Genomic DNA, 57,671 nt, shown 5'->3' on the forward strand with positions numbered 1-57,671 from the left:
AACTGCGTGAACTAAGGAACCGCCGTATACCGAACGGTACGTACGGTGGTGTGGGAGGTCGGCTACTCAACTAATGGGTAGCCTCCTACCCGATTTGTATCGGATATTTTCCTCGGAAGGAAATGATTGTAAATTGCCGAACATGTTCTTTACAGAATCTTAAGCAAATATCTGTGAAAAAACATTTGACGGGAGATGAACGATTACATGAAGGCACTCAAATTACGTCCATTCGTTCCATCAGGCGGGGATTACCCGCGGGCCGTTCAGTTCTATACGGATCTTGGTTTCGAGAAGCTCTTCACCAGCGAGGAACTGACCATTTTCAAAGTCGACGAAACCGAATTTCATTTGCAAAATTTTCATAACGAAGAATTACAAAACAACTATATGCTGGAACTATGCGTGGAGGATTTGGATGCTTGGTGGCAGCATATTCAAAAGGCTGGGATCGTTGAGAAATATCACCTAGGAGCCAAGGCTCCCCAAATCCAACCGTATGGCAAACGGGCCATTCACCTCATTGATCCAGCGGGCGTGCTTTGGCATATAACCGAGTAAACCCCCTCAACTCAGGTAAACGTTGGTTTATATCTAAATTGGAGGGGGAGTTCATCTCTCTTAATTAGCAGTTGTTGTTTGCACTGCTCTCCTTCCCAGTACACCGCCCAATAGGAACGTTGCTAGCGATAGCGCCAGACAGATCGAAGCGAAGATCCCGATCGACGAATACCCGCCCATCTGAACATAAAGGATGCCGGCTATCCATGCGCCAAGCGTATTCGCACCGTTCATCGTCGAGTTGGCCAGACTGGAGATGGTTCCCCGTATTGAAGCGTTCAATGAGGTGAGAGCTTCCATAGCAATGGGGAATATCATGCCGAGTAGGGTGAAAATAATCAGATATACGACCGTCACCAGAGGGAGAGGGGTTAGATGAGGCGCTCCTGTATACAAGACCGCCAACAGCAGCATGCCAACCGCCGCTGCGTTCACATGACCAAGCTTACGTGTGGCTAGTGAGCTTAGCAGGCTGCCTAGCAGTGTTCCCAAGCCGAGGAACATCATGACCGTACCTAACTGCCCGATGGGCAGAGCGAAGCGGTCCGCCATCCATTTGCCGACGAAGGCAAATGCGGTTCCGCTCCCGAGGTGCAGGAGTAGATATGCGAGGAAGCCACTTCTTGCCTTGCCGCTCTTCATGAGTGGAACATATCGCGATAGTATCGAAGCTCGCCCGTGCTGGCGCGAATCGGGCTTCATGTTCGGCAGCGTGTAGAAGGCGGCAGCAGCAAGCAGCAGCGAAATGCCGCCAATCGACCAGAAAGGCACGGACCAATTGCTGACGGCAAGCCAGCTGCCGATAGGAACGCCCAGCGCCTGGGAAGCGGCCAACCCCGAGAAGGCGATCCCCATCGTCTTGGATATGCGCGAAGGCGGCATCACGGCAGGAATAGATGCCCATACCTGAGGAGCAGTGAAAGCCGCGCTGACGCCGGCAAGGAAGCGGAACAAACACATCGTCCAGAAGCTGTCGGCGAACCCGCAAAATATCGTCGAGACGGAAAAACCGAGAAGACCGCAGAGGAGAACGGTTCTGCGGTTCCACCCATCGGACAGCGGGCCGGCAATTAAAGCAAAGATGGCTGAACCGAGGGTATAGGCGCCGATCATCCACCCGGCAATCCCCGTCGACACGTCGAATTGAGCTTGCAGCGTCGGGAGGAGAGGGGAGATGAGGAACGTATCCGTTCCGATCATAAACATAATGGTGAAGAAGAGCGCGGCATATTTCCGCATCATGGATCACTCCTTAGTTGAATGGTTGCTTACGATGACTATCATAAGACATAATGGTGACAAGTCTTGTCACAAACTCAACATCAAGGATAAGGAGTTGGCGGATTTGCCGAAATCAAAAAGACTCATGGAACTGATGATGACGGTGAACCGAAAGCGGCGGTTCAAAGTTCAGGAGCTTGCCGATGAGTTCGGTGTCTCCAAGCGCACGATTCTTAGGGATCTGCAAGAGTTAAGCGAATTAGGGGTTCCCCTCTATTCCGAAGTGGGGCCGCACGGCGGATATCAGGTGTTAAGGGAGAGAGTGCTGCCTCCGATCGCGTTCACGGAGGGAGAGGCGTTGTCGATGTTTTTCGCGGTGCATGCCCTGCGCCACTATTCGTCCTTGCCGTTCGAAACGGAATCCGCCTCGGCGCTCAACAAATTTTATCTGCATATGCCGGGAGATATTCGGGATCGAATCGACAGCATGAAAGATCGCGTCGATTTCATTACACCTGCGAGGCGCGGGGATGCCCCGTGTTTGTCTGTGCTGCTCGATGCCGCGATTCAGGGGAAGGTCCTTGTCGTTCAATATGAATCGAAGGAGGAAGGATCGCACAACCGCATGATTCAACCGGTCTGCATTTATGCAAACAACGGGCTCTGGTACTGCACGGCCTATTGCTTCCTGCGCCGCGGTTTCCGCGTATTCCGGTGCGACCGCATTCGAGAGGCGTCTTATGAGGCGACGGGGGTGGAGCCGATCGAGCTGAGCGACATCCGCGCCAGCCGACAGGGAGCTGCAACGCCGCGGGAGCCCGTCCGATTGCGCGCGGAGTTTACCCGTGCCGGCATACAGCGCTGCGAATCGGAGCTCTGGTTAGCACCTATGCTGGTCGTTCGCGAAGACGGGAGCGGGTGGATCGATACGGAGGTGGCACGCAGCGATTTGCCTTTTTTTACGGAGTTCTTCATTGCGCTCGGGAAGGAGACCGTCCTGCAGGAGCCGGCGGAATTAAAGAATTCGATCCGGCAGCGGCTTGCCGAATTACTGGAGCGTTACGAGTGAGACTGCGTTGTCACACAAACAGACCTAGCTCTGTGAGACCCAACTGATTCATGGGATGGAATCGGGGGGTCTTTTTGGGGTTCAAAGAGGATTCGAACCCTTGCCGGCTGCGTCGGCTTGCCGATTGGAGATGCCATATCCGATTTTCTTGAGCAGACCAATCAGCTCCAGCTTCTCGTCATCCGTTACATAGGACAAATTTTCGGAGATCTTCTGGACATGTTTAGGAAAAATGTGATCGAAATAGCTTCGCCCTTCCTCCGTTAACGCTACGTTTGTTTTGCGCCTGTCACCCGGGATCGGCTGCCTCTCTACGAAACTCTTCTTCTCCAGTTTATCTACCACATAGGTGATACTCCCCGTTGGAATCGAGAAGGTATCGCTAATGATCTGGATGGGATGCGGACCTCGATTGTACAGAAATTCGAGGATTTGAAAGGTTTCCATATGGAGTCCATAGCTCTCAATATCGCGTTCCAAGCTCCCGTACAGGGCATCCACCATGTTACGGATCACGCGAATGAGGTTTAAATCCAGAGCCTGGCCTTCAGAATTTCGTTCAATCATGCTGCCACCACCTCATTAATTAGAATTCTTATGATTCCCCATTGTAAACCAAATCAAGAAAGTTCATCAAGGGGAGGCGGATAGAAAGGCAAAGCGCGGGAAATCTATTACCGGCTGAAGAAGATGTAGACCATCCCTATGTAGGAGCCGCAATATTCCGGTATAAAGGAGTGTTCAAGCGATGATTCAAATGCAAAAAAAATTGTACACCGCAACCGTTAATGTTCAAGGAGGAAGAGAAGGCAAAGCGGTTTCCAGCGATGGTATTCTTGACTTGGACCTGAAAATTCCCAAGGAATTAGGGGGGCCGGGCGGACAAGGAACCAATCCCGAGCAGTTATTCGCGGCGGGGTTTGCCGCGTGCTTCGAAGGTGCGATCGGCGTTGCTCTGCGAAGCAAAAAGCTAAGAGCCGAGCGTATTCAAGTGACCGGTCATGTGACGATCGGGAAAGATGCAAGCGACGGCTATGTACTGGCGGTCAAACTGGATATTACGATGAACGGCATCGAGCCAGGAATCGCCAAACAAATCATTGAAGAAGCCCATGATATTTGCCCGTATTACAAGGCAACCCGGGGCAATATCGAAATCGAAACGAACTTGGTCGGTTAACCGGTGGAGCTAGGTATACAAGCTGAATCCCGGCGGGAGCTCTCCGGCCGGGATTCATGCAGGTATGCAGATCGGTTACGCTTTTTTTAACAGGGAACGAACACCATGGACGATTAAAGCGATTGCGAAGACGATGACCGTAATGATGCCTGCCGCGTCTAGTAGAGGATCCAGACTGGCCAGCAGCTGGGTTACCGGGACATAAATGAGACTGAAGCCGCCAATGAGGCCGCCGAGGTAGTTAAGCAACTTAAACATCGCGTTTCACCTCCTCTAGCAAATAATATATAGTCTATGTCGGAAAGAATCATAGTGTGATAGAATGCGAGAATAAGAATAAGGAGCAACTTGCCAATGGCAAATTGCTCCTTATTTATGTGAAAATTTTGGTTTGTTTCAGGATTCAACCTCTTTTTTGCCTGTATCGACATCGATGATATCCAAGAGGAAAATAAAGACCGGTATTCCCACAATCAATCCCCACGTACCGAGATAATGCTCGGAGAAAATCAGCACAATGAACGTGTAGAACATCGGAAGATTCATTTTGGAGGACATCAGCTTTGGATTTAGAAAATAGCCTTCCAGGAAATGAAGCACCATGATCATGGAGATCACATAGATGACCATCCAAAGGCCGCCTATATTGTAGCCGATGATGCCTAATGGCAGCAAAGAAATAAGAAAGCCGGCTACGGGGATTAAACTGAGCAGGAAAATCATAATGGCGAGTGCGAACAGATAGGGAAAGCCTAATATCCATAAGCCGATCACGGTAAATATAGTATTAAAGAGGGCGATAAGCAGCTGCGCTTCGATCACTTTTCCGAAGGACAGGTTGAACTTTTTACCGAAATATTTCAGCTCTTCATACAACCAGGAAATTTTGCTCCCTTCCAACTTGGAAGTAAAAGCAACGATTCTTTTCTTCTCCAAGACGAAGAAAAAGCTCAAGATGGTGGCCATGATAAACGTCGTACCCCAATTGCTGATTCTCAGCATGTACTCAAATCCTTGTTTCACATACGCTTGTAAATTTAAATCCTTCAACGTTTTGTACATATAACGAGAGAACTCGTCCTGGGGGACCGGTAAATTCGTTAAACCGACTAGAATTTCTTTTAATTGCATGATTTGAACGAAAACTTTGGGTAAGTAATTAATAAAGGATAGGACAATGCCTGCAATCATCACGAGATACAGCATAATCAGAATGACTTTGCTATTAACAGGAATGTATCTGCTAAGCTTACGAGTCACCAAATTTTGAATACTGCTCATTAGGAATGCCATCAAAAAGGTGAGGAGCACCAGGTTCAGCATGTCTCTTATCCCAATTAATAATAGAACAACTAGAATTAGGATTGAAAACCTTCGTACCGTTAGATTCATAAACAATTTCCTGATCTGCTCCATCATTTCGCGTCTCCATTCAAACGTTAACTTTGTTCTATCTCTTAGTTTACAGAAAACGTGCAGCTCTCGCAATTTTTTGTAGAATTATGGAGAACTTGTCGCTGAAGGAGCGGTTGCTAGTTATTTTTCATCAACTGACATACTAAGCTGAGAATCAAATATATGTAGAAGGTAGAAGTGAAATGGCACGGCAGAGCAGGGAGGGAGTCGGATGACGATTTCCATGGATGAACAAGTCATGTGGGATGCGTATACTTGCGCGGCATTTCGTGCTTTGGTCGATGCGATTATTCCGCCAACATGCCGACAGCATGCAGCAGGAGAAGTTGAATATGCAGCCGGGGCCGTTCAGCTTCATGTGGATCAATTCGTTAGGCGAGAGATCGATCATTCGCAATTCGTTCCTGCAGGGGAGAAGGAAACGCCGGTCCCTCTGTCCAGATCGACCGCTCAATTGCTGAATATGGGGGCCGAGGCGCTCATTCGGAAAGGGCTCGCGCGGCTTCCGCTGCCTCTCAGGTTATCTCCAGAGACTTGCCTATTCGCTGTGTTGTCGCGTGAGAACAGGCTGCAGGCACTGGAACTGCTGGATCGGGTTGAAATTTCACTGCATAGGGCACCTCCCCCCTATCAAAATAACCCCGCGATGATACAAACTATGGTAGATACACTCAATCAGCTTACGATGTTCGGTTACTATACAGAATGGCTCCGACACGAAACATTACGGTTATCCTCACCCAGCAGCGGGCTTGATGCCAGTTGTCCGTCGGTGTGGCGTCTGATCGGTTATCCCGGTCCCGCCTTCGGTTACCGCGACTTTCGCGGCTTTATAATGACTGGTAAAGGAGAAACTCCGCATGATTGACCCGGATGTGATTGTAATCGGTTCCGGCGGCGGCGGAGCCGTTATGGCCAAGGAACTTGGGGAGAAGGGCTTGAAGATTCTCGTGCTGGAAGCAGGTCCTTGGTATGGCAATTCACAGTGGCCTAGCCCCAACCAGAAGCGAGGCGGACAAAGCAGTTCCAAGGCGGAAGATTTAAATATCCATCTATTCAAAGAGCAATACACCAAAGATGAACTCGAAATGAACAATTTGATTTCCGGTAAATTACGCTGGGGACCCGCGGAACGTACGCGTGCTCCGTGGTTTCGGAATGTCACTCAGCGCGGATTTGTTTGGCAAAACGCCGGTGTAGGCGGGACGACGCAATCTTATCTGGCCAATTGTCCCCGTGCCTTTCCGCTGGTGGTCGATCAGGTCTGGCCGATTGCGTACCGAGAGCTGGTTCCCTATTACGAACAAGTGGAAGCGACGCTGCCAGTAGATTTTGCACCTGTTACTTCCAAAGAGGAACTTTTTTTCTACGGTGCCAAGAAAGCAGGCTGGCCGCTGATCCCGACACTCGATGTGACAGTTCCTGGCTACCGTCCGCAGCCTAACGCAATTCTCCCTCCCAATAAGAATCTAACGAATCCCGATTATTCGGAAGAGCAGTTGTCCTGGATGCAGGGCTGCACGCTTGCCGGACATTGCATCAACGGATGTCCGCACGGGCCATCCGTTGATGCAATTGCCAAACGATCGACCAACGTGAGCTATATTCCGCTTGCACTGCGAACAGGCGGCGTGACGATTCGACCCAATTCATACGTTATCAAAATTTTGACGGAGTCTCATCCTGGAGACGGGCTGCGCGCAACCGGCGTACGCTTACGGGATACATGGACGGGGGAGATCGAGGAGATCAGGGCCGGCGTCGTCGTTATGGCTGCCGGAGCGATTGAAAGCCCCCGGCTCTGGCTGAATTCGGGACTGCCCCATAACCCATGGGTAGGTAAAGGGCTGGTGAATCATTATTTCGACTGGGTTACGGGCATGTTCGAAGAGAAAGATTTGATGTCGATCCTCGGAAGTCCGGAGATCAATCCCTTTGTCGGCCATACTTCAGGCGGAAGACTGGATTATCCCGGGCTCGGATCGATTCTGGTCACGGGCTTAAGCCCAGGGTTAACAGCCTCTATGAGTTTTGGCATAAGCCAATCCGGATACAGTTCAATGCAGCAGCCTCATGCCGGTTATCCGGGGTATGCGCAAGGCCGTGTTGCAGGTCCCGAGCTGCAGCAGTGGATGGAGAATTACAGGAGAACGTTAAGCATCGTCATCTTCGCCGATGACGAGGTCAATATGCGCAATGGGGTTTCCGTGGATCCTGTACTTCAAGACGAACATGGACCCATCCCGCAAGTGAACTACATTCCAGGTCGTCGGGGAGCGAAGAATCGGGATGAACTTGTCAAAATCGCGGTAGATATCTTGAGGCGAGCAGGAGCTAAGAAGCTGCTCCGGACGGATTGGCCGGCCTCTCTGATGATCCATATGGAAAGTACGATGCGAATGGGCTTCGTCGTGGATACCAGCTGCGAGTCCTATCAAATCAAACGGTTATACATTGCTGATAATAGCGTACACTTCAATTCGTTGGGAGGCGCGAATCCCACGCTTACGACACAAGCTCTTGCGACTAGAACGGCTGACAAAATGTTCGATAAATATTTTCAATAGAAACACGAGAGTAAAACAACCGCTCCGCCTATTGTATGATGTGGCTAGAATAGGTTAGAGCGCAGCAGAACGTTAACAGTATGACAACTTCAAATTGATGGGATTGCCGCGTATATAGCGGCTTTTTTTATGTTTATACACCCGCCGATTCCCGACGAACTTAACTGGAAATTATCCCGTTAAATTCATCTTTTGAGAGGGGAATGCCTCAATAAAGGGATCACTATATACAGCTATATTTCAGCCATCCGCTTAGTTTTTTCCCCGTTTGCGACCCTTAAAAGGGATTTCCCCCGAAGTTTATATGGACAGCTTGGGGCTGTTACTTGCGTTGTGGAGCGTGGAAGTCGACCTCTTGAGTCGGATCAACACCCCTAAATTTGTCATGCCGCATGCGCAATGCGGCGCGTAGAAGGAAGAGGAGGTTATCTTGAAGCATGAAGAAAAAACTACAAGCTCTTATCTGTGTCTGTTCCCTCGGTGTCATGGGAATGGCCGTTCCGGTCAGTGCTCAATCCTTAGAGCAGGGCACACAGAGTGACCAAGTTCTGGATTTGCAAGAACGATTAAGTGCACTTGGATACTTCCGAACAGGAATTACCGGATTTTATGGCAATCAGACCAAGCTTGCCGTCCGTAAATTTCAAGCCGGTTATGGCTTGACCGTTGATGGTGAAGCGGATTCCGCAACACTGGCAGCACTTAAGAAATCGGTTGCACCTAAACAATCGGTGCTGGACGAAATGGCGCGCATCATACATGCCGAAGCCAGAGGCGAGTCCTTTCTGGGACAAGTTGCCGTTGGAGCGGTCGTTCTGAACCGTGTGCAATCCGAACAATTCCCCGACTCCATTCTTGAGGTTATTCACCAGCCAGGTCAATTCTCCGCCATCGATGACGGACAGTTTAACCTCAAGCCGAATTCATCAGCCTACAACGCGGCTAAAGCCGCATTAAATGGTTCGGATCCGACAGCCGGAGCTCTATATTATTACAATCCGGCTATCGCCAAAGCGTCCTGGAGCTTAAAAAGACCAGCTAAAGTGACTATAGGCCATCATGTCTTTACGCATTAATCGATGAAAGAATCAGGGCTGTGGATCATAGGTGCCGTTCGCGTTCGTATGACGCAAAAAAGTTGAGCTCGCGAGATAAGGAGCTCAACTTTTTGCGGCCTTCAAAGATGTTAGGCTCAAGCTTCCGCTTGGAATCGATCCAGCTTGTGTTTGCATAGGGCAACAATCGACATCACGGTTATACAGCAGGGGATGTAGATGAGCCAATATTGCCATAACGGCAGCATGACCTTTAATAAACCAAGGTGCATCAAGATAAATTGCGCCGCTATTAGAAGAAGGAGCCATAGTGCTCGACGCCAAAGGCGGTGCGATACTGTCACGGCGACGGCGAGCAGGAGGGCTTTGACGAAACCATACATGGCCGAAAAGAAAATATCGTCATGGTATGGATCTTCGAAAATACCGACATGGTAGATTCGAATGTTCGTCAGGGCAAACACGAAAATCATTGTCGCTACTACGCTCCAAGCAAACATAACAAGCGTAACGAACTTGATCGCTTGGTGGCGTCCTGACAGCCATATCGGCCATTGTCGAGCCAATCGGAAGAAAATGATCAGCGAGACGATCGTATAAGCCGTGCGCCACCAATGATGTTCATAGATGCCAAGTCTTAGGAATGACAGCTCGATGGCGCCGAAGGCGAATGCAAAGAAGGCGATCCACCGCCAGCTCAATTGGTAGACAGCCACATATGCGGCGGCTGCAGGTACCGAGATCAGATTGGAGAAGACGGCGCCCAATACATTGTCGTAGTACGACGTGCCAACAATCTTCGGAGAATAACTGTAGCTATGGAACAAGACGAATATGAAAAATTCAAAGACGTAGATCATGCCGGAATAGGAAAGAAGCAAGATCAACGGCGACAATGCGCGTTTGTGAAGCAGCATGACCGATAGAGCGATCGTGCATACCGCGACTAAGATGAGGTAGGGCAGGGAGTTCGGCATAGTCTCCATTAGGAATTCTTCAATGAGTTTTTATTAAATTTTAACCATTTTAGAACGAAAACAAACATCGTGGCCGATGCGACCCCTGCAGGCCGAGCTCCCGTATATGTGATTTAGCTTCCGGCTCTAGGCTTTGCGGGATCGCAATCGGGGGTGGGCACATGGCCGGAGGCATGAGAAAGTTTAGTTAAATAATAGCACTCTTCACGGTACATATGATCCGGCATCAGTTGGGTCAAGGTGCTCATAACTTCCTTACCGGCCGTGAGCTCCTCCACTTCGGCCAGAAATTTCATGAAGAGAAGCATAACCGTATTCGTTTCTTGATTAAACCGCCGCAATGCAGGGAAATCCGTCAACGAAGTACGCATATACCCCGCAAGCTCAACTGCCTTGAGATAGAAGTCTTGGAAATAGCGCTCAAATTCCTCGCTCTTATTCTTCCATCCTTTCTCTACCAGATCGAATTGGCCTGCCAGGCTGCCCGCGTGGCCGACCGCATCTTGCAGCCATACCAGATGCTCGTGAACCGCCGGCCCGACCGGAGGCAGCTTCCCGCTTGTCAAGGCTGCAAAGACGCGCATCGCTTCTTCCAGCTCGTTAACCATATGATTCAAAAAGGTCGGTGGCAGGTGGATGCCGATCTGTCCGGTCAGCGAGCGCTGCAACAAATGCAGTTTATAAGCACGCAAATGTGACGTCCAAGGGTTAACATCTTGAAGTAACGCCGCGATACGATCGCGATTCAATGGCTGCCGTGCTGTTCCCAGCATGAGATCATAAGCTTGAATGTACTGCTGTGCTTGCGAGATTTCCTCGACTTCGCCCGGAGCCAAACTATCCCGAATAAACCTCCCGTGATCGCCCAGAATCTGCAGCCAAAACCGGAGCTCAAAGAGCGCACCGTCCTCAAAGCTCTTATCTGTCATGTCCCACAACTCCCTTATCCGCCGGCATTACGTTCCTGTATTACACTATGTGAGCGCAACCTTGTCAGATAACTAGGCAATACAACTCCGGTATTTTTATAATATTTTCCAGTGGATAAAGGCATACTACATAAACGTATTTCAATACTCAACGTAACCAGGGGATGTGCTCATTTACGTGAAGAACGAAACGGTCATCAACGCAAGCCAGCTGTTCGCCATGATCATATTGTTTGAGTTAGGCACGGCCCTGGTTCTTCCTATCGGCATGAAGGCGGAACAAGGGGCATGGATCTCCGTGCTGATGGCCCTGCCAGGGGGGTTGCTCTTATACCTCGTTTTTGTTTACTTATACCGTCAATTTCCTCAGTTAATCCTAAGCCAATACATTCGTCGAATAGTCGGATCTTATATCGGCTGGCCTCTCTGTTTATTGTACATCTCATTTTTTATATATTGCTCGGGGCGTAATTTGCGTGAAGCGGGCGATCTGCTGATTACAGCGTCCTACGACAAAACGCCTCTCTTCGTCATCCATCTTGTGATGGTTCTCGGTGTTATCTATGTTCTAAGAAAAGGGGTCGAGGTGTTATTCCGGCTTGGCGAAATCTATTTGATTATTACACTTTGTCTTGGTCTCATAAGCCATGTGCTGATTCTCATTTCCGGCGTTATCGATTTGAAGAATTTACTCCCATTAGCTGGCAGCGAAGGATGGGGAGCTCTTTTTCACTCCGCATACCCATATACATTTTCATTTCCATTCGCAGAAGTCATTAGCTTCACAACCGTCCTGCCTCATCTGAATCAAGAGAGAACCGCCCGCAAAGCCGGTCTTCTCGCACTGACTACCAGCGGACTGCTGCTAAGCTTCACCCATGCTGTGGAAATTGCCGTGCTAGGTCCCGATATTTATGGACGTGCCGTATTCCCGCTGCTGACGATGATTGGCATCATTAATATTGCAGATTTCATCCAACGGTTGGATGCCGTCGTGATGTTGTCATTAATTATCGGGGTATTCTTCAAAATGACGGTGTACGCCTACGCTGCCATTAGTGTCGCATCAGACATATTCAAAATAGAGGAACCGCGCAAAATGGTGTATCCCGTTGTCATGGTCATCCTATTCGTATCGATGATGTCCGCATGGAGTTTCCAGGAGCATGGAGAAGAAGGGGCTCTATCGGAAAACTTCGTTCAGCCATTGTTTAATACTATGATTCCTATTCTGTTGTTCGCGGTGCACGTATTGCGGAAACAGTTTGGGCTATACCGCAGCAAGTGATTATGAAATCAGGGGTGGCATCGTGTTTCCGTGGAACCGATTACGCAGCAGAACAATGGAATACAAGACGCCGGGAACATCCTGGAGCGAAGGAAGCAAGACGAAGTCGCTTTTATTTCCGGAGCTGTCCGAGAACCTCCATTACATCCGGGTTCTTCTTGGCCATAGTCCTGACATCACGATTCGTCAGTTCGAACTGGGGAGCGTGGGTGCGCAGGTGGCCGCCGTCTACACGAATGGCGTAACAGACCGGAAAATGGTGAACGGATTTGTACTGCATGCGCTGATGACCGGGATAGAGAAAGAAGCTTTCGATAGCATGAAGAAGGATAAAAATCTGTATGACTTCATTCGCGATAACGCTCTGACGATCGGCGAAGTCAAGCCGATGATGGATTGGGACAGCGTCATTCTGGCTATATTATCCGGCGACACGGCGATCTTTATTGACGGTTATAAAGAGGTGATCGTGTGCGGAACGAGAGGCGGCGAGTCCAGAACGATCACGGAACCCTCGACGCAAGTCGTCATTCGCGGGCCGAAGGAGGGGTTCACGGAATCGATCGGAACTAACGTCGCGCTTGTGCGCCGAAGAATCAAGAGCTCCAACTTGTGGCTGGATACAATAAGAGTCGGGAGCGTCACCCAGACGGATGTTGCCATTATGTATGTGAAAGGTCTGGCGAATGACAAGCTCGTCAAGGAAGTTAAGGAAAGATTGAATAGAATTCATATTGACGGCATTCTGGATTCGGGCTATATCGAGCAGTTAATTGAAGACAAAACAATGACGATTTTCCCGACCATCCATAATACCGAACGGCCGGATACGGTCGCAGGAAATTTGCTGGAAGGGAGAGTTGCGATTTTCGTGGATGGCACGCCCTTCGTTTTAATTGCTCCTGTGACCTTTTTCGTATATTTTCAATCGGCCGAGGATTATTACCAACGCTTCGAAGTCGCTTGTGCAATAAGGCTCTTAAGGTTCGGGGCACTCCTCATCTCCTTGTTCGTTCCATCGATTTATGTGGCTTCCATTACATACCACCAGGAGATGATCCCGACTCCGTTACTAATCAGCTTGATGGCGCAGCGAGAGAGCGTACCCTTCCCGGCATTCGTTGAAGCTCTCATTATGGAAGTGACTTTTGAAATCTTGCGTGAAGCAGGCATTCGAATGCCGCGCGCTATCGGGCAAGCAGTATCAATCGTAGGAGCACTCGTACTGGGACAAGCTGCCGTCGAAGCAGGTCTGATATCACCGGCTATGGTGATTGTCGTCGCATTGACAGGTATTTCAAGCTTTGCGACTCCCGCATACAGCATGGCGCTGGCCATACGGCTGCTGCGGTTTAGTATGATATTTGCAGCAGGCATGCTCGGATTTTATGGGATGGCCATACTCAGCATTGTGATTCTGGCGCATATGAGCGGACTGCGATCTTTCGGTTTTCCATATATGTCCCCCTTAGGCCCATTCACGCTGGAAGATCAGAAGGATTCAATCTTTAAATTTCCGCTGAAAACGTTTTTCACCAGGCCGCATTTATTAAGCCAGGATAATAACATCCGCATGGAGATTTCTCCTGCAACATCATCGGAACATGAGGAACACTCGGGGAGTGACTAAGGTGAAGCTGGCAAAGCCATGTGCAATTCTGCTAGGCGTTTCGATCATGCTAGTATTGGCAGGTTGCTGGAACAGCAGGGAACTGAATGATATGGCGGTTGTGGTTGGCATGGGCATCGATCGAGATCCGGCGACGAAGGAGTACCATCTGTCCTTTCAGACGATTATTCCCAATGCGGTAGCAGCCGGAGTTAAGGGGGGAGGGATGAATCTGCCCATCGTGATCCATTCGGCTTCCGATGCTACGCTGTTCGGAGCCCTGCGGAAAACTTCACAGAAAGTGCCGCGCAAACTATTTTTTGCCCATATCCAACAAATTGTAATCGGGGAAACGCTGGCCAGGGAAGGGATTGAGGATTTATTCGATTTCCTCGAAAGATCCCATGAGCTGCGTCTAACCTCTCACGTGCTGATTGCCCGAGGCAGCGATGCCGAAGCCGTAATGAGAATTATGACTCCCATGGAAAAAAATCCTGCCGAGGGCAACGCCAAACGGCTTGAATTGACCTCGAACATATGGGCGGAAAATATTAATTCGAAAGTAACGGATGTTCTACACGCGTTGATTGGCAAGGGAGAAGTCGCTATAAGCGGGGTACATTTCATCGGTGATAAACGAACTGGCGAAACCAAAGGGAATATGGAGAAAACCAAGCTTCCTGCTTACATCGAAATGAAAGGCATCGCTATATTCAAAGATAAAAAGTTGAAGAAATGGGTAGAAGGCGATGAGGCCCGCGGGATCTTGTGGATTCAGAATCATATGAATGGCACGGTGATCAATCTTTCTTGCAAGGGAATGCAGGACGGCACTTCCGTCGAATTGGTTCGATCCAAGACCAAAGTTCAAGCGCGTGTTGAGAAGGGCACGGTATCCTTCCAGATCGACATTGACGAGGAAGGCACCATCGGCGAGGTTCACTGTCCGATTGATTTAAGCAAACGAAAGGAAGTTCTGCAAATTCAACAGCAATGGGCTGCTGAGACAGAGAAGGTTGTTAAGGAGACCGTTAAGATCGCTCAAGAGCTGCAGGCGGATGTATTCGGTTTTGGCGATCAAGTATACCGGAACTTCCCTGAGCAATGGGCGCAAATGGAAGGGAAATGGCCGGAAATCTTTGCAAACAGCCAGATCGACGTTCATGTCAATGCGTATATCAGAAGGTCGGGAATGAGAAATAAGCCTTACTTCTTTAAACATTGAGCTATTTGGATTTATGGCTTGGAGGGAATTTGCTTCTCAGCAACGATTGGAGCGGTTTAAAGATCGCAGCCAAAACCGGCACGAGTATTAAGATAACGAACGCCCAATATTCGAGGGTAGTTCCTACGTAGAAAGATTCCCGCAGGACATCGATAGCTTCACCGAGCTTCATTCCTGTCACAACATCCGTTATGACCAAGTACGATAGGCTGGTAATAAAAATCGTGGCATATGCAACAATGACTCTCATAAGCGGACACTCCAACTAAGTCTAGTAGACGTACTCTAGGATATTTTTCCCCAAAACGAATGTTTCTACCCAATTGCCACAGATGCCCATGCGAGTCACCAATGAGGCCGGAGAGGGTTGTATGGAAAGATGGAACAAATAACCTATAAAAATGAAATACAGCCCTAATTTATACAAAGTGGATTCATAATAAAGTTAAATCAAGAATTTTGAATTGAAATGGTGTCGAAAACCGTTTCTATCATCGGAAATTTAAGCGCTTTCAACGGTTTTTTGGCATTAACAAACAAATCGGAGGGATACAAAACAATGAAAAAGTTTCTAGCAGTTGCTGCTGCACTGACGATTTTGGCAGGGTGCGAGCAGGGAGGCAGCACCAGTTCCAATCCAGTTGCTGGCGAAACTGGAGGCGATAGCAAACCTGCCGTCGCCACGCCTGATAATGAGTTATTCATCTATACGGTCAATCCTCCTTATTTCGCCAAAGAAGAAAATTTCGATAAACAAATCGGCGATTTCATCAAGAAGAAGTTTCCGGATATTAAGGTCAAGCACGTCCACTGGGATAATCCCGGCAGACAATATAAAGATCTGATAGCCGCCGGGACCGTACCTGATCTCATCCTCGATAACACCCGCATGAACGTGCAACGTTGGATCATTGACAATGACCTGCAATATGATATCCGGGATCTGATTAAGAAATATAATTTTGACACGACCAAGCTCAATCCGGCCTTGATGGCCCAAATGAGTAACCTGACTAAGGATGGCAGCATTTATGGCTTGCCATACAACAATAATGATTTCGTTCTCTTCTATAACAAAGATATTTTCGACAAGTTCGGTGTTGACTATCCGAAGAACGGGATGACCTATGACGAAATCTATGAAATGGCCAAGAAGCTAACCCGTGTAGACGGTGAGATTACGTATAAAGGATTTTCCCAGAATCCGGGTCATTATATGAACTATAACCAGCTATCGCTGTCTCCGTTAAGCGCCACGGAGGACAAAGCAAGCTTGAGCTCGCCGGAGTGGAAAAATGTTGTAGACAATTTGCGCCGGTTCTATGATATTCCTGCGAATCAATTCGATACGGTCGAAACCTTTGCTACCAAAGGCAACATTGCGATGGCTGTAGCGACCGTCGATCATTTGGTCACGTATCACGAGCAAAATAAGAATTTGAACTTCGATATCGTATCGGTGCCTTCCTTCAAGGAAGCTATGGATACAAGGTATCAACCGAATGTATACTCCATGTATATTACGAAACAATCCAAGAAGAAGGATCTTGCCTTCCAAGTGATGGCGGCGCTGCTCTCCGAGGAGCATCAAATCGACCTCGCGAAAGAAGGGGTTATCGTGCCGACAGAAACCAAAGCGGTGCAAGAGGCATTCGGGCAAAACTTGACGCAGATGAGAGGCAAGAACACAAGCGCGATCTTCTACGGCAAAACCGCGATGCCGCCGGCAGCACGTTCTGCAGGTTTAATCTGGTACGATGTCCCGATGCAGAACGTTTTTGCACCACTGATCTTCAAAGAATCTAAAGATACCGTAACGGCGCTCCGCATGATCGAAGAGCAATCGACCAAAGCGATCGCAACCAATCAAGCGGCCAAAGCCGATACAGCTGCAGCCGGTGCAAAGAATTAACTAAAGAGAGACAAGGGTGGAACCGCTGATTCCGCCCTTGTTTTTTTGAAATTTCCGGGAAGCGAACAACAGGAGGCATATGCGTATATTCAACAAGCTTGAGTTCAACTACAAAAACAAATTGATTATTACTTTTGTTCTGGTCGCCTTCTTGCCATCCATATTCATGCATTACATGACCTATACGAATTCGACGCATGCCATGAAGTCCAAAATTAACGAACTGGTTACGTTTAACTTGATTCAAACGAACAAAAATTTGGATTCGATGTTATCCCAATACGAGGATGTCCTGTATCAACTGATTATTAGCGAAGATGTTATTACATCTACCAGAAAAATACTTCATGGCTCCGATTTCGATCAGTTGAACTATTCCGACATACTTATCCGGATCTTTTCCGGCTATTCCAACTCCAAATCAGGCATCCGTGGATTCACCTATTTTGATAATAACGGAAATATTTTAGCTTCCTACGATAAAGTGACAGGCTCTTCCTTATGGGCACAAGAGCAGAATAATATTCCCTATTTATTGATCATGAAGTTGAATAACATTCAGCAGGGTCCCCTTATTACTTCGACGGAGAAATTGGCGTCGGCTGCCGGTGACGAATTCGTATTCCATATCGCTCGGAGGATTTACGGCATTTCATCCGATGGTCTGGAGAAGATGGGTTATATCGTCATGACGTTAGAGGAATCGGTTCTTGCAAAAGCATGCAGCAACTCGCTCACAGAAACGCAAGTTCAAAGTATGAGCAACGCCAATATTCTCATCGATCATGTGCAGAACATCGTGTCATTCCCGAACGAAGACCGGATCGGATCCAATTATGCCCATATGCTCGGCGTGAAGGATTTAGACAAAGAGCATCTTCCGGAGAAGGGGACGATTCTCGGGCAGCCCTCGATCATGAATTATTACCCGAATGAGAAGACGGGCTGGACGATTGTCAGCATCACCAATGAACAGAACATGTTCGGCGAAATGTACGCCATGCAAAACATTAATATATGGACAGGTTTCGTTATGTTCCTGGTCACTACGCTGCTCATCGTCTATTTCTCGGGCTTATTGACGAAGTCGATACATGTAATCGTGAATGCGATGAAGCTGACGGAGCTCGGCAATCTCGACGTGAAAATCAAAGACGATACGGGAGATGAAATTTCGATTATTGCTTCCAGTTACAACAAAATGATGACTACGATTAACGAGTTGATGCGTAAGACGAAATTAGCCGTACAGAAGCAGAAGGAATCGGAGATCCGTTCCTTAGAGGCACAAATCAACCCTCATTTCCTGTACAACACGTTAGATTCAATTAACTGGATGGCCATTGAGAAGGAGGAGCATGAGATCAGCCGGATGATCAAAGGGCTTGCGCACATTCTGCGCTACAGCATAAGCCATAGCAACCAGATGGTTCCTCTCGCACACGAGCTCGAATGGCTCGAGCATTATTTAACGTTACAACGAAATCGCTTTAACGATTCGTTTCAGTATGCTGTACATCTGCATCCAAGTGTAAAAGAAGTGAAGATATATAAGCTTTTACTTCAGCCTTTCATTGAGAACACGATTATCCATGGCTTTGCCGGCAAGAAATCAGGCGCAGAAATTCATATCCGAATCCGCCTTGAGGAGGAGAACTTTTTATCCATAGTCATGGAAGATAACGGCTGCGGCATGGATGAATCTACGATAAGAACGCTGCTGGACAGCGGTGACCGGGAGCATGCGGCGGCCGGATCCGGGATCGGCATACGCAATGTAATTGACAGGCTGCAGCTGTACTACGGGGATCCAGCGCGATGCGAGATCGAGAGCAAGGTAGGCGAGGGGACCAGAATCCGTCTGATGGTGCCTGTGAATGCCGCCGAGTCGAAGGATGGTGAATGACAGATGAGAATCGTCGTTGTCGAGGATGAAGAGAAGGTACGCAATGGAATTATTCGTTTGATTCACAGATTGAGTGACGCTTATCAGGTAGTCGGACAATGTGAGAACGGTGCGGAAGGCTTGACGACGATTAAAGAATGTAGACCGGATTTAGTCGTGACCGATATTCGTATGCCTGTCATGAGCGGGATCGATATGCTGGAATCATTGAAAATGGAAGGCATCGCTCCCCGAACGATTATATTAAGCGGGTACTCCGAATTCGAACTTGCCCGTAAAGCGCTGCAAATCGGCAATGTCATTGAATACTTGTTAAAGCCGATTACAGCCGATGATTTGCAGCAGGTCCTGCTAACCGCTGAGAAACAGATGACGTCTCATCTGCTTACGGAATTGTCCCAAAATCATCCGGGCACGGAGTTTGAACGGCTAGACCCTCATGATTTGCGCAAAGCTTTGCTTGAAACCGCTGACAAAATTGCTGAGCATTTGGCCAAAATGCCCAAAAGCCACAGTCTGGTGATCCATAAATCCATGAAAATCATCCAGGAAAAGTTCAGCAGTGGAATTACGTTGGAAGAACTGGCGAATGCCATGTGCATTACCCCGGAATACTTAAGTTCCTTGTTCCAAAAAGAGCTGGGAATCTCCTTCACCGCCTATCTCAAAGATATGCGAATGAAGAAGGCCAAAGAATTGCTGCTGCGTCCTCTGAAATCGTTCGAAGTTGCGCAGCAGGTGGGCTATTCGGATGCCAAATATTTTACCCGTGTGTTCAAAGAGGCGACCGGATTAACTCCTGGTGAATTTCAGAAGCTTTATCGTTAACCGCAATTTACTTTAAAACCGTCCACCTTTCTTAGGATATTAGAATTATCAACTTGCAGAGTTTGGATTATGATAATCTTGCTTCACATTATTGAATCAAATTACAAATTGCGGAGGGAGATCATGACAAAGCGCATCATTCTTACAACGCTGCTTGCGGCTATAGTCGGCACAGGACTGATCGGCTGCACGTCCAGTCCGGACACCGTCGAAGTCAAGGAGAGTCCTGCTCAGCCTGCAGCTAACGAATTGTTCATCTATACGGCCTGGCCGGCATTCTACGTCAAAGAAGATATTTTCGAGAAGCAGATCGGTCAATTTCTCAAGAAAAAGTTCCCGGATGTCGTGATTAAACATGTTGCTTGGGATAATCCGGGCAGAAGGTATGAGGACTTGATAGCTGCAGGCACGATTCCTGACATTATCTTTGATGAAGTAAGGCGCAACTCCTACAGACAGGTCGGCCGATTCAAAATGGAATACGACATGACAGATTTGATCAAAAAATACAATTTTGACATCGGGAAACTGAATCCATCCGACATCCAGCGGTCCATCTCCGCTTCCGAAGGAAAATTGTATTCACTGCCCTTTAATAACAACGAGTGGGTGCTCATCTATAACAAAGAAATTTTTGACAAGTTCGGTGTAGATTACCCGAAGGACGGCATGACTTGGGATGAAGCCTATGAAATGACGAAGAAGCTGACCCGGCAGGAAGGGGATATCACCTACAAAGGTTTTCAAATGAATCCAGCCCATTATATGAGATTTAATCAATTGTCGGAGCCTGGACTCGATCCTAATGAAGACAAGGCAGCGATGAACTCGGACAACTGGGTGAAGATCGTTGACAACATCAGACGTTTCTATGACATACCCGGCAACCAATTGGTCAAAACGAATCAATTCTCCAAAGGTAACGTTGCGATGATCGTGGACTCCTTGGAGAATGCGACAAGACTGATCAATGAGAACAAGAATATTAACTTTGATATCTCGTCGGTGCCTGTATTTCCGGAATCGCCGAAATCCAAGTTTCAGTCCAATACGAATGGAATGTTTATAACGAACCAGTCGACCAAGAAGGACTTGGCCTTCCAAGTGATTGCCTATCTGTTGTCACCGGAGTACCAGATCGAATTATCGAAGCAAGGTGTCATCACACCGCTCATGGACCCGGCTGTTCAACAAGCCTTCGCGATGAATCTGCCGGAATGGAACGGCAAGCATACCCAATCGATCTTTTATCTCAACAGCGCCAAGTCGCAGCTTCGCAAACCGGGGCTAACGTTCATTGATACGAATTCGGACAGCGTCTGGAATCTGATTGCCAAAGAATCCAAAGACAGCCAAACGGCGCTGCGGATGACGAACGATTTGATGAACAAAAATATTAAAGAGGCTCAAGAGCTTGTCAAGCAAGGCGGAACAAACCCGTACCAGTAGGATGAATGGCGAACTTATACAGGAGGCAAGCGCTTATGAATAAGATTTTTCAAATAACCATCACGATGGCCGTGGCCTTGTTAACCGTGACCGGCTGCAAATCAGAGACGGCTTCTCTCGGTCCCGATCTGACAGCTAGCCCTGAAACTTCATCCCCGGATAACGAATTGTTCATTTTTACTGGAGACCAGCTATTCAACAAACGATACTTAAAGGAAGAGAATTTCGATCGGCTTATCGGCCAATATATCAAGAAGAAGTTCCCTGATATTACAATCAAGCACGTTCAATGGGATAATCCCGGCAGACAGTATCAGGATTTGGTTGCCGCAGGAACGATTCCCGATATTATTTTAGAGGATGCCCGCCGCAATACGTACAGATCGATTCGGAAATACGATTTGCAATGGGACATGACCGATCTCATCAAAAAATATAATTTCGACACGACCAAATTGAATCCGGCGATGATGCAGCAATCGATGAATACGTCCGACGGTAAATTGTACTCTCTTCCCTTCGAAGGAAGCGACTACTTGCTATTCTACAATAAGGATATTTTCGACAAGTTCGGTGTGGATTACCCGAAGCCTGGCATGACTTACGATGAGGCTTATGAATTAGCCAAAAAGCTGACGCGTCAGGAAGGGGATATTACTTATAAAGGTTACCAGCAGCATCCCGAATATTACATGACCTATAACCAGCTCTCGGAGCCTGCGCTGAACCCGAATGAAGATAAGGCAAGCCTGGTCTCGGACAAATGGGTTCGTATCGTAGATAACCTTAGACGGTTCTATGATATTCCCGGCAACCAATTCACAACCGTTAAGGATTTCCCCAAAGGCCATATTGCCATGGCGGTCGATGTGGAAGAGAGCATAGTCGATTGGAGTCAAAATAAAGACTTGAACTTCGATGTCTCAGCGGTGCCCGTATTCCCGGAAGCATCCTCGTTCAAATACCAGCCGTACTCCGTAGGAGCGTTCATTACGAAACAGTCCAAGAAGAAGGAGCTCGCCTTTCAAGTACTTGCCTATTTGCTATCGGAAGAGGTTCAGATTGAGCGGGCTAAGCAAGGCATCAGCTCTCCTTTGATGACCCCAGCCGTGCAGGAAGCCTACGGGCAGGGCGTACAGCAATTAAAAGGGAAAAGTCTTCAATCGCTGTTTGCGCTGAACAATGCGATGCCGGCTCCGCGTAAACCGAACTTGACCTTCATCGATCCGAAGACGTCTATGGTGTTCCCGCTGATCTGGAATGAATCCAAGGATAGCCAGACGGCGCTGCGGATGATTAACAACGCGATGGACAAAGCGATCGAAGAGTCCAAGGCACTGCAGAAAGAAGGAACAGCGAGTCCACACTTATAGTAGAGATCGAAGCTGCCGGTTACGACGGGCAGCTTCATTCCGTTTACGGGCAAGAAGGAGGGAGGAAATACGCTAATTCCTATGGAAGAATATGCTATAATGAAACTTGAGAATGTTTCTGGGAGGGGATTGAACAATGAACCCAAGTAAGAGACTGAATGAGCGATTGACTCCGCTGCTCAAGAGTGTTGTGGAGAAAGGACCTGCCGGCTGTGCCTGCACGGTTGTAAGGCGGGGTGAGGTTGTCTATCAAGAAACGCTGGGCTACGCGGATCTGGAGAAGAAGAAGGATATTACGCCGGATACCATCTACCGGATTTATTCAATGACGAAAGTCATTACCTGCGCAGCTGCACTCATGCTTTATGAGAGAGGACTGTATCTGCTTAACGATCCGCTTGAGGAATACTTACCGGCATTCAGCAAACCGCAGGTGTACCGGTACAACGAATTCGGCGTCCATGCCTTATCGCCTGCGGCTGGTCCGATTCGGATCAAGGATTTGTTCACGATGTCCTCCGGACTTACATACGGTGGGGACGGCACGGAAACTGAACGCCGCACACGGGCCATCATGGAGAACGCCGCAGCGACCGTTGACATGCAGACATTGTCTCAATCGCTCGCTGCCGTGCCGCTGGCTTTCGAACCCGGCATGCATTGGAAATACGGCACAAGCCATGATGTTCTGGCCGCATTGATCGAAGTGCTGTCCGGGCAAACCTTCGGACAATTTCTGCAAAAGGAAATTTTCGGTCCGCTAGGGATGACTGACACCTCATTCCGGATCTCAGAGGACAAGCGGGATCGTCTGTGTACGATGTACGACCGTGCGGAAGACGGCACGCTTACGCCGAATACAAGGATGGACGCACGTTATCAACCGGATAGCCGGCATGAAAGCGGTGGAGGCGGCCTGCTCTCGACGATCGGCGATTACAGCCGGTTCGCGCAGCTGCTGGCGAAAGGCGGGGAGCTGGACGGTGTGCGGCTTCTTAGCCCGAAGACGGTTCAATTGATGGCGACCAATCATTTGAGTCCGCAGCAAATCAAAGATTTCAATTGGCCGCATATGAAAGGCTACGGCTATGGTTTAGGCGTACGCGTGATGATCGATCCTGCAGCCGGCGGCATCAACGGCTCGATCGGTGAGTTCGGTTGGGCCGGTCTTGCCGGGTCTTACTTGCTAATCGATCCGCAAGAAGAATTGTCTGTCGTGTACATGCAGCAGCTGCTGCCGAGCCTTGAGCCCTACGTCCATCCGCGTCTGCGGGCTGTCATTTATGGCTCATTGGAGTAAGCTGATATACTTAGCTATTGTATGCGCTTCCAATGATGGAGGGATTGTTCCAGCGAAACTATGTAAAGGAGCCGGAAATCGATGACCGCAGCTTACCGATTCGAAGACGTGGCCAGACTTCCCTTACCCGGAGATAACTGTGCCATTGCAACACGCCAACTGGAAGCCGGAACCGTCATTCACTATGAGAACCGTATCCTAACCTTGAATTATACGGTCATGGAAGGCCATCGATTCGCGGTGAAGGCCATTGCCCCCGGTGAGCAGCTGCTTTCTTGGGAATTACCCTATGGGACCGCCGTGCAAGCTATTCAGCCGGGTCATTATGTGATTAATGAAGCGGTATTGGGTGAACTTCGTGTGCGTCAACTTCCTTTTGCCTTACCGGGTGAAATCAATTTCACGGATCAAGTTCATCCTTATGTCTTCGATGAGGCAGGCTTTCAGCCCGCTCCGGCATCGCCCGCTTACACGGCAACCCGCACCTTCATGGGGTACCGCCGCAGTGAAGCGCGCGGCGTAGGTACCCGCAATTATGTGGTATTGCTTGGCACCACCTCGCGGACGGGCAGCTACGTGAAGCAGCTTGCCGCTCGTCTGCAAGGCGAAGCGAAGGACTATGCCAATATCGATGGAATTGTTCCCGTGGCACATACGGAAGGCGGAACTGCCAATCCGAATAACCTTGATTTGCTGGTGCGGACGCTCGCCGGATTCATTGTCAATCCTAACGTGGGCGCTGTCTTGGTCGTTGACTATGGAATAGAACCGGTAACCAACGAGATGGTCCGAACGTATTTGCGCGACCACAGCTACCCGATCGATGAAGTGCTGCATAAGTTCATTTCACTTCAAGGCGGCTTTGAAGAGAGTCTGGCCGAAGGCGAAGCCATTGTACGCGAATGGCTGCCTGCGGTCCATGCGATGCACAGGACGCCTGAATCGATAAGCCATCTGAAGATCGGACTGCAGTGCGGCGGGTCGGACGCATTCTCCGGCATTTCTGCGAATCCGCTGCTGGGCTGGATTTCGGAAGAATTGGTGCGGTACGGGGGCTCCGCCAGTCTGGCGGAAACCGATGAATTGATTGGAGCGGAGCCTTATGTCTTGTCCAAGGTAAGCAGCGTAGAAACCGCACGCAAATTTTTGGAGCTTGTGGACCGCTTCAAGGAGCGGACGTCTTGGCACGGAGCCAGTGCGGAAGGCAATCCTTCCGGCGGCAACAAATATCGCGGACTTTATAATATTTATCTCAAATCCATAGGAGCAGCCCGCAAGAAAGATCCGGTTACTCGCCTCGACTATGCCACCGAGTATGGAGAGCTGATGAAGGATGGCGGATACTACTTCATGGATAGCCCGGGCAACGACCTGGAGAGCATTGCCGGACAGATTGCCGCCGGCTGCAATCTGATTTTCTTCACAACCGGTAACGGCTCTATCACCAATTTCCCTTATGTGCCGACAGTCAAGGTTGTTACCACGACGCAGCGCTTTCAATTGCTATCCGAAGATATGGATGTCAATGCGGGGACGTATTTAGAAGGCACGCCGATGGATGAACTCGGCGAAGAGGTGTTCGAGCGGACGATCCGAATTGCCTCCGGCGAGCGCAGCGTGGGGGAGAAAGCAGGACACGCTCAAGTACAGATCTGGCGAAACTGGCGGCAGCATGATGCAAGCCGGCTGGAGGAATTGCTCCATCCTCCGGTACCGGCGGGAGTGCCTATAGATATTCAACCGGATACGGAAGCGGCTGCTCCTCCAATTCAGTTCAACATCTTCCGGCAGCAAGGCCGCCAAGCCAGCGACAACATCGGCTTGATCCTGCCGACCAGCTTATGCGCCGGACAGGTAGCCCATATGATTGTGCAGCGATTGAACAAGCAGGGAGCCGGGCAGTCCGAGCTGTCGCGTTATGTAGCCTTGGCTCATACGGAAGGCTGCGGCAATTCAGGCGGGCAAGCCGAGCAATTGTATGCCCGCACGATGATCGGCTATATCACTCATCCGATGGTGAAACATTGTCTGCTGCTGGAGCACGGCTGCGAGAAAACGCACAATGACTATATGCGTCACCAGATGGAGGAGATGGGCGTTGATGCAAGCCGTCTCGGTTACGCCAGCATTCAGCTGGACGGCGGTATTACGAAGGTGATGCAGAAGGTGGAAGCATGGTTTGCCGGTCAGCTGGCGGCAGCCGGAACCATGGAGAAGGCGGCGGTCGGTCCGGAAGGTCTGCGAATCGGAATCGTTAGCGATGGCGCCATCTCCGATCACGCCGGCGAGCAATTGGCGAAATTGACGAAACGGGTCGTTGGCGCAGGCGGCTTGGTGGTCGTTCCGGAGAACAGCGGCCTGCTATCCGTGGATTCTTATGGCCCGCATGTATTCACCTCGGCGAATGTTCAGCCGTCCATTGCCTATGGCGAGCATGTGCGCCATAGCGGCTTTCATATCATGGAAGCGCCAACCGGGCATTGGGTGGAGACGGTTACAGGCTTGGCCGCGACGGGCGTAGAACTCCTTATCGCGCTGGTCGGTCATCGTCCGATGCAAACCCATCCTTTCGTACCTATGCTGCAAATCGCTTCGGAGCCGCTCATGCTGCACAATTACGGCCATGATTTGGATTTGCCGCTCATGGGAGATCCGAATGCTTGGACCCATCAGATTCTAGAGCGCTGCAAGCAAATAATTGAGCATACGTATACACCGCGGCTCTACGAGAGAGGGAACGTTGATTTCCAATTAACGCGAGGCTACTTGGGTGTTTCTTTATGATATGAATCACTGTATTGTCAAAGGAGTGAGCAGGGGATCCTTGTTTGCTCCTTTTTCAGTTCACCAAATGGGGGGGTATGACAAGATGGAAATGGAACGTACACGAGGCTTACTACCGGAGCTATTCGCAAGCGGCGGCAGCCGTGATAGGATGGCTGTCGAGGACTGGAAGAACAGCAGACGTCCGGAAATTATAGAGTTGTACCGGGAGTATGTTTATGGCAGAGAACCGATCGGCCGTCCCGATTCCCTGCGATTCCATGTCGTAAGTGAGGAAATAGCGATGCAGGGGAAAGCGTTACGCAAGCAAGTAGACATCGTTTATACAGGACAGGGCGGTGAAGGGTGCGTTCGTGTACTTGTCTATACGCCTATTGGGGCTGCCAGAGTACCTGCCTTTATCTACGCGGCAATCAAAGGCCAACGTGTATTTGATGTAGAGCTGGAAGCCTGCGCGGCGTACTGGCCGGCGGAGGATATGGTAGCGAGAGGCTATGCGGCGGTTGTGTATCATGTAGAGGATCTGGATCCGGATGCCTTCGATGAAGACTACCGGAATGGCGTTCATGGCCTATTCGATGCAGCAGACCAGCCTCGCTCGGCAGATGCCTGGGGGGCTATGGCCGCTTGGGCGTGGGGCGCGAGCCGTGTCATGGACTATTTGGCATGTGATCCGCAGATCGATTCGGAGCGGGTTGCGATTGTCGGATTCTCAAGAAGCGGCAAAGCCTGCTTATGGGCGGGAGCCTTAGACGAACGATTTGCGCTCGTCATCAGCAATAACTCAGGCTGCTCAGGGGCCGCAATTGCACGAGGCAAGACAGGCGAGCGGCTGGCCAATATTAACCGGGGCAACCCCCATTGGTTTAATGATAATTATAAGACGTTTAATGACCGGGAGGATGAACTGCCCTTTGACCAGCATTTCTTGCTTGCTCTCATAGCGCCACGGCTTCTCTACGTAGCCAGCGCCTCCGAGGACAAATGGGCGGATCCCGAATCCGAATTTCTAGGCTTGCTTCTCGCGCAACCGGCTTATTCGATTCACGGATATAGCGGTTTGGACACGGATCAGATGCCGCCTGTCAATACTCCGGTGATAAGCGAGAAGCTGGGCTTTCACCTCCGGGCCGGAAAACATGACATTACTCGTTATGACTGGGCATGCTTCATGGATTTTGCGGATGAAAGGCTTTAGTTCGGATATCAGCTTAGACAAGTCAGATGTTCCTGTTGCAGAAAGGGATTGATAGATTGGATTTGTTATTCAAAACAGCCAGCCCCAATCATGAAATAACCGTTTATGACATAACCGAATTGTACGGCGAAAAGGGACGGTTCCGCGTGTTGGAATTTTCCAATCAAGCGATCCAAGGTGCGATGGATTTGGATGAGCCGGCACGCATCCTCTTTGAATATCCGCGTGCGATGATCCATTTAATTGAGAGTAACATGCCATCCTTCGATCGTATGTTCGTCATCGGGCACGGTATCGGGACACTTGCGGGGCATTACGCAGAGAGACGGGTTAAGGTAGCGGAGCTTGATCCTACCGTTGTGGAATTAAGTAAAACATTCTTCGGTTACACCCAACATAATGTAAGCATCGGCGATGGACGGGAAATTCTGGGGAACGAAGAGCAGCATGCTTACGATTGTATTGTTTTGGATGCCTTCACGGATAAAGGAACGCCTCATCATTTGATCTCCCAACCCTTTTTCGCGATGTGCCGAGAGAAGCTTGATTCCTCGGGCATGTTGATGATGAACCTGTTCGGGAAAGGTGAGCATGATCAGCTCATGAATGCTATATATACGACGTTAGGCGAAGAGTTTGCGTATCTCAAGGCATTTGCTTTACCTTCAGGAGGTACTTCCGACATCCAAAATATGATTCTAGTTGGCAGGAATCGACCCATCGGGTTCCAAGCCCGCCAGATGGCTGGGTTCACAGAGATTGAGCCTGGGCAAGGGTACGTCATCAGGGATCGCGGTTCGAACTGAATTCGGTGGAGCCAATAGAAGGGGCGTGTGATCATGGATAAACCGCAGCTGGTGCTAGATTTAGCAGGAGTAATCATTACGAATTTCTCTCCTCGCTATTGGAGTGATCTTGCTGCTTTGGCACAGACCTCACCAGAGGAGTTTAGAACCAGATTTCGTTCTGAGGTACGCGAAGCTTTATGGACAGGTCAAGTGACTGAAGAGGAATTCTGGGGATGGCTTGTGAAATCTTATCCGACCGTAGATGCGAGAAGAGTACGTGAGTCCATTCGCCAGGATCTAACTTATTTGCCTGCTTTCGGCAGACTTGCGCAGTGGAGTGCCATCGCAGATATCCATCTGCTGAGCAATCATAGAATCGAATGGTTATCGGAATTATTAATACCGGTCTATCCCTTCATTAAGAGCTTGACTATCTCTAGCGAAGTCGGACTGTGCAAGCCTGATCCGAATATATATAAGGAAGTCCAGAGCAAATTCGTGAATTCGTCATGGATCTTATTTGTAGACGATCAAGCCAGAAATTTGGAACCGGCGCACCTGTTAGGGTGGCAAACGCTTCTTGCAGATCCGGAGCATCGCTGGATCGAGGAGCTTACACATCAATTGGAAGTCTATCTTAAAGCCTGACCCGATTGGATAATACGGTGGAGAGGCTGCCAAACCATCCATGTAGCGCAGGGAGAATACATAATCGGCAGTACAGGACAAAATTCTCGTCCTGACTGCCTTTTCTTTTTATACAGAACAGCGGTGACTTACCAGGGAATTGAAAATCTGTGGCGCGTACTTTTCCCATTCAACGTCCCTGTCAGGACGAGAGCGACGAAATAGAGCAGTAAAGATAATAGAATGGAAATGGTTACGCTCCATACTTGGGACATCCCCTGGCTGACCGTATACTCATAGGTCCAGTGTCCGCATATCGCCATTAAGAGCATGCAGATCGTAACTTTGACATAAGGACGGACGCTCCAGTAGAATCCGATCGAGTTGGAGATGGAATAGAAGTTCAGCAGCGTTTGCATCACAATCCCGATACCGATGCCGTACGCAATGCCAATAATCCCGTACTGGCTGCCAAACACGAAGATTGCGACAGCCTTGAATGCGGTGGCTACGATGTAATTCCATAAGGTAGCTTTCGCGCGGCCGAGACCGAGCAGGATCGCATGCAGCGGAGCGTCGAAATAATGCATGAAAAACATCGGTGCCAGTATTTTCAGCAGCAATCCCGCTTCCGGCGCGTGGTAGACAAGCGTTGTTAGCGGAGTTGCCCACTCGTACAGGATTACCGTCGCCGGCGCGCCGATCAGAAGTCCCAACATCATCGCTTGGTTCATGCGCTCATGAATGAGCAGGCTGTCCTTGTTCGCCGCTGCCTCGCCAATTGCAGGGATGAGCGCGGTGGACAAGGATTGCGTAATAAAGCTGGGCATGAACAGCAGCGGGAACGCAAAGCCGGCCAGCATGCCGAATTGCTTCGTGGCTAATGCCGTACCGATGCCGGCCAGCCCCAGGCTGGTTGTAATCAGCAGCGGCTGGAAGGTGCTGTATAACGAATGAACCACGCCGTGACCGGTCGTCGGCAGTCCGATCTGCAGCAGCTCGCCGAGCGTGCTTCTTCCTTGCCTGAGATGGCTTGCCCATGTCTCACCCGGCATCCTCGATTCGGCGTACAGCTTGTAGCTTATCGACAGGAAGAGAAGGCTGAACGCTTCGCTCACGACAGAGGCCGCCATTGCTCCTGCGGCGGCATAAGCGACGCCGTAAGGCAGCAACAGGTGTACCAGCGCCAGTACACACGCGATTTGTACCGTATGCTCCAGCACATCGGAAGCGGCGATAGTCTTCATCTGCTGCATACCGCGGAAGTATCCCTTCAAAACGGCGGATATAGCGACGATTGGCGCTATCGGCGTAATCGCCAACATAGCGTAATAAGCGCGCTGGTCGCTAAGCAGAATGGAGGCGATCCATTCGGATCCAACTAACGTGATGGTCGTGAGCGTTATGCTCAAGACGCTGGTGACAGCGAGCGAGACATGCAGAATGCGTCTCACTTTCAAGCGTTCGCCGCGAGCTTGAGCCTCTGCGACCAACTTGGAAATAGCCACCGGCAATCCAAGCTCCGTAATCGTAATGACGAGCGGAACGAGGGGATGCGCCATCATTAAGATGCCGATTCCCTCCGCGCCCAGTACGCGAGCGATATACATACCGCTGATAAACCCGAGAATACGGTTAATGAAAGCGGCGATGGACAAGACCAGCGTACCTCTCATGAACGATTGCCCGTGTTGTGACATGACTTGTGTCCTCCTGTTTATCGAATACTTAAATGTATTCAAGAATTGGAAAAGCATGCGAACATGCCAGTGCCATGTCCGATCTGGACCTGTGAATGCCTTGTAAATAAGAGATTATGCCGAAATAACTGCCGCGTGATTCGCGGTGATTTATTTGATGGAATCAAGTTCGTGGTACAATATGGATAGAAGTCAAAACGAACATGGAAGGATGTTAATCATGAGCGAAGCTAATCGGGAGTATATCGTCATCTCGGGTGCGAGAGAAAACAATCTCAAGAACGTATCTCTACGCATTCCGAAGCGGAAGATCACGATCTTCACCGGAGTATCCGGATCCGGCAAGTCATCGATCGTCTTCGATACGATCGCCGCAGAATCTACGCGATTGCTGAATGAGAATTTCAGCTTGTTCGTGCGCAATTTCCTGCCGCGCTATCCGCAGCCGGATACGGATGCGATCGAGAACCTGAGCATGGCAGTGATTGTTGATCAGAAGCGGCTTGGCGGGGGCTCCCATTCGACGATGGGCACGATCACCGATATTTCTCCCATACTCCGTCTCCTCTTCTCCCGTGCGGGCCACCCCTATGTGGGACAAGCGCACATGTTCTCCTTTAACGATCCGCAAGGCATGTGTCCGGAGTGCAACGGGATCGGCCGCAGGCTTGGCGTCGATATGAGCAAGGTGCTGGACAAGTCCAAGTCGTTGAATGAAGGGGCGATCATGCTTCCGGATTATACGGTGAACAGCTGGGACTGGACCATGCTCGTGCAGTCGGGCTCCTTCGATCCCGATAAGCAGCTAAGCCAGTATACGGATGAGGAGCTGGAGCAGCTGCTGCATGGCAAAGCGAGGAAGGTGGAAGTGCAGTTCGCCGGGAAGGCGATGAACATCACGGTGGAGGGCGTCATCGAGAAGTTCACGAACAAGTACATCAAGCGGGATGTGAAGACGATGTCCGAGCGCACACAACGCGCTGTCGCTCCGTATATCTCCGAGGGCCCCTGCACCAGCTGTCGCGGCGCGAGACTCAGTCAGGCTGCACTCAGCTGCAGAATTAACGGACACAACATTGCGGAGTTGTCCTCGATGGAAGTCGGTCAGCTCATCCGTGTCATCCGGGAGATTAACGACCCGATCGCGGCGCCCGTCGTCCAGTCACTTACGGAGCGGCTGCAGCATCTGGTGGATATCGGATTGGATTACTTGACGATGGACCGCGAGACGGATACTTTATCCGGCGGGGAGTCGCAGCGCGTCAAGATGGTGAAGCACCTGAGCGGCAGTCTGGTGGATGTCACCTATATCTTCGATGAGCCCAGCGTCGGCTTGCATCCCCGTGATGTACACCGGTTAAACGGACTGCTGCAGAAGCTGCGCGACAAAGGCAATACCGTGATTGTCGTCGAGCATGATCCGGATGTGATCAAGGTGGCGGATCATATCGTGGACGTCGGACCTTACGCCGGCAGACGCGGCGGTACCATCGTCTATGAAGGAGGCTTCCAGGGGCTGCTGGAGGCAGGAACACTGACAGGCACCCACATGAAGCGGCCGCTCCAGCTGAAGCAAGCGTGCAGACAGCCATCCGGCAAGCTGTCCGTCACGAATGCCAATCTGCACAACCTGAAGAACGTGAGCGTTGATCTTCCAACCGGCGTGCTGACCGTGGTTACAGGTGTCGCCGGTTCGGGGAAGAGTACGCTGATTCATGAAGTATTCCTCAGCCAGCATCCGGATGCGATCGTCATCGACCAATCGGCGGTAGGCGTGTCAACACGCTCGAATCCCGCGACGTATACGGGCATTATGGATGATGTCCGCAAGGCGTTTGCATCCGCGAACAAGGTGAATCAAGGCTTGTTCAGCTTTAATTCCAAGGGGGCTTGTGAGAACTGCCAAGGACTGGGAGTCGTCTATACGGACCTTGCATTCCTCGACAGCGTGAAGATGCCCTGCGAAGTATGCGGAGGCAGACGATTCAAAGAGGAAGTTCTCGCGTACAAATTGAACGGCAAGTCCATTGCTGAGGTGCTGGAGATGACCGTGGAGCAGGCCTTGGATTTCTTCCAGCTGAAAGAAGTTGTGCGCAAGCTTCAGGCGATGAGCGATGTAGGGCTGAACTATATTACGCTCGGCCAGCCGCTCAGCACGCTCTCGGGCGGAGAATGCCAGCGCATCAAGCTCGCCAGCGAGCTGCATAAGAATGGCAGTATCTATGTGATGGACGAGCCGACGACTGGCCTGCATATGTCAGATATCGGTCATCTTCTGGAGATGATGAACCGCCTCGTGGATGCCGGCAATTCGGTGATCGTGATCGAACACAATATCGAGGTGATCAGCCAGGCGGATTGGATTATCGATATGGGACCTGACGGCGGCAGCAAAGGCGGCCAGGTCGTGTTCGAAGGCACACCGGCGCAGATTATCCATGCGGAACGGTCGATCACAGGCAAGTATTTGAGCTGAAATCAATCTACTATACTATACGAATGCTCAACAGGCTGCCAGCATGTACGCTGGCAGCCTTCGTTAAATGAGTATGCTTGAAGAGGAGAGCGGCATTCAGTGTTCCTCTTCTTGATTTTGCATGTGCGCCCTCGAAGGCTTCCTCTTGTAAATATATCTCAAGAAGAAAATCGGCGATGTGTAGAATTCGGAAGCTTCGAGAGTCTCTGTCCAGCTAAAAACAACTAAGAAAGGCATAAGACCTAAGATGAAAATCGTTAAAAGTAAACCAATCGAAATTGAGAATAGTGCTTTCCTGATCGACATGACATCTACCACCTCCCGTCGACTGTCTTATCTTAGATGTATATGCATGAAGGCTTGAATACATTTGCATCAATATTTGCATCCGGTGTTAGACAAGACTAGGGAACTTGGTTAAAATGACTATTGAGGAAATTGTAGAACGAAACCTAACCATGACGATTAATTGAACAGGGGTGTTGCTTGGTGACCCAAAGCAGTTTGAATCCGAAGGTCGATGAATTTCTAAACAAGGCTACGAAGTGGAAGGAAGAATATGTGAAGCTAAGAAGTATCGTTCTTGACTGCGAGCTGACCGAAGAATATAAGTGGATGCATCCCTGCTACACGTACCAAGATAAGAATATCGTTCTGATTCATGGATTCAAAGAATATTGCGCGCTATTGTTTCACAAAGGAGCCTTGCTGCAGGACGCCCGCGGCATTCTGATTCAACAAACGGAGAATGTACAGGCCGCACGACAGATTCGGTTCACAGATGTTCAAGAAATAATCGCGATGGAGCCCATTTTGAAAGACTATATTCATGAGGCCATTGAAATTGAGAAATCCGGCTTGGAGGTCAATTTCAAGAAGAGTACAGAATTCACAATGGCGGAAGAGTTTCAAAACAAACTCGATGAAAACCCTGCTTTGAAGGAGGCATTTGAAGCTTTGACGCCGGGACGGCAAAGAGCCTATCTGCTGCATTTCTCCCAACCTAAGCAAGCCAAAACTCGAGCCTCACGGGTTGAGAAGTATATGCAGCACATCCTCAGTGGAAAAGGATTGAATGATTCGTAATAACTTTCATTTGATTTAATGAGGCAAATAGGTTATATTTTTATACTCTATAGATAAATTAGGAGGTTGAGTTACTGTGAGTTTTCCAGATGGACAAGTATTAATATCGGATAAAGATTTTGAGGCTGTAATTAAGAGTAAAGAGTATGTCGTGGTGTATCAAGGCAATGTAAGAATTAGACCGATCTCAACCGTGATCGAATATAATCAGAATTCCATTAAATTAGCTGACGGCACTACAATCCTTAGAAGTGCGAATAAAATTCGTACATTGGATGAAACGGAGAAATCGTCTGTTAACCAATAATAGCCGCGTGTTTCGCTAAATATGAACCGCTGTGCGAATGGAGCACAATAGTTCAGGAACTGCAATTAAGCGGTTCCTTTTTTTGTTCGTATCTTTGCAAGAAAAGGAAAGTCGTGTATCATCTGATTAGATGGATGGCTAATTAGATATTCGTTAAATCATTGGAAAGCGAGTGGATGGTATGACCACGGTCTTTTACCTTGTTAGACATGCTCTGAAAGTAAAAGCTATCGGCGATGTCTCCATCTCTAGTGAGGGTCTGAGGCAAGCCTATGCGACAGCAAGCCATTTCCGGGATTTGCCCATCTCTCGAATATTCAGCAGTCCCCTGAACAGAGCCAGACAAACGGCTGATATCATTGGAAGAGGGGCCGATAGATGGATTTCAACAGATGCACGCTTACGAGAACGAGCGAATTGGGGGGATTTGCCAGAACAGACCTTTGAGGAGTTCGTTGAAATGTGGGATCGGTGCACGAATGAAAGAGACTTTTCGCCTCCCGTTGGAGACTCTGCAAGAGGGGCCGGCGAGCGCTTATCCTCATGCCTAACCGAATGGACAGCCAGATATCCTGAAGAACAGCTGATTATTGTTACCCATGGCGGATTGATTACCGACTTTTTGGTTAATGAATTTTCTCCTGAGGAGCTGAATCAAAAGCACCCGAATTTTATAAATGAACAAAGCCATTTGGTTTCAGAGTGCTCAATTACTGTCATTAGCCGTTCTGCCGATGGATTTCGTTTGATTGATTTTGCTAATACCGCTCACTTAACCTCCCGTTTTACTTAACCAAGCATGGCTGAATCCCCATCAAAGATGGCGCAAATGACAATGAAAGGTGCTCCCTCGTCCATTAAGATGAAGTAGCAGGAGTATAATAAGAAAATGGAGAATACCTAACGTCAATCAAGAATACCGCGTCTCAAGGAAGTAGGCGAGCCGATGCTGAAGACGAAGATGTTTCTCTCTTTCTCAATCGTATCCTTATTCATTGTCGCAATAACCTGCGGTATGTTCTATGTCAAGTACGCCAACGATATTCAAGATCAAACCTCCTCGTTGTCCTCCGTCATTTCCAGACAATTTTCCGAAATGGTCGATTTGTATATGCAAAATATCGAAGAACTCTCCTTGGCCGTCTCCATATCCCCAGCGGTGCAGAACGGTCTGCTCGATTATAGAAGAGCTTCGAATTCACTGGAGAAGGAGATTATCGGGTATAAACTTAGTCCATTTCTGTTCGATTTCTCCTATCCCAAACCCTACGTTCAAGGAATATCCATTCACACCCCAGACGCTTACATGTACGACTATACAAAGCTTGTGGAAGAGAAGCCCGCTGTACCCTATACCGCTTCTGAACTTTTGAAATTCAACCAAGCACTTGAATCCAAAAAATTCATTCTTCGTCCTTCCTTAAGCAAAGAAGGGGCGGAAGCACCTGCAAGTCGCGTAGTTTCTTTCATTCGGCGCATTAACCGGATTCCGACCCAGCAGACGATCGGCTTCGTCAACATCAATATTAACGTTAATGCCTTCAAGGCGCTGGAAACGGCTAACGATCCTGCGAACGAACTGAAGAATAGCATGAGTATGCTGCTGGTAGACGATCAGGGCGTCATCATTTATGAAAATAAAAACAGGTTGAACGATTCCGCCCTCCAAACGTTTGATGTGAATTTGCTGCAGCCCGGGCACTCGGAGGGAGAGCTGCAGTGGAAGAATAAAAGATATTTCTACTCCTATGAATCATCCGATTACACAAGCTGGAGAACGGTAGTTCTCATTCCTAAAGATGTCGTTTTACTCAAGCAGAAACGTATACAAGAGATTGTTTTGACGGTTGGCGTATTGACGATGTCATTAATTGCTTTTGTTTCCTATATTTTGTCCCATCAAATTACGGTGCCGCTGCGGAAGATCATGGTCAAGATGTCCAGCGTAGAGCTTGGAAACTTCAATGAGCGAATGGATTATAAGGGGAAGAACGAGCTTGGGAAATTAAGCCGGATGTACAACTTGATGCTGGACAGTATATCGCGGCTTATTCATGAGGTCTATGAATCCAAGTTGGCCGAGAAGAATGCGCAGCTTTCTGCGCTGCATGCTCAAATCAATCCACATTTCCTCTATAATACGTTAAACATTATGAAATCAATCAGCCGGCTTCGGGGCATCGAAGAGGTTGCGGAAATCTCCGAGTCGCTGGCCAGCTTATTTCAATATAGTATGAAAAACTTGCATCACCCCGTCACGCTGGAGCGGGAATTGGAACATATTCGGCATTACTTTAACATTCAGCAGCACCGGTTCGGCAGCCGGATGCGGCTGGATGTCGAGATCCCGGAGTACCTCCTGGGCGCGCAGGTGCTTAAGCTGACGATTCAACCGCTCATCGAGAATGCTGTGGACCACGGCATACGGCGGATGAAAGCGGGCGGTTGTATACGTGTTGAGGCGACGGCAAGCGACGGCACACTCTTCATAAGCGTCTCGGACAATGGAGCAGGGATTGAGCCGCATAAACGGCAAGAGCTTCAAGCTGCTTTTCATTCAACCAGTGCGCTTCAGGGCTTGCAAGACGCTGCGGATGGAATCGGCCTGCTTAATATCCATCAGCGGCTTCACCTGTTCTACGGCGGAGAGTCGGGCTTGACCATAAGCTGCCCGCCAGAGGGCGGCACGAGTGTACGAATCATAATGCCTTTACGACTTGTCAAACAAGAGGAGGCTGTTGGCATATCATGAATATTTTTGTAGTGGAGGACGAATATTGGGCTTTGGCTGAGCTGGTTGAGCTATTCCGGATCTACGAGCCGCAGCATAAGGTGTATGCATTCGATAATGGGGAAGACGCTCTAGCAGCAGCGGAAACAGTTCATCCGCATCTGGTCGTGACCGATATCAACATGCCCGGGCTAGATGGACTGGGACTCGCTGAGAGACTGAATCGGAAAGATGCGTCGATCAAGAAAATAATTGTGAGTGTTCATGACCAGTTCGAGTATGCACGACAAGGGATGAAATTCGGTGTCTCAGATTTCCTGGTAAAGCCGGTCAAAAAGGAATTGCTCTACAAAGCTGTCGACCTGCAGCTGGAACAGCTGATTCAAGAACATAAGCGTACAGCGGAATGGCTGAACGGCTCCCTGGTCCAGATGCTTCTGACACCCGATCATGATAAGCATCCGACGCTGCGGCAGTTCTATTCGGAAGCTTTCCATATGCTGCTGCTGCATCTGGATGAAGGAACGGCCTGCATGCATTGGAAGGAAACGCAGCTGGATATCGGACGGCTCGTTAAGCTATTCACGGGTCCTACTGCCGCTCACATTCACGGTTTGGAGCTGAACGGCCAGCAGCGCGTACTTCTGATCCCCGATAACCGGGAGTGGGAGGAATTCGTCAATAAGCACATCGCGGACTTGAGCGATCAATTACAATCCGTGGGGCGGCATGTCCATATCGGTCTTGCCAAAAAGCCGGCGAATCAAACGTTATTCGCAACGTTCAACGCCCTCCGCCAACGTCTGAAGGAAGAGCGCCTGTTCGGATCGGGAAGCCTGATCTTGGCGAAGGAGAAGAAAGCAGACGCAGATCTCACCTGGGCTTGGGATCGTGTCAGAGTGCTCGAGACTCATTACAAGAAGGGGGAACTCGCCAAGGGGAAGGCCGCACTGCTGGCTATGCTGCAGGAGATGCGGCATCAGGAAGTCACCCAACGGCAGCTCTCTTTATTCGTAGGGGATATGCTCTTCTCTCTGAAATTCAATAAGTTCGGTCCCCGCAGCGGGAACGTCGGCGTTCACGATCTGTATGAGGAACCAAGCATGCTGGTGCATATGAGCAGCTATGATGAACTGCTCGCTTGCCTGCATGACAAGATCGTCAACCTGTACGGAGGGGAAGGCTCGAGGGAGACGAATCCGAAGGAGCTGATTGCCGTGCTGCTGAAGCTTATTCATCATCAGTATCAGAATTCGATCTCGCTGCAGCAGTTCGCTTCGGACCATCATGTTAGCTTAGGGTACTTGTCCCGCATGTTCAAGGCGCAGACCGGGCTAACCTTCTCCGAATATGTGACGGAATACCGGATTCGCAAAGCGCAGGAGCTGCTAAACAGAGGGATTGACCGTCTGCATGAGGTTAGCCGGCTGGTGGGTTATGAGGATCCGAAACATTTCAGCGCGTTGTTCAAGAAGCAGGTCGGAGAATCCCCAATGATGTATGCGAAGAGGATGCTGTACAAAAATAAAAATGAGGCAGATTCAAAATAGGAAAAATCTCCCCCCTGAATCGGTTGAATTCGTATGTATTCCAATTCGGCAGGATTTCTTACAATAAGAAGACAGTTCGGTGAAAGCGTCATCATCACAACCCGCCGAATATGGATCCAGATCTAAAAGGGAGGAAAGATGAATGATTCGAAACAGGTTTCATGTATTAATCTCTTGTGCCGCATTAGTGTCAGTCGTTTTAGCGGGTTGCTCCCAAGGTCAATCGACGGGGGGAGCCGCTCCGACCACCAACGGCAGTCAGCCGTCACAAACGGAGAACAAAGCCCCCGAGCTCAAAACGGTTACCTTGCTTACAGGAACAACGGGGACGGCTTATCCGGCGCTGCAGGCCGTAGCCGCCGAAGCCGAGAAGAAGCTGAATATCAAGATTAAGTTCGATATCAAACCGGACGGGACGGAAGGGGATAATCTCGTAAAAACGAGGCTTGCGACCGGCGAGATGTCCGATATTTTATTCTACAACTCCGGTTCCTTATTCCAAGCGTTGAATCCGGAAGAGAACTTCGTGGATTTGACGAAGGAGCCTTTCATGGATAAGCTCTTGGATTCCTTCAAACAAGTGGTTAGCGCGAATGGCAAAGTGTACGGCGTACCCGGCGGTTCCTCCAATGTCGGGGGCATTTTATATAACAAGCGGGTCTATAAGGAGCTGGGACTCACGGTTCCGAAGACTTGGGCGGAATTTATCGCGAACAGCGATAAGATCAAGGCCTCAGGAAAGACAGCGATCATCGGCTCTTACAAAACAACATGGACTTCTCAGCTGTACGTTCTGGGCAACCATTATAATGTTCAGGCTCAAGCGCCGAACTTCGTTCAAGATTATACGGCCAATAAAGCCAAATATGCGACCACGCCGGCTGCATTACGCGGCTTCGAAATGACGGCGGAAACCTTCGCGAAAGGCTATATGAATAAAGATTTCTTGGCCACCACCTATGACACTGCGCTCAAAATGCTGGCTGACGGGACTGGCGTACAGTATCCGATGCTATCCAGCGCGGTAGACACGGTGGCGCTGAATTACCCGGATAAAATTAAAGATATCGGGGTGTTCCCGGTCCCTAGCGACAATGCCTCTATTAACGGCTTAACGGTGTGGATGCCGAACGGGCTCTACGTGAACAAAAAGAGCAAAAATGTGGATGCCGCCAAGAAATTCCTGGACTTCCTCATCTCGGAGGAAGGCATGAAGGCTTATATGAGCAAAAGCAAAGCGAATGGCCCTTATGTGGTCAAAGGCATCAACGTTCCTGACGATGCTTACGATGCAATTAAAGAAATGCAGAGCTACTTTGACTCCGGCAAAACGGCGCCTGCCTTGGAGTTCGTCTCCCCGGTGAAAGGACCGAATCTGGAGAGCCTTCTGATCGAGGTTGGAACCGGTCAGAAATCGGCAGCGGATGGGGCTGCCGATTATGACAAGGATGTGAAGAAGCAAGCGCAGCAATTGAATCTGCCTGGTTGGTAACAAGCTGATTCGCCATTCTTCCGGTCCTGCCAAGCTGCGGCGGGACCGGGCTTCAAGGAGGACGTAGATGACTTTATCGCAGAAGAAGATGTATTCGCTGCTGCTGTTACTGCCGGCAGGCATTATTTATTTCACATTTTATTTGCTGCCGACCGTCATGTCGCTGTTCTTCAGCATGACGCGTTGGACCTTGACCAAATGGACGTACATCGGCTTCGAAAACTACAAGATGTTTTTCGACGAAACCTCGCTCCGAATCGGCTTTAAGAACACCCTGATCTTTGCCGTCGTTACATGCGGACTGAAAGTGATACTTGCACTCTTGCTGGCAACCTTGTTAACCTCGAGAATTTGGTTCAAGGATTACTTCCGTTCCATGGTATTTTTCCCTACGCTGCTCAGTACAATCGCCGTAGGGATTGCCTTCAGTACGATGATGCATCCCACGCAAGGCGTCATTAACACAGGACTCGCCATGCTTGGTATCGAAGGTCCGGACTGGCTTGGGAATACGAAGCTTGCACTGTTCTCGGTCGCCTTCATTGACGTATGGAAGGGCGTAGGGATCGCAACCGTCATTTATATCGCTGGCATTATGTCGATCCCGCAGCAATATTATGAAGCTCTGAAGATTGACGGGGGCAATGCGTTCCGGAGCTTCTGGCATATTACGCTTCCGCTCAGCAGACCGGCAATGAACTCGATTATTATATTGGCATTTATCGGCGGCTTGCGCACATTCGATTTGATATGGGCGACCACACGCGGTGGTCCGGGCTTCTCTACGGATTTGATCGCCTCGATTATCTACAAGCAGTATCAAGCGGGCTTCTATGGACTGGCAACGGCAGGCAACGTTATTTTATTTATCGGCATATCCGTGATCGCCTTCCCGCTGTATATGTTCTTAAACCGACGGGAGGTGGAGCTATGAACAGTGTCGCCCGCAAATCCGCTGTCGCTTCGATTGAACGTAAAGCCAACAGCCGAACGTTCGTTGGCAAATCGCTGGTGACTTTGCTGCTGCTCGGCCTTTCAACCGTTATTTTCTGGATACCATTCTATTTCGTTATCGTTAATTCCTTCAAATCCAGCAGCAAAGCGGCCGATATGACGATGTCCTGGCCGGATACGTTTCACATGATCGATAATTATTCCGCTGTGCTTCTCGCCTCAGATTCGATGCTAATCAGAGCTTTCTACAACAGTACCTTGCTTACGGTATTGTCGCTGGCAGGTCTGGTATTCGTTAGCTCGCTGGCAGGCTTCGTGCTGCAGCGCCGGGAGAATACCCGCGGAGCCGCCGGGCTTAATTTCCTGGTACTCGCCGGTCTTATGATTCCGCCAGCCGTCGTCCCGACAATCTGGGTGTTGAATTCGGTAGGGTTGTTCAAAACGCTGCCAGGGCTGACATTGGTGGAAATTGCGCTTCATTTTCCTTTCTGCGCTATATTGTATAAGGCGTTTACGGCAACCATCCCGCGAGACATCGACGAGAGCGCCTTTATCGACGGGTGCGGCGGCTTTAAGCTTTTTACGCAGATTATTTTCCCGCTGCTTAAACCGGTTTCCTCCACGATCATCATTATTCAGTCGGTTAGTATTTTCAACGATTTCGTTAATCCGCTGTATTTTCTCCCTGGCGCCGAGAACGCCACAGTCCAGCTGACGCTTTACAATTTTATGAGCATGTATATGACGCAGTGGAACTTGCTGTTCGCCGATGTGGTCTTAATCTCGCTTCCGCCGCTCGTTTTGTTCTTGTTCTTCAATAAGCGTATCGTTGCGGGGATGACGGCAGGCGCAGTGAAGGGATGACAGGTTGTACAAGTCATAGGGGTACGGGAACAAACTAAGGCTGCTGTATGCAGCTTTTTTTGTTATACCGTAGTAAAGTAAAAGCAGTGGGGAAATTGCAGTGAAAAAAACACGACGGTAAACGGTTACAAATCGGCATCATCCGTTGTATAATGATAATTGCATAGATAATGTTAACGTGTGCAAAAAAAATGCGCTTTACCGATCGATTGGGGGATCCTGTGATGCTGACCCGCTTGAACAAATCGTTAGAAAAACTGATGCCGGTCTTAACGCCTGCCGCTGTCGTAACCGGATTAGTGTTTTCCGTGTGGCTGCATGATTTGCGGTTTCTGGTCACTTGGATTTTCGCAGGCATGACATTCGCCGGAAGTCTCGGCGCGAACTTCGCCGATCTTAAGAAAATCGCCCAGCATCCTCAGCCGATTATTATCAATTTGATCATTCTGCATTTGATCATGCCGCTGGTCGGGTGGCTCACGGCGAAGCTTGTATTTCCAGGTGATTTACTAACCGAAACGGGCTTCATTTTGTTGTTTGCCATCCCGACCGGTGTCGTCAGCCTCGTATGGGTTACCATTTATAAAGGGAACGTGGCGCTGACGTTAGCATTGATTTTGCTCGATACGATCATATCACCGTTCGTCGTGCCGTATACCGTATCGCTCTTCGTCGGAGCGCAAGTAAGCCTGGATACCTGGGGCATGATGAAAGGACTCCTATGGATGGTTGTCATTCCTTCCATTCTGGGAATGACGCTCAATCAAGCTACCAAAGGGCGGGTGAAGACAGTTTGGGGGCCGAAGCTTTCGCCGTTTTCCAAGCTGGGGCTGTTTGTTGTCGTAGCGATTAACGCTTCTGTCGTCGCACCCTACATCAAAAGTGCGGGAAGCAGTTTAATTGCGCTAGTCGCAGCCTCATTCGTGGCCGTATCGTTCGGCTATGCGCTCGGTTGGGCTGCGACATGGCTGTTGAAATGGAATCACGGTGACACCGTCGCCTTGACATTCAACTCCGGAATGCGTAATTTGAGCGCCGGTGCAGTACTGGCCATCACGTTCTTTCCGCCGCCTGTCGTTCTTCCGGTCATATCCGGTATGCTATTCCAGCAAATTCTGGCTTCTTTATTTGGTTTCGCCCTCGGCAGAACAGAGACTAAGCGTGCGGCAGATGCCCCCGCCGTATAATTCGATCAACCGAATATTCGAATAACAAAAAGACAGCCACGGCTGTCTTTTGCTTTTTTTAGAATGCGCTTTATTTCGTCTCTGGCGTAACGTCGAAGGCAAGCAGCTGCGTCACCTGCGACGCGTTGAAGTTGTTGTCCGAGACGAGGACAAGACTGTCATGCCCATTCTGAAGCTTCGGTCCCCAAGCTATACCTTCTACGTTATCTAGCTTCGGTAAGCCTAACGTATTAAGATCCAACACCAGCTTCTTGCTCATAGGTGTAAATTGGCCGGTTGGTAAAGTACCATCATTGTTCACATTTGTTGCTTGAGAAGCATCCGCAAGATAGATGCGAATATAATTGGAATAATTGCCGTCGGCAGCCTGCACGCCGGAGCGCTCCAGGATGAGAAACTGATGGTCATTAATCGCCAGCATGTCCGAAACGCCGTTATCTGCGCTTTTGCCTGGACCTGGTTTGGCCGGAATAGCGTCTATCGGATACGCGTACTGAGCGATGATGTCGCCGCTTCGGTTGTATTTCGTTATGCGGGAGAACGATCCGGCATCAACGGTCGAAATATCGCCGTCTTGATAGAGCGAGCCTTCCATCGAAGTGAAATAGTAGTTTCCGTCAGGGGAGAAGCTGCTTCCTTCCAAGGCAAGATTGTTGCGGAAACCGGTCTGTACCGTGTTATCGCCGCTGGGAGACATCGTGAAAGCAGATGGAATCTGCAGCGAGGATACGTATTTGCCTTTTAACGTTGCCTGGCGGATGAAAGGATTCATAGCAAGGCTGCGGTCACCTTCGCTTGTGTACCAGATCGTATGGCCTTTCGGATCGAAACGGACCGATTCCAGATCGGGGACGACGCCTTGCTTATTCGCAGCGTAAGCTGTCTTGTTCGGATACGTCGTGCCGTCCTCCTGTTTGAACGTCGTCATACCAGTCAACTCGACCTTGTAGAAGCTCTTGGTATCATACTTCAGCTTCGCGTTGTAGAAACGGGCAGGAGCATTGTCCGAGCGGTCATCACTGATCAGAATCCATTGATGTGTTGCAGGATTGTAATCAATGCCGGAAAGTCCGCCGACCGTCGTCTCTTCGAACTTCAGATCGTTCGCAAGCCGTTGTTCGCCAATAAACGTAAGCTCTCCGACAGTGTGATTCTGAACGTGCTTGGCTTGCTTATGAGGCTTCGCTGCTTGCCGGTGATTTCCATCTGCCGGTGGAGTTTGTCCATTTCCTTCCGTCGTTGCGGCTGAAGCCACAGCGAGTGGTACGGAGGCTAACAGCAGACCGGCAACAGCACTTGCGGATACGAGCTTTCTTACCTTCACGTCAACACCTACTCTCCCAAAATTCATCTATCCGAAACGATGACATACTCATTATATAGAAGCGGATTTGAGCGGGACAATAGGATATGGATAAATTTACATAAGCTTAATTTGAGAGAGTGTAAGGTGAACCGAATAGCGAGAAAAAAAACACGCGGGGAGCAATTTCGTTCCCGCGTGCTTACTTTACATGATCGTCTCGGACATTCCGTTATACGGCTACTCATGTACCAATGCTGCTCGTAAGGAAGTGATTCCGTGTTCCAAATAGCCTTTGAGACAAGTCAACATATAAACCCAGCCTTCCTTGTTGCCTACAAGCATGGGGATCGCTTCCTTGTCATCCGCAAAACCGTCCTCGACAACTTCTACGATCGTTTTGAATTCGTCCACTTCGGTAAATGTAAAGGTAACGAGGTGGATCGTTCCGTAATCCCATTCGAAGGCAATTCTCTTGTCATTGACGATTTCTTTGACCGTAATCTCGCCTTCCGCATTGTACTCCTCATAACGCAGCTTGATTGTCTTGCCGGCTGACCAACGCTCGGAGCTGGAAGAAAACCAGAAATTTCCTATTTGCGTGGGATCGACGATAGCTTCGAATATTTCTTTAGCGGGTTTGGCAATCAGGATCTTCGTCCTATTGTTCATCGTTTACCTCACTGGTTAGAGTTGAAACCTCAGATCTGCTATTGAGTATAAATTAATTTTTATCTAAATACTACTTTGTATAAAGAATCGCAGTCGCATTACACGATAGGGGTTCCATAATATGGTATAATCGAACTAATCCCACAAAATGGAGCGATGTTATGAAAACGACCTTGCTGTACGGAAAAGGAACATTATCGATAGAAGTGCCGGACCGTTCGACGATCATCGAACCGAATCATTTGGATGGTTTGCCAGAAGAGAAACAAGCCGTTCAACAGGCGCTGCGAAACCCGATCGGTCTGCCGCCCTTGGCGGACATGGTCAAATCTACAGACAAAGTCGCGATTGTGATCAGCGATATTACGCGGCCAACGCCTAATGAGAAGCTGGTGCCATGGATCATGGAGGAACTAGCTCATGTGCCCGAAGCAAACTTCGTGATCATTAACGGCACGGGAACTCATCGCGATCAAACGGCAGAGGAATTTGTGCAGATGTTAGGTGCGCCGGTCGTTGACAGGATTCGGGTCATCAATCACCATTGCCATAACCAAGATGAACTGGTGAATGTGGGCCGAAGTGAATTCGGATGTGACGTCTATTTAAACAAAGAGTATGTAGAGGCGGATTTCAGAATCGTGACAGGGTTCATTGAGCCGCATTTTTTTGCCGGTTTCTCCGGAGGACCGAAAGGGATTATGCCAGGCATTGCCGGTATTGAAACCATTTTAACCTTTCATAACGCCCGAATGATCGGCGATCCCTTGTCAACATGGGGGAACATGGTGAACAATCCTCTGCAGAACATGACTCGGGAAGTGAACCGATTGTGCAAGCCTCATTTTATGCTTAATGTGACACTGAATAAATCGAAGGCCATTACGCAAGTTTTTGCCGGGGAGCTGTTTGAAGCCCATGATCGAGGATGCGCTTTCACCAAACAGCATGCGATGATTCCCGTTGAAAGCCGGTTCGATGTTGTCATTACGTCCAATTCAGGGTACCCATTGGACCAGAATCTATATCAGGCGGTCAAAGGGATGAGTGCGGCTCATCAAATCGTGAAAGAGGGCGGAACCATTATCTGTGCCTCCGAATGCTCGGATGGGATTCCGAACCACGGTAATTATGCGGAAATCTTACAATTAAGAAAAACGCCGCAAGAGATTCTCGATATGATCAATGACGGCAGCTTTCAGAAATTTGATCAATGGCAAGTTCAGAAACAAGCCGTCATCCAGGTTTGGGCCGATGTACATCTGTATTCTTCGCTGACGGATGAAGATGTCGAGAAGGCGATGCTGCACCCAACCCATAACATCGAAGCCACTTTGCAGCAATTGCTGAAGAAATATGGCAGCGAGATGAGCGTAGCCGTTCTGCCTTTAGGACCATTAACAATTCCTTATGTGAGGGGAGAATAAAAATCCGTATAACTTTTGTTCACGCTGGAGGAATATGCTAATATAGGGATAGGCAGATTCATACTCTGCGTATAGCGCACAGATTTCCAAAATATTCATTTGGGAGGTTGTAGTATGGATGATTATTTCTTGGTTAAGGACGGTAGAATTGTCCGCTGGGACGGGCTTACACTAGGGGGAACCAAAATCCGGGCTGATGAGCTGATCGAATCTTTTGGACGCAGGGCGCTTGATGAAATTGAACAATATGGATTCTACACCATCAAGAAATCTTAATTCGTCCCCCAATCATGCCTCTGTCGCGTGTCAGAGAATAGAAAACCCGCTAACAGATCCCCGAAGCTTGGGGATTTTTTATTTGAATTAGAATCCTTGAAGAAACGATATGGAATTCCTCGGCAGTAAGATAGCCTTGTTTCTTTTAATGGTGCCAGCTTCTGAAGCTGCCCGGCAAGGTGCAGTACCAACCCCCGCATGTCTTCATATAATAGTTCCCCCCACGGTATCCGTGCCATTAGCCAGGTACCACGAATACGGCAGCTCGTTCGCCGTAAATTAGTTTAGACAAGCTCTTCGACTTGTGAGGGGTTTCGAGAAAAAGTCCGCAGGGGCATGTGGAGAGCCGGCTACAAATCTTTTCTATCAATCTATGTTTTTATCCTAAAATGGTATATAATGTAACCCTTAACTTGTTTGTAATATGAAAATTACAGGGGGCTTTCCATGAAAATGGCATTACGCAAGAAAGCAGCATCGATCCTAGCTGCAGCTATGATCATACTCGCCGCTCTGCCGGCGTATGCGCAGGCAAGCAGCGAGGCAGATGCATACCCGGACGTTCCGCTGGAGCACTATGCCAGCGGGGCAATCGGCATCCTGAAGCAAAAGGGCATCGTCGACGATGCGAAGATGGACGGTGGCTTTCATCCGGACGATGCGGTCACGCGAGGTGATGCAGCGATTTGGCTGCGCAATGCGCTTCATGCGGCGAAGCCTAAGGCTTTGAACGGCTTTACGGATGTGCCGGCAACGAGTCCATACGCAGAAGCGGTGAACAGCTTGAAGGAGCTGAACATCGTCCAGGGAGACGGGGGGAAGTATGAGCCGGAATCGCCGCTGACGCGGGAGCAAATGGCCAGCCTGCTCGTTCGTGCTTTTAAGCTTAATAACAATGGGATACAGACTTGGCTGAAAGACGAGAATGCGATTGGTATGGCTCATCGTGATGATGTTGTGAAGCTGAAGCAGCATTGGATCACGGAGCAGTTGACTTTCCAGCCAAAAGACCAGGTCACGCGAGCTCAGCTTGTTCTCTTTTTGTACCGTACGCTTAGTCAGCAAGAAGAATTCACGCAGGGTGCAGTTACTTTGGACGATTTTCTGCAACTGCCGGATAAAATTCAGCTGCGACTGTCGCCTGACAGCCAATCGATTGCCTACCTGCATCCGTGGGAAAATCGTATGAATCTGTACGTGCAAAAGCTCGGACAGTCCGAAAGCGTACGCCTTACTAGCTCCAAGGATGAAAATATTCAAAATATTTTTTGGGTGACAAATCAAATACTTGTGTACTCCGTAGATAGCGGCGGCTCCGAGAACACGCATATTCATGCAGTCCAAGTGGATGGATCGAACGATAGGGACTTAACGCCTTTTAAGAACGTAAAATCGGATTTGCTGGACATATGGCCGGCCAAAAATGAAAAGGATTATGAGCTGCTCATTACGATGAACCGCCGCGATACGAAAGTGATGGACGTCGTGCGAATCAATTTGATGACAGGCGAACTCAACATGTATGTGCAGAACCCCGGCAATGTAGAATATTGGGTCGCTGATAATTGGGGGCAAGTTCGCGCTGCGTTGGCTAGGGATGGCGAGAAGACAAGCCTGCTTTATCGTGAGGACGATGAGAAGGAATTTGAAAAGATAGCGACATTCGATCGCAACGATACGTTCATCCCGGTCATGTTCACGTATGACAATAACCAGTTGTATGCTGCGTCATCGGTTGCACGTAATACGGAAGCTCTAGTTCAGTATGATCCTGCTGCGAAAAAGGAAACCAATGTCCTCTATGTCAATGACGAGGTGGATATTAATAGTTTCAAATTCTCCTTCAAAAAGAAAGCAATCGTAGCGGTAAGCTATGAAACGGATGAGAAGCATAGGGTCTACTTGGACGAAGAGTTCAAATCGACCGCGCGCTCTATTGAGGATCAGTTACAAACCACTCGCTGGGATTTCGCCGGACCGATAGATAAGGATTTGGTACTTGTCCATACTTATAGTGATAAATCCTATGGCAGTTACTATTTATTCGATCAACGTACAGGCAAACTTGAAAAAATAACCGACGTTGCACCGAAGTTGAATGCCGACAAGTTATCCGATATGAAGCCAATCTCATTCAAAAGCAGAGACGGCCTCACGATCCATGGCTATTTGACCTTGCCAAAAGGTGTTGCCGCGAATAAATTGCCGGTGATCGTACATCCGCATGGCGGTCCATGGACGCGCGATTCATGGGGCTATAACATGGATGTTCAACTGCTTGCGAACCAAGGTTATGCGGTGCTTCAATTAAATTACCGCGGATCAGATGGTTACGGCAAAGTGTTCCTGCACGCTGGAGATAAACAATGGGGTGCCGCGATGCAAAACGATATCACCGACGGCGTGAACTGGCTGGTTCAGCGTGGGATTGCCGATCCGGAACGAATCGGGATTTACGGAGCGTCCTACGGCGGCTATGCAACGCTGGCTGGCATGACATTCACTCCTGATTTATATGCTGCAGGCGTAGATGTAGTTGGTCCCTCGAATTTGTTGACATTTCTGAGCACAATGCCGCCGTACTGGGAATTGGGGCGTACGCAAATGTATCTACAAGTTGGGGATCCGCTGAAAGATCGCAAGCTGCTCGAAGCTGCTTCACCGCTGCTCCATGCGGACAAGATCAAGTCGCCGCTTATGATTGTTCAAGGCGTGAACGACCCCCGCGTGAAACAAGCGGAGTCGGACCAAATGGTTGCTGCGCTACGCAAGCTGGAAGTGGATGTGCCTTACATGCTGAAGTCCAATGAGGGGCACGGGTATTATAAGCTTGAAAATGAACGCGACTTTTACGAGGCACTCATACATTTTCTAAATACATATGTAAAAAACAAACAATAACTTTTAAAAGAGCCGGATCCACGCATCTATCGGGGATTTCGGCTCTTTTCGCCTTATTCTTGACTCTGTAAGTGTTGAACCATGTGACGCCACCATGTAAGATAAGAACATACAGCAAATGGAAAGGAACAGCTATGTGGTCATATACGGTCGATTTATTCCGTGATTTATCTCCCGGCGTCAAACGATTTATCGCAACCGAGAGCCTATTTGGCATCGGCGCCGGCATTTTCAACTTGATCTTGAACTTGCATCTGCTGGACCTCGGCTTCTCCAAAGAGGACATCGGGCGCATCACCTCGCTGGGCGCGCTCACCGTGGGACTTACCAGTCTGCCGGCAGGTTTCGTCGTCAAATACTTAGGCCGCAAGACGATGCTTGTCATCGGCATGCTGCTGGCATGTCTGGCGCTGGTCATCTTCGGCTTCGGCAGCAGTGTCGGGATGGTTACTGCCGCACAGCTCATCTGGTCATTAAGCATTACGGCCATCGTGAATTCGGAAATTCAATTGATTTTCCAATATTGCCGTACGAAAAAAGAAGAGACCAGCGCCTATTCACTCTTGTTTGCTATCTTTACTCTATTCACAGGCATAGGCACATGGCTGGGAGGCTATCTCCCGTTGTGGTTGCCAGGGGACAGTACGCTGTACCAATACGCCTTTTTCGTGGCCGGCGGCTGTTTGGGGCTCTCCGGTATTCTAAGAGGCTGGCTGCTCCCGTCTTTCAACGAACAAGCGGAATCAGCCGGGAACAAGGGGGCTGCTGCTGTTCCTTCTAAGGAGCGGCAGAAGAAGACGCACGCCTATTCATTCATGATCCTGCTGGCGCTGCTGATCTTTAATTCCGGCTTCACCTTCGGTCTGCTGAGCCCATTCCTCAATGTGATCCTGAAATTCCGATTCGGGATGGAGGACAGCAGCATCTCCGGCCTTTTGGCGCTCTCAGGCGTGTTCTTTTTTATCGGTTCGCTGCTTGTGCCCTACATGTTGGAGAAAATGGGCAGCCGCAAAGCCTTCGTGCTCCTTTTTCTCTATAATAGTATTGTGGTAGGGTTGATGGCGATTAGCATGCCGGGGTCTGTCTTCGCCGTACTGCTTCTGATTCGCGGGACTGGGTTTACGATGCTGAACAACTTGATGGACAGCGAATGCATGTCCGCCGTTGCCGAAGAAGACCGCAATATTTTCGCCGGGCTGCGGACCGTTTCGCGCAGTATCGGTAATACGATTGCTTCTTACTGGGCGGGGTATATTTTGGCGGGGAACCATTATTCCCTTCCATTCTTGCTAACGTCGGGAGCGCTGTTGGCTGGGTTTGCCGTGTATGCATGGTTCGTCCAAGATAAGCTGGGGCGGAGGTTGCAGGAGCAGACGTGAGCCAAACGACGAAAAGGAAAGGGGAGAAGTGAGCCAAGGCCGCCTTATTCACTTGAGACATTCATTTCATAAGAGGAGGAATGTGCGGATGCAGAACTTGAAAATATTTGACCCCCAGGCGTTATTCAGACATTTATATGTAAGTGCGCCGATTGGGATCGCTTTGATATCCTTAGACGGAAAATGGTTAAATGTGAACCCTGCGGTATGCAGGATTTTCGGCTATTCCGAAGATGAACTCATGAATATGACGTTTGATGATATTCGACATCCGGATGATCGTGACCAGACCAGTCGTTTACTACGGGAGTTATTGGATGGCGTTATTCCTTCTTTTGAATTAGAGAATCGATATTATCATAAAAATGGCCACATCGTTTGCACATCTGTACATGTCTCAATGGTTCATGACGAAAATGACGGAAAGCCTTTATATTTGATCAGCCAATTTATCGATGTAACCAAGAGCAAGCAAGCTGAACTGAAACTGCAGGAAAGTATCGAGCGGTATACCTCGTTAAAGAAATATAACCACGATGCGATTATTTCTTTTGGTTTGGACGGCATGATCATCAATGGCAATAACAGGGCGCAGCAAATGACCGGATATCTCATTGAAGAGTTAATCGGGAGAGGGATCTCCAAATTAATCGGCGCAAGAAATGTGACCAAGTTGCTTATTGCTTTAAACGATCATGCAGCTATCGAACAAATTGAAAAAGACATCACGCACATTCAACACAAAGCGGGTCATACCGTTGAAGTGCTAGTCACGCTAGCACCGATTATTATCCAGAACCAGATGATGGGCTTTTACATCATAGCCAAAGACATGACGGAACAAAAGAAGCTGTTGATTGAAAAAGAGGCGGCTGAGAAAACGAATAAAGCGAAGAGCGAGTTTCTAGCCATGATGAGCCATGAAATCCGCACGCCTATGAACGGGGTCATCGGTATGACCGATGTACTCTTAGAGACGGAATTGGATGAAGAGCAGACCGAGTATGTACATATTATTAAAAAAAGCGGCGTTACACTGCTCAAGATCATTAACGATATTCTAGACTTCTCGAAAATTGAGTCCGGCAAGACAGAATTAGTGGAAGAACCTATGAATGTGCGGTCTATTCTGTATGAAACGCTTGACATCGTCATGTCGAAGGCGCTTGAGAAGAACCTGGAGATTATAACTTCCGTCAGTCCAAAGGTTCCTGACTTCATTTATGGAGATATGACGAAGTTAAGACAAATTCTGATGAATTTACTCAGCAATGCCATCAAATTCACGCCTAGCGGAGCGGTTTCGATTACGGTTGATCATGTCAGTGATGAAATGAATGAGGTGCGGCTTCAATTCGCAGTGAAGGATACCGGAATAGGTGTGCCTGAAGATAAAGTAGGTCATTTATTTGATCCCTTTTATCAGGTTGATCACTTTATGACTCGGAAGACAGAGGGAACAGGCCTTGGATTAGCGATCTGTAAGAAGCTAGTTGAGCTCATGGGGGGCCAAATCTGGTATGAGGCGGCTTCCGGGGATCAAACAGGATCCACGTTCTTCTTCACAGCGAACTTTAGGGTCCGCAACCAACCGGAATCTTCGTATACGGATAAATGGCACCAACAGGATGATCCTATCGAGAGTTCAACTGAACAATCCTTGAGAATTTTAATCGCAGAAGACAATGAGGTCAACCAACTTGTGTTAGCGAAAATGATAGAAAAACTAGGTCACAACACGACTATTGTGCAAAATGGAAATGAAGCCGTTGAAGCAGCTAAACGTTATCTATATGATCTCATTTTTATGGATATTCAGATGCCTTGTATGGATGGATTAACCGCTGCGAAGGTAATCAAAGAAACGGCGGCCGGCGCCGGCAAATGTCCGTGTATTGTGGCTGTGACCGCTCATGCCATGAAGGGTGATGATGAAAAATATTTAGCAGCGGGTATGGATGCTTATATAAGTAAGCCGGTCAGCATGGACGCTGTGGCTGATATTATCGGGAAGTTTGAAAAGAGATAACAAAATGATGAAGGAATAAAGAGATAAAATAAAGGACGTGTGATGCAATGAGAATGGCGTTTGTGTTATTCGACGGCATGACAAGCATGGATTTTATCGGGTTTTATGAAGTGATAACCTGGTGATCCGGACTGCGGAGGCTGTTCCCTATAAGGTGTCCGTTTGTACAGGAGCTTTGCTTTTGGGGGCGGCTGGTTATCTGGTAGGCAAAAAAGCGACAACCAACTCGTCTGCTTACGAATTGTTAGCTTCTTATTGTATGGAAGTTGTGAAGGCGCGCGTAGTGAGGGATGGCAATGTCGTAACTGGAGGCGGTGTAACAGCAGCCATCGATCTAGGTTTGTACGTGGCGGAATGGCTGACGAATTCGGACATAGCCCTTCAGATACAGAGGAAGCTGGAGTATCCTTATTATCAAGTTGGCTGTTTGAGTGACGTCTATATGGCATCAACAACGGAGTGATCCGGTGGCAGCACACATCAAATCTTCGTAAAAAGGGCCTATCATCCAAAAGTGACTTTGGACGATAGGCCCCTTCTTTGCGATTCACTTCCTCAATTTCTGCTGCACATATTCAATGGCATCCTGAAGCTGCTTGGCGGTTGTATGATCCAAATACTTGCCGTCTTTGAGGATAACATCAAAGATATTCGGGTCTTTTAGCTGACTTTGGTTTAGCAGCTTCTGAAGCAGAGTAACCTTATTCTGCAAGTTGTTATAGGTGTTTTGGTTTTGGAAATAGCCCAAATTCCATAATAAACGGAGCAAATCGTCTAGGTGATCGAGATCCATGATCACCTTCACTGTGAAGGAACGTTCGGCCGTATTGCCCGCGTTATCTGTGGCCATTACGAATATCGTATGCTGACCTAACCACAAGCTCAGCGGTTGAAGATTAATGTTAGGGCTGACAACGGTACCATCCAGTTTAACCACAGAGGAGGCAACGCCGCTTAAAGCATCGGTGATACCAACATGCCATACAATCGGATCCGTCCAAAACACGGTTAGAGGACCGGTGAAGCTGATTTCCGGAGGTTGCGGATCGAAGCGTACTTCCGCGACATGATTAGCCTCTTGATTGCCTGCAGCATCCAAGCTGTAATAGAGTATCGTGTTCAGACCGTAAGTGTTTACTGTAACGGAGTTTCCTGCCGTTGGAGTTCCCCCATTAAGCGAGTAGAAGGTCTCTTGGACACCGCTCAAAGCATCATAAGCTGCGAATGTGACGGTTTGCGGTGTTCGCAGCCACCCCTCTAATGAGGTGTGGGTCGTTGTCGGAGCCGTTTTATCGATGCCAATAATCAAGTCTTTAGGCTCTTCTTCGTTATTCATGACATCAATCGAGCGGTATTGGATTTGGTGTACACCTTCATCGGTGAAAGGGACCGGCTGAACGGTGACGGGCTGCCACGTTCCTGTTCCCCCCTGAATACGGTACTCCGTCCGTTTAATTCCAACCCCGGCAGTCGGATGCTGGGCCGTAAACGTCACATGCACATCTTGCTTGTTGAATGTGCCTGCTCCCGTTACTCCGTCCGCTGCCGCTGTTGTCACAGGAGGGGAGACCTCACGCTTCGTAACCTGGAACGTCATCTCCTTGGTATTGTTCGTGCGATCCATCTCCGTGAATCGGCCGATATCATTGATATTGACGCTCAATTGGTAGGCGGCTTCGCCATTCGGCACTTCCCAATAGCCATTTTCACCGCCTGCATTCGGGTATAGCGTTACACTGCCGCCTACAGGGATGGATTGATTATACGTATCCGTATAACCAAACGAACCGCCGTTTAAGCCGAACACGGCTCCCGTTATGATACCGGCTGGGGTTGGGAGTATCCCGACATTTTTCACCGTGACATAGAACCGAACTCCCGTCTGCCCGGCATACGGATCTGCTGGATCCGTTCCAAGATCGGTGACGATAAGATCGGGGCCAGGTGTTAAGGGCTGGCGTTCCAAGCTGAGAAACTCGAACGATTGATGGATGATGCGGCCGTTTTTGGCGACAATTTTGATGATATGGTTGGCCATAGGAAGGTCTGTTTTTTCGAAAACGAGCTTCTTCGCACCTTGTGTGTTCGCCGTTTTCAAATCCACCGTTGCTTGCAGGATATCATCTATATAAACATCGGCCACGCCTAAAGTAGACTCAATATCGGAATACCAACGAACTCCTGTGCCCTTAAAGCCCATAGCCGCATAGTCGCCAGGCGTTGACGTTTCATGGAGATCGGCTCCATTGGCGCCAAGAGCGAAGGTAGATGCGGAATAATACATATTGGAACTGGAATGAACGACATTCGTCCAGAGGGGGTGAGGCGTCTCATCCAAAATGCCTTCTTTGAGCTCGAACCAATCGAAGTAGGCGAACACATTATCGCTGCTCTTGACGATGGACAGCACAAGGTTGCTTATGTCCGCAGGCATCATGACGTTATATTCGACGGTCGTATAGACGTTAGGCTCCGTTCCAGGCAAATCGAGGGTGCGAACCAACTGGTTGTCGATGACGAGATTGACCTTTTTGTTCGCAGCCGAACTATATTTGAGCTTCAGAATATAATTGGTGTTGGCTTTGACCGGCGGTTTCAGCAGGTTCATTCGCCCTTGCGTATAATACATGCCGACGAATGTGCCGTGATGCGTCACGCCTTCGAGCTCCGTTTGTTCCGCTTCAACATGCAAAGCTCCCGTAGACGTCGTGGTGAACGGAGATTGCGGCAAAGTTAAGGAAGATATGGCTATAGGGGCGCTCGGCTCGGATTCGTTGCCTGAGTCATCATAAGCGACCAGTGTATACGTGTGTGCGCTTTCCGGGCTGACATCTTGGTGTGAATAGCGTGTAACGGCTCTAGGAAGCTTAGCTAGCAGGACACCGTTATCGTACAGCTTATATCCGGCTACTTCCGCATTATCTGTTGAAGGCTGCCATGTCAGTTTGATTTGTTTGTAAGAAACGGCCCGTGCTTGCAGCACAGGGGTGCTCGGTTTGGCATGCTCGAGTGGAGTCAGAATGTACTGAACGGCTTCACCGGGTTGGATCGTTTCCGATAACTGCGCGCCCGAAGCTGCGTCAACGGTGGTCAAACTGCGTGCAGCCGCATACGAGTTGCCGGCGCCAAAGCGTTCGGCCGCGTACTGGGCGTTCAAAGGCAGTGTAACGTTTACGTTCATCGTAACCGGGGTCGTTTCAAAGTTAACAAAGTTGAGCAAAATTTTATTCGATTTCGCACCGGTAGCGCTCACACCAAGACTTGACGTATCCACCGCGCGGAAATAAGCCTTTTTCCCAGCCAGCTCATTCTGGTTCGTATACACATAAGGGAGCGGTTTGCCATGCGTACTGTAGGCAAGCGCTAAGCGGCGGAAAACCTTTAATCGCGTTTCATCGGGATCGCTTGTATTGATCCATGCTAGCGCATCGTCGGCGGATTTCATCACGATATCCTCTTGGAGCAAGCTGTACTCTCGGAAGTAAGCCGCATGCTGCATAATGTAATCGAGATAGCCGATGGTACTGCGCATTTCCCGGTCGAAGAGGGAGGAGAAGCGATGTGTGAACGTATCATAACGGTTGTTATCGGTATGAAAATCATTCGCTCCCGTTTCACTCATCATCATCGGCTTAGCCAATCCGTCTCCCTGATACTCAGGATAGGTCTTGAGTGTCTCGACGAGGGCGCCGCCTTCACCGCTTGAAATCCCGCTCATGGTGTAGCTGTGACCGTTCGTCATATCGGTATAATCCTCGATCTGCCTGCGGTAGGCGGGATCCCGCTCCCAGCCATCCGGAATCCCTTTGGAAGGCCAATAAGCCCAACCGGGGGAAACCGCTTTCAACCAAGGGTTTAGCAAAGGCTTTTGCTCACTCACATACTTGGCAAGAGCCAAATCGGCGGCAAAGGCATTGTTGAACACGCCGGGTTCGTTATCAAGCTCCAGATATTCGAACAAATCTCCATTCTCTGCAATTAGATTCGTGTAATACTCTTTCAGTTTCTCTGGGACAACGCCCGACGAGAGTTCCGGATCCTTGATGTACGTTCCGAAGGGCAGGAGCACCGGTGC

General features: G+C 49.2%; 45 protein-coding genes and 1 pseudogene (1 of these 46 running past the window's edge). 35 read left to right on the forward strand and 11 right to left on the reverse strand.

Annotated elements, in window-relative coordinates:
• Positions 1–207: 207 nt before the first annotated feature.
• Positions 208–561 (forward strand): VOC family protein, encoded by a 354-nt coding sequence (locus J2X61_RS04885; protein WP_310186288.1) that lies wholly within the window; start codon positions 208–210, stop codon positions 559–561.
• A gap of 60 nt (positions 562–621) precedes the next feature.
• Here the strand turns inward: J2X61_RS04885 and J2X61_RS04890 are convergent, their stop codons facing one another.
• Positions 622–1,803 (reverse strand): MFS transporter, encoded by a 1,182-nt coding sequence (locus tag J2X61_RS04890; RefSeq protein ID WP_310186289.1) that lies wholly within the window; start codon positions 1,801–1,803, stop codon positions 622–624.
• Between the two features lie 103 nt (positions 1,804–1,906).
• Here J2X61_RS04890 and J2X61_RS04895 point away from each other — a divergent pair, with 103 nt between their 5' ends.
• Positions 1,907–2,851, forward strand: a complete 945-nt coding sequence (locus J2X61_RS04895) for a helix-turn-helix transcriptional regulator (protein WP_310186290.1) — start codon at positions 1,907–1,909, stop codon at positions 2,849–2,851.
• A gap of 81 nt (positions 2,852–2,932) precedes the next feature.
• On the opposite strand, the gene J2X61_RS04900 is transcribed toward J2X61_RS04895, so the two are convergent.
• Complete coding sequence (locus J2X61_RS04900) at positions 2,933–3,418, reverse strand: MarR family winged helix-turn-helix transcriptional regulator (protein WP_274468936.1); 486 nt, start codon at positions 3,416–3,418, stop codon at positions 2,933–2,935.
• Positions 3,419–3,599: 181 nt separating this feature from the next.
• On the opposite strand from J2X61_RS04900, the gene J2X61_RS04905 reads away from it, so the two are divergent.
• Entirely contained in the window at positions 3,600–4,031 is a 432-nt protein-coding gene (locus J2X61_RS04905) for an organic hydroperoxide resistance protein (RefSeq protein ID WP_274468937.1), read from the forward strand.
• 75 nt (positions 4,032–4,106) lie between these two features.
• Here J2X61_RS04905 and J2X61_RS04910 read toward each other — a convergent pair whose 3' ends face one another.
• Both J2X61_RS04910 and J2X61_RS04915 read right to left on the reverse strand, forming a co-directional pair.
• On the reverse strand, positions 4,107–4,289 hold the full coding sequence (locus J2X61_RS04910; RefSeq protein ID WP_274468938.1) for a hypothetical protein: 183 nt from the start codon (positions 4,287–4,289) through the stop codon (positions 4,107–4,109).
• A 138-nt stretch (positions 4,290–4,427) separates the two neighbouring features.
• Positions 4,428–5,447, reverse strand: a complete 1,020-nt coding sequence (locus J2X61_RS04915) for an AI-2E family transporter (protein WP_310186755.1) — start codon at positions 5,445–5,447, stop codon at positions 4,428–4,430.
• Positions 5,448–5,658: 211 nt separating this feature from the next.
• Between J2X61_RS04915 and J2X61_RS04920 the strand changes: the two genes are divergently transcribed.
• The 3 genes from J2X61_RS04920 to J2X61_RS04930 all read left to right on the forward strand — a co-directional run bounded on the left by J2X61_RS04920 (position 5,659) and on the right by J2X61_RS04930 (position 9,090).
• The gene (locus tag J2X61_RS04920; protein ID WP_310186294.1) at positions 5,659–6,315 is read left to right on the forward strand and encodes a hypothetical protein; all 657 of its coding nucleotides are present in this window, start codon (positions 5,659–5,661) and stop codon (positions 6,313–6,315) included.
• Positions 6,308–8,014, forward strand: a complete 1,707-nt coding sequence (locus tag J2X61_RS04925) for a GMC family oxidoreductase N-terminal domain-containing protein (protein ID WP_310186296.1) — start codon at positions 6,308–6,310, stop codon at positions 8,012–8,014. Before J2X61_RS04920 ends, J2X61_RS04925 begins: the two co-directional genes overlap by 8 nt.
• A 437-nt stretch (positions 8,015–8,451) precedes the next feature.
• Positions 8,452–9,090, forward strand: a complete 639-nt coding sequence (locus J2X61_RS04930; protein WP_274468941.1) for a cell wall hydrolase — start codon at positions 8,452–8,454, stop codon at positions 9,088–9,090.
• A 116-nt stretch (positions 9,091–9,206) separates the two neighbouring features.
• On the opposite strand, the gene J2X61_RS04935 is transcribed toward J2X61_RS04930, so the two are convergent.
• Both J2X61_RS04935 and J2X61_RS04940 read right to left on the reverse strand, forming a co-directional pair.
• Positions 9,207–10,055 carry a hypothetical protein gene (locus J2X61_RS04935; protein ID WP_310186297.1) on the reverse strand — a complete coding sequence of 283 codons (849 nt, stop codon included), beginning with the start codon at positions 10,053–10,055 and terminating at the stop codon, positions 9,207–9,209.
• A 104-nt stretch (positions 10,056–10,159) separates the two neighbouring features.
• Positions 10,160–10,975 (reverse strand): DUF2935 domain-containing protein, encoded by an 816-nt coding sequence (locus J2X61_RS04940; protein ID WP_274468945.1) that lies wholly within the window; start codon positions 10,973–10,975, stop codon positions 10,160–10,162.
• Between the two features lie 178 nt (positions 10,976–11,153).
• Between J2X61_RS04940 and J2X61_RS04945 the strand changes: the two genes are divergently transcribed.
• Genes J2X61_RS04945 through J2X61_RS04955 form a run of 3 tightly spaced genes read left to right on the forward strand, consistent with a single transcriptional unit; the run spans position 11,154 to position 15,097 of the window.
• A complete protein-coding gene (locus tag J2X61_RS04945; RefSeq protein WP_310186298.1) occupies positions 11,154–12,263 on the forward strand; it encodes a GerAB/ArcD/ProY family transporter in 1,110 nt (369 codons plus the stop codon).
• Positions 12,264–12,318: 55 nt separating this feature from the next.
• Entirely contained in the window at positions 12,319–13,893 is a 1,575-nt protein-coding gene (locus tag J2X61_RS04950) for a spore germination protein (protein WP_310186299.1), read from the forward strand.
• Position 13,894: 1 nt separating this feature from the next.
• Positions 13,895–15,097, forward strand: coding sequence for a Ger(x)C family spore germination protein (locus J2X61_RS04955; protein ID WP_310186300.1), 1,203 nt, complete (start codon positions 13,895–13,897; stop codon positions 15,095–15,097).
• A gap of 1 nt (position 15,098) precedes the next feature.
• On the opposite strand, the gene J2X61_RS04960 is transcribed toward J2X61_RS04955, so the two are convergent.
• On the reverse strand, positions 15,099–15,347 hold the full coding sequence (locus J2X61_RS04960) for a YczF family membrane protein (RefSeq protein WP_274468949.1): 249 nt from the start codon (positions 15,345–15,347) through the stop codon (positions 15,099–15,101).
• A gap of 309 nt (positions 15,348–15,656) precedes the next feature.
• Between J2X61_RS04960 and J2X61_RS04965 the strand changes: the two genes are divergently transcribed.
• From J2X61_RS04965 to J2X61_RS05010, 10 genes are all read left to right on the forward strand, one after another.
• The gene (locus J2X61_RS04965; RefSeq protein WP_310186302.1) at positions 15,657–17,009 is read left to right on the forward strand and encodes an ABC transporter substrate-binding protein; all 1,353 of its coding nucleotides are present in this window, start codon (positions 15,657–15,659) and stop codon (positions 17,007–17,009) included.
• A 79-nt stretch (positions 17,010–17,088) separates the two neighbouring features.
• Entirely contained in the window at positions 17,089–18,915 is a 1,827-nt protein-coding gene (locus J2X61_RS04970; protein ID WP_310186304.1) for a cache domain-containing sensor histidine kinase, read from the forward strand.
• Between the two features lie 3 nt (positions 18,916–18,918).
• On the forward strand, positions 18,919–19,743 hold the full coding sequence (locus tag J2X61_RS04975; protein ID WP_310186306.1) for a response regulator transcription factor: 825 nt from the start codon (positions 18,919–18,921) through the stop codon (positions 19,741–19,743).
• A gap of 123 nt (positions 19,744–19,866) precedes the next feature.
• Positions 19,867–21,192: an ABC transporter substrate-binding protein gene (locus J2X61_RS04980; RefSeq protein WP_274468953.1), complete on the forward strand. Its 1,326-nt coding sequence runs from the start codon at positions 19,867–19,869 to the stop codon at positions 21,190–21,192.
• Between the two features lie 35 nt (positions 21,193–21,227).
• On the forward strand, positions 21,228–22,565 hold the full coding sequence (locus tag J2X61_RS04985) for an ABC transporter substrate-binding protein (protein ID WP_274468954.1): 1,338 nt from the start codon (positions 21,228–21,230) through the stop codon (positions 22,563–22,565).
• Positions 22,566–22,701: 136 nt separating this feature from the next.
• Entirely contained in the window at positions 22,702–23,865 is a 1,164-nt protein-coding gene (locus J2X61_RS04990; RefSeq protein WP_310186308.1) for a serine hydrolase domain-containing protein, read from the forward strand.
• A gap of 81 nt (positions 23,866–23,946) precedes the next feature.
• Positions 23,947–26,649 (forward strand): UxaA family hydrolase, encoded by a 2,703-nt coding sequence (locus J2X61_RS04995; RefSeq protein WP_310186310.1) that lies wholly within the window; start codon positions 23,947–23,949, stop codon positions 26,647–26,649.
• 85 nt (positions 26,650–26,734) lie between these two features.
• Positions 26,735–27,847, forward strand: a complete 1,113-nt coding sequence (locus tag J2X61_RS05000; protein WP_310186311.1) for a glucuronyl esterase domain-containing protein — start codon at positions 26,735–26,737, stop codon at positions 27,845–27,847.
• A gap of 56 nt (positions 27,848–27,903) precedes the next feature.
• Entirely contained in the window at positions 27,904–28,653 is a 750-nt protein-coding gene (locus J2X61_RS05005) for a spermidine synthase (protein ID WP_310186313.1), read from the forward strand.
• Positions 28,654–28,686: 33 nt separating this feature from the next.
• Complete coding sequence (locus tag J2X61_RS05010) at positions 28,687–29,283, forward strand: HAD-IA family hydrolase (RefSeq protein WP_310186315.1); 597 nt, start codon at positions 28,687–28,689, stop codon at positions 29,281–29,283.
• Positions 29,284–29,411: 128 nt separating this feature from the next.
• On the opposite strand, the gene spoVB is transcribed toward J2X61_RS05010, so the two are convergent.
• Positions 29,412–30,962: a stage V sporulation protein B gene (gene spoVB / locus J2X61_RS05015; protein ID WP_274468961.1), complete on the reverse strand. Its 1,551-nt coding sequence runs from the start codon at positions 30,960–30,962 to the stop codon at positions 29,412–29,414.
• 220 nt (positions 30,963–31,182) lie between these two features.
• Between spoVB and J2X61_RS05020 the strand changes: the two genes are divergently transcribed.
• From J2X61_RS05020 to J2X61_RS05065, 10 genes are all read left to right on the forward strand, one after another.
• Positions 31,183–33,438, forward strand: coding sequence for an ATP-binding cassette domain-containing protein (locus tag J2X61_RS05020; RefSeq protein ID WP_310186318.1), 2,256 nt, complete (start codon positions 31,183–31,185; stop codon positions 33,436–33,438).
• 489 nt (positions 33,439–33,927) lie between these two features.
• Positions 33,928–34,524, forward strand: coding sequence for a YdeI/OmpD-associated family protein (locus J2X61_RS05025; RefSeq protein ID WP_310186319.1), 597 nt, complete (start codon positions 33,928–33,930; stop codon positions 34,522–34,524).
• 76 nt (positions 34,525–34,600) lie between these two features.
• A complete protein-coding gene (locus tag J2X61_RS05030; RefSeq protein WP_274468965.1) occupies positions 34,601–34,831 on the forward strand; it encodes a hypothetical protein in 231 nt (76 codons plus the stop codon).
• 181 nt (positions 34,832–35,012) lie between these two features.
• Positions 35,013–35,624: a histidine phosphatase family protein gene (locus J2X61_RS05035; protein WP_310186320.1), complete on the forward strand. Its 612-nt coding sequence runs from the start codon at positions 35,013–35,015 to the stop codon at positions 35,622–35,624.
• 153 nt (positions 35,625–35,777) lie between these two features.
• On the forward strand, positions 35,778–37,583 hold the full coding sequence (locus J2X61_RS05040) for a cache domain-containing sensor histidine kinase (protein ID WP_274468967.1): 1,806 nt from the start codon (positions 35,778–35,780) through the stop codon (positions 37,581–37,583).
• Positions 37,580–39,112: a response regulator transcription factor gene (locus J2X61_RS05045; protein ID WP_310186323.1), complete on the forward strand. Its 1,533-nt coding sequence runs from the start codon at positions 37,580–37,582 to the stop codon at positions 39,110–39,112. The genes J2X61_RS05040 and J2X61_RS05045 overlap by 4 nt, the downstream gene beginning before the upstream one ends.
• Positions 39,113–39,299: 187 nt before the next feature.
• The gene (locus J2X61_RS05050) at positions 39,300–40,604 is read left to right on the forward strand and encodes an ABC transporter substrate-binding protein (RefSeq protein ID WP_310186325.1); all 1,305 of its coding nucleotides are present in this window, start codon (positions 39,300–39,302) and stop codon (positions 40,602–40,604) included.
• Between the two features lie 67 nt (positions 40,605–40,671).
• Positions 40,672–41,538, forward strand: coding sequence for a carbohydrate ABC transporter permease (locus J2X61_RS05055; RefSeq protein ID WP_274468971.1), 867 nt, complete (start codon positions 40,672–40,674; stop codon positions 41,536–41,538).
• On the forward strand, positions 41,535–42,422 hold the full coding sequence (locus tag J2X61_RS05060) for a carbohydrate ABC transporter permease (protein WP_274468972.1): 888 nt from the start codon (positions 41,535–41,537) through the stop codon (positions 42,420–42,422). The genes J2X61_RS05055 and J2X61_RS05060 overlap by 4 nt, the downstream gene beginning before the upstream one ends.
• Before the next feature lie 191 nt (positions 42,423–42,613).
• Positions 42,614–43,609, forward strand: coding sequence for a bile acid:sodium symporter family protein (locus J2X61_RS05065; protein WP_310186327.1), 996 nt, complete (start codon positions 42,614–42,616; stop codon positions 43,607–43,609).
• 70 nt (positions 43,610–43,679) lie between these two features.
• On the opposite strand, the gene J2X61_RS05070 is transcribed toward J2X61_RS05065, so the two are convergent.
• A complete protein-coding gene (locus tag J2X61_RS05070; protein WP_274468974.1) occupies positions 43,680–44,933 on the reverse strand; it encodes an esterase-like activity of phytase family protein in 1,254 nt (417 codons plus the stop codon).
• A gap of 219 nt (positions 44,934–45,152) precedes the next feature.
• Positions 45,153–45,584, reverse strand: coding sequence for an SRPBCC family protein (locus tag J2X61_RS05075; RefSeq protein ID WP_310186331.1), 432 nt, complete (start codon positions 45,582–45,584; stop codon positions 45,153–45,155).
• 161 nt (positions 45,585–45,745) lie between these two features.
• Here J2X61_RS05075 and larA point away from each other — a divergent pair, with 161 nt between their 5' ends.
• From larA to J2X61_RS05105, 6 genes and pseudogenes are all read left to right on the forward strand, one after another.
• Positions 45,746–47,011 carry a nickel-dependent lactate racemase gene (larA, locus tag J2X61_RS05080; protein ID WP_274468977.1) on the forward strand — a complete coding sequence of 422 codons (1,266 nt, stop codon included), beginning with the start codon at positions 45,746–45,748 and terminating at the stop codon, positions 47,009–47,011.
• Between the two features lie 114 nt (positions 47,012–47,125).
• Positions 47,126–47,287, forward strand: a complete 162-nt coding sequence (locus J2X61_RS05085; protein WP_274468978.1) for a hypothetical protein — start codon at positions 47,126–47,128, stop codon at positions 47,285–47,287.
• A 447-nt stretch (positions 47,288–47,734) separates the two neighbouring features.
• Positions 47,735–50,188 carry a S9 family peptidase gene (locus J2X61_RS05090; protein ID WP_310186335.1) on the forward strand — a complete coding sequence of 818 codons (2,454 nt, stop codon included), beginning with the start codon at positions 47,735–47,737 and terminating at the stop codon, positions 50,186–50,188.
• Between the two features lie 134 nt (positions 50,189–50,322).
• Entirely contained in the window at positions 50,323–51,567 is a 1,245-nt protein-coding gene (locus J2X61_RS05095; protein WP_310186338.1) for an MFS transporter, read from the forward strand.
• 88 nt (positions 51,568–51,655) lie between these two features.
• Positions 51,656–53,596 (forward strand): PAS domain S-box protein, encoded by a 1,941-nt coding sequence (locus J2X61_RS05100; protein WP_274468982.1) that lies wholly within the window; start codon positions 51,656–51,658, stop codon positions 53,594–53,596.
• Between the two features lie 47 nt (positions 53,597–53,643).
• Positions 53,644–54,059, forward strand: a pseudogene (locus J2X61_RS05105) (DJ-1/PfpI family protein).
• A gap of 84 nt (positions 54,060–54,143) precedes the next feature.
• Here J2X61_RS05105 and J2X61_RS05110 read toward each other — a convergent pair.
• Positions 54,144–57,671, reverse strand: the 3' portion of a protein-coding gene (locus J2X61_RS05110; RefSeq protein ID WP_310186341.1) for an OmpL47-type beta-barrel domain-containing protein. 1,530 nt of this gene lie beyond the right edge of the window; 3,528 of the gene's 5,058 nt are visible here — the last part of the coding sequence; the start codon falls outside the window, past its right edge — the gene reads right to left on this strand; it ends in the stop codon at positions 54,144–54,146.

Source organism: Bacillus sp. 3255, assembly GCF_031456485.1.
In the GTDB taxonomy this organism is placed as follows: Bacteria; Bacillota; Bacilli; order Paenibacillales; family NBRC-103111; genus Paenibacillus_E.

Excerpts from the sequence above, each read along its gene's own strand:
- J2X61_RS04940 (WP_274468945.1), bottom strand. The coding sequence starts at position 10,975 with ATGACAGATAAGAGCTTTGAGGACGGTGCGCTCTTTGAGCTCCGGTTT.
- J2X61_RS04965 (WP_310186302.1), top strand. The coding sequence starts at position 15,657 with ATGAAAAAGTTTCTAGCAGTTGCTGCTGCACTGACGATTTTGGCAGGG.
- J2X61_RS05000 (WP_310186311.1), top strand. The coding sequence starts at position 26,735 with ATGGAAATGGAACGTACACGAGGCTTACTACCGGAGCTATTCGCAAGC.
- J2X61_RS04960 (WP_274468949.1), bottom strand. The coding sequence starts at position 15,347 with ATGAGAGTCATTGTTGCATATGCCACGATTTTTATTACCAGCCTATCG.
- J2X61_RS05065 (WP_310186327.1), top strand. The coding sequence starts at position 42,614 with ATGCGCTTTACCGATCGATTGGGGGATCCTGTGATGCTGACCCGCTTG.
- J2X61_RS05100 (WP_274468982.1), top strand. The coding sequence starts at position 51,656 with ATGCAGAACTTGAAAATATTTGACCCCCAGGCGTTATTCAGACATTTA.
- J2X61_RS04920 (WP_310186294.1), top strand. The coding sequence starts at position 5,659 with ATGACGATTTCCATGGATGAACAAGTCATGTGGGATGCGTATACTTGC.
- J2X61_RS04900 (WP_274468936.1), bottom strand. The coding sequence starts at position 3,418 with ATGATTGAACGAAATTCTGAAGGCCAGGCTCTGGATTTAAACCTCATT.
- J2X61_RS05075 (WP_310186331.1), bottom strand. The coding sequence starts at position 45,584 with ATGAACAATAGGACGAAGATCCTGATTGCCAAACCCGCTAAAGAAATA.
- J2X61_RS04925 (WP_310186296.1), top strand. The coding sequence starts at position 6,308 with ATGATTGACCCGGATGTGATTGTAATCGGTTCCGGCGGCGGCGGAGCC.
- larA (WP_274468977.1), top strand. The coding sequence starts at position 45,746 with ATGAAAACGACCTTGCTGTACGGAAAAGGAACATTATCGATAGAAGTG.
- J2X61_RS05090 (WP_310186335.1), top strand. The coding sequence starts at position 47,735 with ATGAAAATGGCATTACGCAAGAAAGCAGCATCGATCCTAGCTGCAGCT.
- J2X61_RS05095 (WP_310186338.1), top strand. The coding sequence starts at position 50,323 with ATGTGGTCATATACGGTCGATTTATTCCGTGATTTATCTCCCGGCGTC.
- J2X61_RS05020 (WP_310186318.1), top strand. The coding sequence starts at position 31,183 with ATGAGCGAAGCTAATCGGGAGTATATCGTCATCTCGGGTGCGAGAGAA.
- J2X61_RS05055 (WP_274468971.1), top strand. The coding sequence starts at position 40,672 with ATGACTTTATCGCAGAAGAAGATGTATTCGCTGCTGCTGTTACTGCCG.
- spoVB (WP_274468961.1), bottom strand. The coding sequence starts at position 30,962 with ATGTCACAACACGGGCAATCGTTCATGAGAGGTACGCTGGTCTTGTCC.
- J2X61_RS04975 (WP_310186306.1), top strand. The coding sequence starts at position 18,919 with ATGAGAATCGTCGTTGTCGAGGATGAAGAGAAGGTACGCAATGGAATT.
- J2X61_RS04930 (WP_274468941.1), top strand. The coding sequence starts at position 8,452 with ATGAAGAAAAAACTACAAGCTCTTATCTGTGTCTGTTCCCTCGGTGTC.
- J2X61_RS05035 (WP_310186320.1), top strand. The coding sequence starts at position 35,013 with ATGACCACGGTCTTTTACCTTGTTAGACATGCTCTGAAAGTAAAAGCT.
- J2X61_RS05045 (WP_310186323.1), top strand. The coding sequence starts at position 37,580 with ATGAATATTTTTGTAGTGGAGGACGAATATTGGGCTTTGGCTGAGCTG.
- J2X61_RS04915 (WP_310186755.1), bottom strand. The coding sequence starts at position 5,447 with ATGGAGCAGATCAGGAAATTGTTTATGAATCTAACGGTACGAAGGTTT.
- J2X61_RS05085 (WP_274468978.1), top strand. The coding sequence starts at position 47,126 with ATGGATGATTATTTCTTGGTTAAGGACGGTAGAATTGTCCGCTGGGAC.
- J2X61_RS04910 (WP_274468938.1), bottom strand. The coding sequence starts at position 4,289 with ATGTTTAAGTTGCTTAACTACCTCGGCGGCCTCATTGGCGGCTTCAGT.
- J2X61_RS04935 (WP_310186297.1), bottom strand. The coding sequence starts at position 10,055 with ATGGAGACTATGCCGAACTCCCTGCCCTACCTCATCTTAGTCGCGGTA.
- J2X61_RS04970 (WP_310186304.1), top strand. The coding sequence starts at position 17,089 with ATGCGTATATTCAACAAGCTTGAGTTCAACTACAAAAACAAATTGATT.
- J2X61_RS04985 (WP_274468954.1), top strand. The coding sequence starts at position 21,228 with ATGAATAAGATTTTTCAAATAACCATCACGATGGCCGTGGCCTTGTTA.
- J2X61_RS04995 (WP_310186310.1), top strand. The coding sequence starts at position 23,947 with ATGACCGCAGCTTACCGATTCGAAGACGTGGCCAGACTTCCCTTACCC.
- J2X61_RS05060 (WP_274468972.1), top strand. The coding sequence starts at position 41,535 with ATGAACAGTGTCGCCCGCAAATCCGCTGTCGCTTCGATTGAACGTAAA.
- J2X61_RS05010 (WP_310186315.1), top strand. The coding sequence starts at position 28,687 with ATGGATAAACCGCAGCTGGTGCTAGATTTAGCAGGAGTAATCATTACG.
- J2X61_RS04905 (WP_274468937.1), top strand. The coding sequence starts at position 3,600 with ATGATTCAAATGCAAAAAAAATTGTACACCGCAACCGTTAATGTTCAA.
- J2X61_RS05040 (WP_274468967.1), top strand. The coding sequence starts at position 35,778 with ATGCTGAAGACGAAGATGTTTCTCTCTTTCTCAATCGTATCCTTATTC.
- J2X61_RS04885 (WP_310186288.1), top strand. The coding sequence starts at position 208 with ATGAAGGCACTCAAATTACGTCCATTCGTTCCATCAGGCGGGGATTAC.
- J2X61_RS04980 (WP_274468953.1), top strand. The coding sequence starts at position 19,867 with ATGACAAAGCGCATCATTCTTACAACGCTGCTTGCGGCTATAGTCGGC.
- J2X61_RS04950 (WP_310186299.1), top strand. The coding sequence starts at position 12,319 with ATGGAATACAAGACGCCGGGAACATCCTGGAGCGAAGGAAGCAAGACG.
- J2X61_RS04890 (WP_310186289.1), bottom strand. The coding sequence starts at position 1,803 with ATGATGCGGAAATATGCCGCGCTCTTCTTCACCATTATGTTTATGATC.
- J2X61_RS04990 (WP_310186308.1), top strand. The coding sequence starts at position 22,702 with ATGAACCCAAGTAAGAGACTGAATGAGCGATTGACTCCGCTGCTCAAG.